The sequence below is a fragment of the Aeromonas sp. MR7 genome (assembly GCF_963899385.1).
GTDB classification, from domain to species: Bacteria; Pseudomonadota; Gammaproteobacteria; order Enterobacterales; family Aeromonadaceae; genus Aeromonas; species Aeromonas bestiarum.
In genome coordinates, this window is record NZ_CAWQXH010000049.1 from 1 (window position 1) to 56,379 (window position 56,379).

The following is a 56,379-nucleotide window of genomic DNA, read 5'->3' on the forward strand; positions in this document are numbered from 1 at the left end:
CCTGATTACCTGATTACCTGATTACCTGATTACCTGATTACCTGATTACCTGATTACCTGATTACCTGATTACCTGATTACCTGATTACCTGATTACCTGATTACCTGATTACCTGATTACCTGATTACCTGATTGATTACTCGGCAAAGATGAGGGAGGCAATTTGCTTGGTCAGTGGTGTTCGTTTTTAGTGGTTGATGTTGGTTTTTTGTTAATTTGGTTTGTGATGTGAGCGGGTTGTGAAACTCACTATTGTCAGTCGAGTGATATATATAGTGGTTAATTGTCTCTCATTGTTTTGAAATGTCATGATCGATTGTAAGTTTATGATTTTAAGGTGTTTATAAAGGAATTTATAAAAATCAAAATGTATTTGATGTGCATCAAACGTGTCGTTAATTTATCCACCAAGCAAAAGTTGAATTCGGTTTTTTGTGCAGATGACATGGATGTATGTAGTCGTGCAAATGGGAGGTGGCGGGAACTGCCTCTAATACTGCAAACACCTTTGCTTGTTTGATATGCACAGATAATTGCACCAGTAGCCATATCTCATTAATGAGGTGTCGGTCTGCTGACAGTTGCTGAGCAATAATATCGCGGCATCATCGAAAATCATGACTCCAGCTTGATCCAGATGATGCTGCATAACAACACACGTTAATGTAGGTATATACGAATGAACGCTAATAAAATCTTGGTTGCTATGGGTGTTGGTTCCATTCTGCTGTGCGGCTCCGCCGTTGCTGCCGGTGGCGCTGGTTCAGGCAAAGTCACCTTCAACGGTGAAATCATCAACGCTCCTTGCTCTGTAGCGCCTGAGTCTGTTGACCAGGTTGTTGAAATGGGCCAGATCAGCACCAAAGAGCTGGTTAAGGGTGGCGAGTCCAACTCCAAGCCGTTCAGCATCAAGCTGTTGAACTGCGAAATTACCCCTGATGAAGATGCTGTAAAAGTGACCTTCAGCGGTGCCAAAGATCCTGTCGATTCCAGCCTGCTGGTGATTGGTGGCGGCCAGGCCGCTGGTGCTGGTATCAAGATGACTGCTCCGGGTGGCGCAGCCATTGTCTTGGGCACTCCTACTGCTGCCTTTGGTCTGGTGAATGGTGACAACGAGCTGCCCTTCAGCGCCGTGCTGAAAGGCTATGCCGACCAGACTGCCAACCCGCTGACTGCCGGTGCTTTCACTGCAGTGACCAACTTTACTCTCTCCTACGAGTAATAGTCTGCCTTAACGTGTGACAAGGGTTGTGGTGGTGCAAATCCCCACAACCTCACACATATCTCTCCTCACATCGGACCTTGATCATGAAGCTTTCAATGATGGTGCCAGTGGTGTTGCAGGTTGTGATGATGGCAGGTCCTGCTGGCGCGAATGAACTGACGGACGGTCTGGCTGAATCGGGTTGCACCCTGGATGAATTGCACAGCATTCCCTTGCAACAGGAACGTCATGGCACGCTGAAATTCAGTGGCTGCCAGATAGGCGGACCCGTGAGGGTGTCATTGTCTCTTATCTCCATGTCGGTGCATGGGGCCATGATTGACGATCTGGGCATTATCAGCAATGGACAATATTACAAGGTATCTGGTGAGCGTTTTATTGTCTCGGATATTGTAAATGGTGATATGGAGCTCGATGTCAGTCTGAATGGCAACAAATTATTCTATCCAGATAATACGGCACTGTTCGAACTTAGTTATATGTAAGCAAGCCGATTGCTTAGTGTAGATACCTCATTATGTGAGACCGTTATGATATTCCTAGAGTGAAAACATGAGCGTTTCAACATCAAACTCTGTTAGAAAACATTATCTAAAAAAAGCTTTTATGCTATGCGTACCATGCCTGTTGGTAATGGGGAATAACGCATTGGCAGAAACGGAGTTTAATATTGATGCGCTTGATCTGGATGAGCGAACCAAGATAGATCTTTCCCAGTTTGCGGATGAAGGCTATATCCTGCCTGGCGATTATTACCTCGAGATCGAGGTCAACAAGAACAAGTTGCCACTCCAGAAAATCCCGTTTTATGAAGTGGAAGATAGCAAGGGAAAAGGTGGCGTCGCCTGTTTGCCGCTGGATCTTGTCCCCAGGATGGCGTTGACGGATGAGGCCATCGCCAAGATAGATACCTGGCATCAGGGCCAGTGCGCCAACCTGCTGGCCCTGGACGGGGTGCTTGTCTCGAATGATATAGGTAATGGACTACTCAGGATTGCAGTCCCGCAGGCGTGGATGAAATACAGCGATCCCAACTGGATTCCGCCCGAGCAGTGGGACGTGGGTGTTACCGGCCTGATGCTGGATTACAACATCAACGCCCAGGTCAATGAAGGGAGTGACTACACCAATAGCAATATCAGCAGCTATGGCACCCTGGGGGCCAACTATGGCGCTTGGCGCCTGCGCGGCGACTACCAGGCAAGCTCTTATTGGGGTGATGATGAGCGGTCGTCAGCCGAGCTGAATCGCATCTATGCATATCGCCCGCTATCGAACATGGCCGCCAAATTGACGGTGGGCGAGCAGCAGCTCAACTCCCAGTTGATCGACGGCTTTCGTTACACTGGCGTGAATCTGGCCAATGATGAGCGCATGCTGCCGCCGAGCCTGCAGGGTTATGCGCCCGAGGTGAGCGGCATTGCCAAGACCAACGCCAAGGTTACGATTTCCCAGTCCGGTCGCGTCATTTATGAGACCAACGTGCCTGCCGGTCCATTTCGCCTCCAGGGGTTGGACAGCTCGGTGCGCGGTCGGCTTGATGTGCGGGTCGAGGAGCAGGATGGCAGTGTCAGCTCGTTCCAGGTAGACACAGCGACCGTCCCCTATCTGACCCGTCCCGGCTATGTCAGGTATAACCTCTCGGTCGGGGCGCCCTCCGAGTTGGGAAATTCGGCTCATGATGTCCATGGTCCGGGTTTCGTGACGGGTGATTTCTCATGGGGGGTGGCGAACTCCTGGTCGCTTTATGGTGGGAGCCTGGTCGCTGGCGAATATAACTCCATGGGTCTGGGGATTGGTCGCGACCTGTATGCGTTTGGTGCCATCTCCGCCGACCTGACTCAGTCCATTGCGAAGCTGCCGGGCCTGTCCACCAAGATTGGCCAGTCATTTCGGTTGAACTATGCCAAGCAGTTTGATGAATACAACAGCTCCATCACCTTCGCGGGTTATCGCTTCTCCCAGCATAACTTCATGACCATGTCGCAGTTCCTGAATAACAAGGACCGGCTGGAAAAAAACGAGTCAACCTCCAGCGATGATTACAATACCTGGGGAGACAAGGAGCTATATACCATCACTGCCAACAAGACCTTCTGGGCCGATGATGCGGCCAAGGCATTGACCATTTATCTGGATTACACCCATAGAACTTATTGGGATCATGAGGCGGAAGATCGCTACGGTCTGTCAATAAACAAGAATGTGAATATTGGCACTTTCAAGGACGTCTCTCTCTATCTGTCTGCCTACAAGACCAAGACTGAGAAGTATGAGGATGACAAGAGCGTCATGCTGACCCTGAGCATGCCGATTGGAGACAGGAAGAGCGCGGGATACAGCGTGCAGTCTTCCAACGGCAAGGTAACCCACCTGGCGACCTATCAGGATTACAGCCGGCCGGATGATACCTATCAGCTGGGGGCCGGGGTACAGAGCAACGGCCATGCCGTCGCGCGCGGCTACTACAACCACAACAGCGATATAGGTGCCGTCAGCCTCAACGCCTACAGCGTACAGAGCGAGTACACCTCGCTGGGAGCCAGCATGCGGGGTGGCCTGACGGCGACCGAACATGGAGCGGCCCTGCACCAGGCAACCCGACGCGGTGGCACCCGCATGATGGTGGATACCGACAAGGTGCCTGACGTCTCTTTCAACAATGGCCGTGCCGTGACCAACCGGTTCGGGGTCGCCGTGATCAGCGACATGACCGACTATCGCAAGAGCGATACCCGGATCGACGTGGATCAGCTGGGCGATAACATAGATGCCATGAATGCGATCAAGCAGGGTACCCTGACCGAAGGCGCGATTGGATATAATGCCTTCGAAATTGCCCAAGGTTTCAAACTGTTGGCGAGTGTCAGATTGCCTGATGGCGCCAACCCTCCTTTTGGAGCAACCGTCGTCAAAGCGTCCGGGCGAGTCATTTCAGTGGTGGATGAGGATGGCCTCATCTACCTGACGGGAGTCAAGCCGGATGAATCCTTTGATCTGTCCTGGGGTGGTACTCGTCAGTGCAAGGTAGTGGCGCCGCACGAAGTAACCGATCTGTCGATGAAGACTCTCACTTGCAAGTAATGGGATACCGATGAAAAAGCTGCTCTCTTTTAGCTGTCTGGCCGTGCTGGGCATGACTTCAATCCATGCCAGTGCTGCCATAGTGCTGGATCGTACCCGTGCCGTTTATTCTGGTGGTGCCAAATCCATCAGTCTCAATATCAAGAACGAGAACCAGAAGCTGCCTTATCTGGCGCAGGCCTGGATTGAAGACACTCAGGGGCAGAAGATTTCTTCGCCTTTCGTGGTGCTGCCGCCGGTACAGCGTGTCGATGCAAATCAGAAGTCGATCGTCAGGATCGCCAGCGTGCCCGCCGTTGATGCGCTGCCCAAGGATCGCGAGTCCATCTACTATTTCAACCTGCGCGAGATCCCGCCCAAGAGCGAGAAGAGCAACGTGATGCAGATTGCGGTGCAGTCCAAGATCAAGCTCTTCTACCGCCCCGAGGCCATCATCCCGGAGCGTGGTGCCGTCTGGCAGGATCAGGTGACTATCACCAAGCAGGGCACGACCCTGAAGGTCAACAACCCGACCCCTTACTACATCACCTATGTCGGTATGGCTCACCCGAAGGGCAAGGAGAAAACGGCCATCAAGGGCTTCTCCGCCTTTATGGTGTCACCCAAGGCCGAGCTGGATGCCAAGATCCCCGAGACACTGGGCAATGAATTCATTATCAGCTATGTCAATGACTACGGCGGATATATGGATATCAAATACCAGTGTGCCGGCAATGCCTGTAAAGCTGTTAAGGGGACATAAACATGATATTTCGTACGGGCGTACTTGGTGTCATGTTGTTGTCCATGCCAGCTATGGCGATTAATGGCGAGGTTAGGGCTGATACAAAAACCTATGACATTGAACTCGCAAAGGAAGATATAGCCAACCAAGTTAATGCAACGAAAGAGTTCAAGTGGGATTTGAATAGTACTTATCCTGGTACGGCATTCTGTCCTGATAGGGATATTGTTGATCAGCCCATTTATTACAAGGCTGTCATGAGTACAGGATTACCCAGCGTTGGTGGTGGATTCGTCAAGTTGAATGAGTTTCTGGACCTCAAGGTTGATATTTGGATTGAAGGTAATCGTAAGGCATATGTTACGGCCCCCTTTAATGAGGAATCCAATCAGGGTAAGTTCACCTGTTATAGGCGAAATGGTTCTGCAGATTTTGGGTTTAGAAGTGGTAGCAAGGGAAAGGTGACCTTCCGTGTTCGCAAGCCAATCATCAATGGTGTTCAAATTGCTGACCATGAAATAGTAGAAATGTTTGGTCGATTGGGTAAAACAGATGTCGGTTTCAATAATGATGTCATGTCAAGAATAGTCATCAAGTCTTCTGTGCTCTATGTGCCAGAAAAATGCACAATTAATGGTGGGCAGTCAATAGAGGTTGAATTTGGTGATCTGCCAGGGGTTGGTTTGGATGGTAATAATTATGAGAAAACAGTGCCACTGAACTTTGTCTGTAGCGGCGGAGTGTTTGATAAAGATGCATCAATGAAAATAAATCTGGCTATTTCTGGCAAGCCAGTTTCTTTTGACTCAACTTATTTGAGAACCACTCGAGATGGCTATCAGGGTGGCAGTGAAATTAATAACCTAGGGATTAAATTCAAGCAACTTGATGGCTCGACACTGAATCTGAATGATTGGTATCCAGTTTCAATGCAGGGAAATATCGGCGACTGGGGTTTTATTGCTGCCCCGATAAGTCCTGCCGGTGCTGAAGTCGCTGCGGGTGATTTCTATGCAACCGGTACGATCGTTGCGTCATTTCAGTAGGAGGGGATATGTTGCGCTTAGTCTATTGCGGGTTGCTCATTATCCCTTTATGGGCCAGTGCTGCGGCTGACGATCTTGAACTCTTGGGTGGAGCGCTCAACCTGCATGGCCGGATCATAGATCAACCGTGCGTGATATCTCCCGAATCGGCCGATCAGTCGGTCGACATGGGGGTGGTTGACGTCAGGGAGCTCTACTCGGCCGGTACCGGGGCTCAGGTGCCATTCGTCATCCGCCTGACCAACTGCAAACCCGGCATTTTCCGCATGGCCAAGGTGACCTTCAGCGGTGCTGCGGACCAGCAGATGAGTGGTGCCTTGGCCTTTTCTGCCGGTTCAGCCAAGGGGGCCGGGATCCGGCTCTATGATGCCACTCAGACCCAGCTGGATTTGGGTACAGCTTCTCGCGGCTATGTCCTGGGTGGTTCAACGGAAAATGAACTGCTGTTTTCCGCTCAGGTTGAGGGCCACCCGGATGCGATCGCCGCCAAGAGTATCACACCCGGGGATTATACCGCCGTGGCCAACTTCATCGTCTCCTATGAATAACCTCAAAGGTCATTACGCTGGATGACCTTTAAATTCTCTCTGCTGGGCCAGGAGATAACACCGCCCATATAGCTGGAGAGATATATCCCGCCTGGCAGCTGAATAAACAGCGACTTCTGTTTGGGTGGGGTCAGGGCAGCCACCAGGGTGGCGACCATGCTATTGCTGATCAGTGCCTTCTGGTCGATAAAGTTGACTATGGTATTCTTCATTTCGATCGCAATATCATCCTGGTCCCGCTCTATATCACCAACGGAATCCAGATTGAACAGGGTTTTCCCCTGATGGTCTGTTGCTATCACTGTGGCCACGACAATTTCTCTGTTCATGGTCACTATAATCTTGCTTTTGTTGGTGATTTCGACCCAGTTATCCGGTGCCTGACAATTGCTGTGATATCTGACGGTGGCATTCGGATAGTTATAGTAATTATGGGAAACGTTCTTGCCCTGCAATGCTATGGTCGTCATGACGCATTGCAGTTCCTCCGCGATGGAATGGCCGGCTCTCAGCAGGAAGATATTTTCTGACAACTCTTTGTTTTTATTATCAATGGAAAAGTAGCTGATAGCTTCCTTTCCGATGAGAATGGAAACACGTTCGTCTTCATAATGCGGCACTCTTTTGACAAGCGGTGCCAGCGTATCAATCTTCAATTTCAATGCATTTTCTGTTTCGCTGGTCGTATACAGAGAAACATGACCGAGGTTAATCGTTCTAAGGGTATTTTCATTGCTGTAATGATAAATAAACGCGGCCAGCGAGGAGACCACCACAATCAGCAGTGCAAACAGCATGATGCGCTTTGGGTTGAAATAGCGATCGTATTTTCTGCGAGAGTATTGGCGTCTGGCCCGCGGTGAGGCTGCGGGTGTTTCTGCCCTTGCCTCCGTATTTTCAGCCTCCCCGGTGACCTCAATGGGTGCACAGAAGATATAACCTACCCTGGGGATGGTATCAATTGAGTTCAGCAAGCCAAATGATTCCAGTTTTCTCCTCAGGGAGAGGATCTGTCGATTAAGGTTGGTGTCGGTATTATCCTGATTTGGCCACAATGCTTCCTGCAGTATGTTTCTGGGAATGACACTGCCTGCCTCATCACACAGCATTTCGAGCAGCTCGGCCTCTTTGTTGCTGAGCTTGATGTCCTTTTCTCCCTTAGAGAGTCGGAATATTGCCGCGGAGAAAAATATCTCCTCTGCAATTTTATAAATTTTGTTACTCATGTGTGACTCGCCTTACTGCCAAGGAGTGCATTTTACCACCATGTCGCAGTTGTTCAAATAACGCCAAATTAACAATTTCCTTTACTATCAATCGATTATATTTCCATCGAGATACTGGGCGAGGGACATGGTACTACAGTCGATTAATTTGGTTCAAAAAATGCTCAAAAAGATGACCAATGATGTAATCGTTCTCACTCAGGATGATGACGGAGGAATAATGTTGGCCTTGAGCGGGGTTTCTCTTGAATAAGGTGCATACAGACGGCTCCTGCCATGTCGGAAACTGTCGTATGACGTCTTATTGCTTGAAGATAGATGGCTGATGCAGCTTTCGCTGTGGCTTGAGCGCCCCGCCCATGTCGGGCCAGGGTTGCCAGAGGTCGGGCACCATGAAGCCGGGCAGGGTGGCGCGGATCCAGGCGGCCAGCTCCGGATAGGGCACAGGCTCGCCGTGCCAGTCGATGAAGGCGGCGGGGCGTTGCCCCCACTCGTCGCTCGCCATGGGCACCACCAGTGCTTGCGCCACGGCGGGATGATCCACCAGCCGCTGCTCTATGGTTTCGGGCTGTATGTTCTCGCCCCCCGAGATGAACAGATTGTCGAGTCGCCCCTCCACCACCAGCTCGCCGTCGGCGGTGACATGCCCCTTGTCGCGGGTGTGAAACCAGCCAGCCTCGTCGATCGGCCGCTCCAGTACGCCCGCCTTGAAATAACCGGCAAACAGGGTGTCACCGCGCACGCAGATCTCATCTTGCTGGATGCAGACTTCCCACCCCGGCAGCGGTTTGCCAACCACGCCAGCGGCGGACGGCTGGCCGGTGCAGACCTGGCTGCCCATCTCGGAGAGGCCGTAACTCACCTTGGGGGTGAGCCCCATGGCCTTGAGGCGGCTCACCAGCGGCTCGGGGATGGCTGCGCCGCCGAGCAGCAGCTCGCGCAAGCGGGTGCGGGCTGGGTCGAAACCCTCCGCCAGCAGCCGCCAGAGCTGGGTCGGCACCAGCGAGAGGTGGGTGATGGGCTGGCGTTCGAGACGCGCCTTGAGGGGCTGACTGCGATCGTCGAGCACTAGGCTGGCGCCTGCCAGAAAGACCCTAAACAGGATGGCGTAGCCGCCGACGTGAAACAGCGGCAGGGAGAGCAACCAGCCGCACTCTTCATCGAGCGGGATCAAAGACGCCGAGCCCCGCGCCGAGGCCAGGTGGTTGGCGAGGCGATGCACCACGGCTTTCGGTGTGCCGCTGGAGCCGGAGGTGAGGATCATGTTGTTGAGCTGGGCAGGCGCGAGCGGCCAGGGCTGATCGGCCGCCGCCAGTTCAGTGTCGAAATCCAGCCGCAGTGGGCACCCACCTCCCGCCTGAATTTCGTCGGCCGACCAGCAGGCGGTCACGTCCAGCTGCTGGGCCAGTTCGGCCTGTCTGGCCGCAGGAAAGGCGGGATTGAGCGGGCAGAAGACGATGCCGCTGCGCACGCAGGCCCAGGCCAGCAGGACGTCCGGCAGGGCGCCGCGTACCACGGCAGTCAGCCGGTCGCCGGCTTTCAGGCCAGCCAGCGCCAGCTGCCGACACAGGCTGTTGAGCCGTGCATCCAGCTGCTGATAGCTGAGGGGCTTGTCTGTGTGGATGGCGATGCGCTGGGGAGAGATATGTGCCCAGTGACGCACCGGGCAGGGTTCCAGGGGAGAGTGATGATCAGATGTCGGCAGCATGAAGGCCCCTTCAGTCACGGTGAAACAGGGGCTCCAGCAGGCCAGGATCGGGTTTGCCTTGCTTGTCCAGCAGATCGCTTGCCAGCCAGCGTTTGGTATCCAGGCCCGGCGCCTGATCCGGCGCCCACTCACCCGCAAGACGGGCGAGCTGGCCGAGGCCGACTCCGGACTCGAAGCAGGAGGAGACGATCACTTTCAGGCGCAGCTCGCGGGCGCGGGCCACCAGCGCCTCGCTGTTGGCCAGCGAGCCGAGCAGCATGGGTTTGAGCACCAGGGCTCTCAGCTGTGGGATGGGCTCCCAGGGTTTGCCCTGTGCCAATAGCTCGTCGATGGCCACCGGCATGCCGGTGCGGTTTGCCACGAAGGCGATGTCGTCAAAGTTGGCGCAAGGGTCTTCCAGATATTCGATCCGGTTCGAGTCCAGGTGACCGCAGAAGGCCCAGGCCTCCTCGCGGGTCCAGCCCTGGTTGGCGTCCAGCACCAGCTTGAGGGTGGGGATGCGATCGCACAGCAGGCGGATCAGCGCCAGCTCGTCGCGCATGGGATAACGGGCCACCTTCAGCTTGGCCTTGGTGGGCGTCTGATGCAGCCAGTCCTTCCAGTGTTTGAGCAGCTCCTGGGGGGAGCCTTGAATGAGGGGATAGGGCTCGGGCAGGGTGGCCGTCTGTTCGGGCCAGACCCGCCGCGCACAGTCCAGACCAAATTGCACCGAGGGCAACAGGGGCGCTATGGGCTGCCCCTGAGCCAGCTGCTCCAGACAGCCGAGCGCTTCGGCTTGCGCCTCGGCCAGGGTCTCTCTGGAGAAACCGGGCAGGGGGGCTATCTCCCCCCAGCCCTTGTCGATGCGAACCAGCAGGCCCTCTCGCGCCACCTCCACCTTGCCGTGAAAGGTCAGGGGCTGGGTAAAAGGCAGTTGGTAGCGATAGAGAGCGAGTTTCATCAGGGATTCCGCTTGTATTTGGAGAAGTCGGGACGACGTTTCTCGTTGAACGCATTGCGCCCTTCCTGACCCTCTTCGGTCATGTAGAACAGCATGGTGGCATTCCCCGCCAGCTCCTGCAAGCCGGCCTGGCCGTCGCAGTCGGCGTTGAGGGCCGCTTTCAGGCAACGCAGCGCCATCGGGCTGTTTTGCAGCATCTCGCGGCACCAGCGTACGGTTTCGCGCTCCAGCTCGGCCAGCGGTACGACGGTATTGACCAGTCCCATGTCGAGGGCTTGCTGGGCGTCGTACATGCGGCAGAGGAACCAGATCTCGCGGGCCTTCTTCTGGCCGACGATGCGCGCCATGTAGGAGGCGCCCCAGCCGCCGTCGAAGGAGCCGACTTTCGGACCTGTCTGGCCGAACTGGGCGTTGTCCGCCGCTATGGTCAGATCGCACATCATGTGCAGCACGTGGCCGCCACCGACCGCGTAACCGGCCACCATGGCTACCACGGGTTTCGGACAGGTGCGGATATCGCGCTGGAAGTCGAGCACGTTGAGGTGATGGGTGCCTTCGTCATCCTGGTATCCGCCGTAGTCGCCCCGGATCTTCTGGTCGCCACCGGCGCAGAAGGCCTTCTCGCCGAAGCCGGTGAGTATGATGGTGCCGATATGATCGTCGTAGCGGGCATCGGCCAGCGCTTGCAGCATCTCTTTGACGGTGCGGGGACGGAAGGCGTTGCGCACCTGGGGACGATTGATGGTGATCTTGGCAATGCCATCGCCGGACTTGTGATAGAGGATGTCCTCGTAACCGGTGGAGCAATCGCGCCACTCTATCGGTGCATACAGTTCTGCTTCCGTCATTGCCTCAATCATCTATTTTTTCCTTCTGTTGTAGTGCACAGTGAGCAATCGCGTCATCCGAAACAGGTGCGTACAGCTCCGCTTCCGTCATTGCTTCAATCATGTGCACTCTCTTTTTCTTGTTGGTGATAAGCCCGCAACGCCGGCTCAGGTAAATGGTGTCATGCCGTTTTATGGCGTGTTCACAACCCACTCCCGCAGGAGCTGGGCAAACGTCTCGGGTTGGCTGGCGTGCAGATTGTGGCCGCCATCCAGGGTCAAGTGATTGATATTGCAGCCCTGCTTCACCAACTGGCAAGCCAGCTGATGGAATTTGTGATCCCGGCTGCCGGAGAGCCAGGTCACCGGCAAGCGAGTATCCCCAAGCCAGGGGGCGAGATCCGGCTGCTGGCCCAGCGAGGTGGCGCGCAGCATGCTAGCGACGGCTGTGCCCTCGTTGCCAAGGCGGCGAGCTGCCTGGCGGGCGCGGGCCGCCTCGTCGAGATCGGCGAACACCCCCTGCCGATACCAGTCGGCCAGCACTTCTGTCAGCGGTTCGCGCTCGAAGCGCCGGGCCCAGCGCTCGTCGTGTTCGATGCGAGCGGCCCGTTCGGCCAGCGGCAGGCCGGGATGGCAGTTTTCCAGCAGCAGGGCCTGCAAGCCGGCGGGGGATCGGCTGGCGTGATAGAGGGCGAGCCGCCCGCCCAGCGAATAGCCGACCAGTCGGTACTGCTCGATGCCGAGTGCCTTGAGCGCATCGCAGAGCCACTGATGAGCCTGCTCGAAACCGGTCACGCTCAGCCCCCGATTGTTGCCGTGGCCCGGCAGATCCAGCCCATGGCAATCCATTCCAGGCAAGGCTTCGATCACCGGCTGCCAGTCGTTGGCATCGCCGAGCAGACCGTGCAGCAGCACCAGGGTTGGCTGGTCAGTGCTAGATGCCACGGATAAGGGTTCCCAAGGCTTTCAGATCTTCGGCCACCTCGCTGCTCGGTACCTTGATTTCAATCAGGGTTACTTTCTTTTCCAACGCCGGGTTTGTCAGGGCTGCGCCGTAGGCCTGCTCGAATTCAGCCAGCGTGGTCGGTGCCCGATAGTGAAGGCCGAACATGGCGGCGGCCTGCTCGAAGTGCAGACCGTGGGGCAGGCAGTAGTAGGTCTCCAGCAGCCGATCGCCGGTGGGTACCGGCAACATGCGAAAGATGCTGCCGCCGTCGTTGTTGAGCAGGATCACCACCAGCGGCCGGCTCGACTTGCCGAGCAGGGCCAGGCTGTTGAGATCGTGCAGGGCGCTGAGATCGCCGATCAGCAGGGTCGTCGGCTGCTCGCTCGACTGGGCGAAGCCATAGGCGCTGGCGATCAGGCCGTCGATGCCGGAGGCGCCGCGGTTGGTCATTACCCGGCTCGGTCCCTTGCCTGCTTCGCCGAGCATGTCCATCAGCCGGGCCGGCATGCTGTTGCCGACGAACAGCTGGCCTTGGATCAGGGTGCCCAGCCGATGGCAGACGCCGAGCTCGGAGAAGCGATCACAGGCGCTGCGGATCTGGCGGGTGGCGCTCTGCTGGCGCTCTGCCAGCCGGTGCCAGGGCAGGTGGCGAGTGCTCACCTTGTGGGTCGCGGCGAAGGCGGCGGGCTCGCACACCAGACGGCGGCGCAGCCGGTAATCAGGGTCGAGCCGCGCCGGCTGCGGGTCCACCAGCCAGTAATCCTGCCAGGGGTGCTGCTTGATGAACTGGCCGAGCCGCTTGGAGATGAGGCGGGCACCGAATTGCAGCAGCACTTCGGCGCGAGCCAGCTCGGCCACGAAGCAGCTGTTTTGCAGGGCGAGATCCATGTGGATGAGGTTGCGGGCATCGAAGCGGATCTGGCTCTGCAGATCCGCCAGCAGCGGCCAGCCGAGGCGCTCGGCCAGCTCGGCCACCAGCTGCGCCTGGGCGGGATCCTGAATGCGGCCCGCGACTATGACGCCACGTTTGCCCTGCAAGGCCGCCCAATCGGGCTGGCGAGGGCAGATCTGCTCGTTCTGCTGCCAGGGGCTCCAGGGCTCGCTGGAATGCAGCCAGTCACCGAGGGGGGCCAGGTAGTCGCTGAAGTCTTGATATGCGTCGCCGGGGTAGAGCGGTTCCGGGTACATGCAGTTGAAGTGCACAGGCCCCGGCGTCAGCGCCTGCTGGGCCAGCGCCTGATCCACCGAACTCAGCACGAAGGCCGCCGGTATGGTCGGGGTGGGGCTCGGCAGGTTCTGCTGATAGACGGGGTAGCGACCGAAGATCCCCTGCTGATCGATCGCCTGGTTGGCGCCGTTGTCGATAAGCTCGGGCGGTCGATCGGCCGAGAGAATAATCAGCGGCACGCCTGTGAGTTGCGCCTCGGCCACGGCGGGCCAGAGGTTGGCCACCGCCGTGCCCGAGGTCATGATCACCGCCACCGGTCGGCCGCTGCCCTTGGCCAGCCCCAGCGCCATGAACCCCAAGCCCCGCTCGTCAAAATGCAGGTGGCGGCGAAAGCCTAGGTGGGCGGCGGCGGCCATGGTGAGCGGCGCCGAACGTGAGCCGGAGGCCAGCGCTATGTCCCGCACGCCGAGGCGATGGAGCTCTTCCAGCAAGAGGGAAGACCAGACGTGATTGAAGGTGGCATGTTGACTGGCAAACACGGGGCTCGCAAACATGGGGCTCTCGCTGAATGAGGGTCGATGGGAAAACGCTATCCCAGCAGGGAGAGCACGTTGGCGATCTTGTTGTCGAGTTCGGCCCACTCGGCGGCGGGCTCGGATCCCGCCACTATGCCGGCCCCGGCGAACAGCGTGATGGTCTGCGCCGTGACGCGGGCGCTGCGGATGGCGACCGAGAATTCCGAAGTCTCCCGGCTCAGCATGCCGCAGGCCCCCGCATACCAGCCGCGCTGGTAGGGTTCACATTCGCGGATAAAGGCCAGTGCGGCTTCGCGCGGGGCGCCGCCCACCGCTGGGGTGGGGTGCAGGGCGTCCAGCAGTTGCCAGTCACAGACCCCGGGGCTGAGTTCGGCCTCTATGTCGCACTTGAGGTGTTGCAGCAGCCGCAGTTTCAGAATGCGCGGCTCGGTCAGGCTGGCGCCCGTGGTGAGCGGTGCCAGCCGGCTGAGGATGTCGGCGTGCACCAGCCGGTTCTCCAGCCGGTTCTTGCTGTCGGCCAGCAACTCGGCGGCCAGGGCCGCATCGGTCGCCTCGTCGCCGGAGCGGCGTATGGTGCCCGCCAGCGCCTCGGTGAAGAGGTGGCTCCCTTCTCGGCGGTAGAGCCGCTCGGGGGAGCAGGAGATGAAACTCTGCTCGGGGGAGAACTGAAAGCCGAAGTGGAAGCAGTCCTGGGCGTGCTGCGCCCACTGCGCCAGCAGGGACCAGGGGCAGAGGTCATCGTCGTGCCGCTGGCGGGAGAGCAGGCTCTCCCGCGACAGCACCACCTTGGGGGTGTGCGCCTGAAAATCGGGCGCCGTCACCCGCTCGACCAGCGTCTGCCACTGGGCTGGGCCCGGGCAATCCTGGCGCTGCCAGACGTGGGGTTGCAACGCAGGCAGGGGCGCTTCCGGTTGCAGGGCCGCGAGGGCCGCCTCGGCCGCCTGCAGCTCGGCATCCAGATTGCCGTCGGTCAGCCAGAGATTGAGGCAGAGGCTGACACACTCGCCCCGGCGCACCAGCTCGATGCGGGGCAGCACGAAGCGGCAGGGGCCAAAACCCTGCCAGCCGGGCTGAGCGGGATCGAACGCCAGCCCGCCGTAGTAGCGCGGGCTGTCGTCGTGGGGCTGGCCCGTGTGCGCGCAGACTTGCTGTATGTCCTGCGGCCGGGTCAGCTCGCGAATGCAGCCCAGCGTCACGTATTCGGGCTTGTCGTGCCCTCTGGCATGCCAATAGATACGGGGATAGAGGGTCTGCGCCGCGAGCCAGCCCAAAAAGGAGTCGACCTCGATCGCCACGCGCAGCCGCACGAAGCCGCTGGCGTTGCCGTGACGCAGGGCGTCCAGTTGTTGCTTGATATGGGTCTGAGCCAACATGGATTTCGTCTATGAGCCGATAGTGACGGTCAATCCTGCAGAAGGATGCCGTTGGTTTATGCCAAAGGAGCGATTATTCCTATATATTATCTGCCCATTCGTCCATGTAAATCGCCCGGGGAGCTGACTCCCGAGGGGCCAAGTATACCGAAATCCGGTTCGATAACCCTTAACACGATCAATATCTGATTGTTTGGCCATCACAATATGACAAATACCTTCTCTATCTGGTTGCTGGCGGCGCGTTTGCGAACACTGCCGCTCGCGTGCTCCTCCATCTTGCTGGGATCCGGGCTGGCGGCCAGCCGTGGCGCCTTCGATGGCACTATCATGGTGCTCTCCCTGCTGACCGCCATACTGCTGCAGATCCTCTCCAACCTGGCCAACGATTACGGGGATGCTGTCTCCGGTGCCGACAATGGCGAACGGATCGGTCCCCAGCGCGCCGTGGTCTCGGGTCTCATCACCCAAAAGCAGATGTGCATGGCCATGGCGTTGACCGCCCTGGCCGCCGTGGTGAGCGGCCTCGCCCTGCTGGGCTGCGCCTTCGGCGATCAGTGGCTGCAGATCCTCACCTTCGTGGTGCTGGGCGGCGCGGCCATAGTCGCGGCCATCACCTACACGGTGGGCAAGACCCCTTACGGCTATCGCGGTTTCGGCGATATCTCTGTGTTCCTGTTCTTCGGTCTGCTGGGGGTGCTTGGCTCTTACTACCTGTTCACCAAGACGCTGCAGTGGGATCTGCTGCTGCCGGCCACCGCCTGCGGCCTGCTGGCCACCGCCGTGCTCAACATCAACAATGTGCGGGACATAGAGACGGACGCGGTCAGCGGCAAGATCACCCTGGCGGTGCGGCTCGGTCGCAACCGCGCCATCGCCTATCACTGGCTGTTGCTGGGGGCGGCGCTGGTCAGCACCATCGCCTTCCTGCTGACTCAGCCCGCCAGCTTCTGGCCCTGGATCTTCCTGCCCGCCATGAAGCCGCTCACGGACGCCGCCAAGACATTGCGCACGAGTTTCGACGGCGAGGTGCTGACCGGCGCCCTCAAGAAGACCGCCATCAGCGCCTTCCTGTTCAGCCTGCTGCTCTCCATCGGGCTGGCACTCTCCTGATGGGATGATGATGCATGAAAGGCTCCGAACAGGGGCCTTTTTTGTGGGCATCCCCGCCGGTTTTTCCAATCATTTCAGTCTCATCAAGACCACTACTTCCAAAACTGCCGTGATCCGGTCGGCAATATTGAGAAATTCTCCGGCCAGCGAGTTGAGTTGTGACGGGCCCCGATTGTAGCGCCAGAGCGATTGCTATAGAGATGTAACCGTATCTGGTTGCACATGTAAAAATCGATGGCGGGAGCAGACTGATGGACAAGTTAGGGAAACACCTGGGATGGGGGCTGATGGCGCTGGTGGGCGCCAGTTCGCTCGGCTATATCGCCCTCAACCGGGGCGAACAGATAAACGCACTCTGGATCGTGGTCGCGGCTGTGTGCGTCTATCTGATTGCCTATCGCTATTACGGCCTGTTTATTGCCAAGCGCGTGCTGGCGGTCGACAGCACGCGCATGACACCGGCGGTGCGTCACAACGACGGTCTGGACTATGTGCCGACCGACAAGAAGGTCTTGTTTGGCCACCATTTCGCCGCCATCGCCGGCGCCGGCCCCCTGGTCGGTCCCGTGCTGGCGGCCCAGATGGGCTATCTGCCCGGCATGCTCTGGCTGCTGGCCGGGGTGGTGCTGGCGGGGGCGGTACAGGACTTCATGGTGCTGTTCGTCTCCACCCGCCGGGATGGTCGCTCCCTCGGTGAGCTGGTCAGGGCTGAGATGGGGCCCACGGCGGGGGTCATCGCCCTGGTCGCCACCTTCATGATCATGGTGATCATACTGGCGGTGCTGGCGATGATAGTGGTCAAGGCGCTCGCCCACAGCCCATGGGGTACCTACACTGTGGCCTTCACCATACCGCTCGCCATCTTCATGGGGATCTACATCCGCTACCTGAGGCCGGGCCGCATCGGCGAGGTGTCTGTGATCGGTTTGGTGTGTCTCATCTTTGCCATCATCTCCGGTGGCTGGGTGGCCGAGAGCGAGACCTGGGCACCCTATTTCGACTTCGACGGCGTGCAGCTGACCTGGATGCTGGTGGGCTATGGCTTCGTCGCCTCCGTGCTGCCGGTCTGGCTGCTGCTGGCACCCCGTGATTACCTATCCACCTTCCTCAAGATCGGCACCATAGTGGGCCTCGCCATCGGCATACTGGTGACCCAGCCGACCCTGCAGATGCCGGCGCTGACCCAGTTCATCGACGGCACAGGCCCGGTCTGGGCCGGGGATCTCTTCCCCTTCCTGTTCATCACCATCGCCTGTGGTGCCGTTTCAGGCTTCCACGCGCTCATCTCGTCCGGCACCACCCCCAAGATGCTGGCCAACGAGAATCAGGCCTGCTTCATCGGTTACGGCGGCATGCTGATGGAGTCCTTCGTCGCCATCATGGCGCTGGTGGCCGCCTGCGTCATAGATCCGGGTGTCTACTTCGCCATGAACAGCCCCATGGCTGTGCTGGCGCCGGCGGGCACAACAGACGTGGTGGTCTCCGCCGCTGCCGTGGTGAGCAACTGGGGCTTCCAGATCACCCCCGAGACCCTGACCCGCATCGCCAGCGAGGTGGGTGAGCAGAGCATCATCTCCCGTGCCGGCGGTGCCCCGACCCTGGCGGTCGGCATGGCCTACATACTGCACGGTGCCCTCGGTGGCCTGATGAACGTCGCCTTCTGGTATCACTTCGCCATCCTGTTCGAGGCCCTGTTCATCCTCACTGCCGTGGATGCGGGGACCCGGGCGGCGCGCTTCATGCTGCAAGATCTGCTGGGGGTCATCTCCCCCTCCCTCAAGCGCACCGACTCCCTGCCGGCCAACCTGCTCGCCACCGCCCTGTGCGTGCTGGCCTGGGGTTACTTCCTGCATCAGGGGGTGGTGGATCCCCTCGGTGGTATCAACACCCTGTGGCCGCTGTTTGGCATAGCCAACCAGATGCTGGCGGGCATGGCGCTGATGCTCTGCGCCGTGGTGCTGTTCAAGATGAAGCGTCAGGCCTATGCCTGGGTGGCCCTGCTGCCCACCAGCTGGCTGCTGATCTGCACCCTGTCTGCGGGTTGGGAGAAGACCTTCAGCGACAATCCCAAGCTCGGCTTCCTGGCCATAGCCAACAAGTTCCAGGCCATGATCGACAGCGGCACCATCCCGGCCCAGTACACCGAATCCCAGCTGGCCCAGCTGGTGTTCAACAACCGGCTGGATGCGGGGCTGACCATCTTCTTCATGCTGGTGGTGGTGGTGCTGGCCGGCTTCTCCCTGAAGACGGCCCTCAAGGCGCTGAAAAATCCGCAGCCGACCGCCAACGAGATGCCGTATCAGGCTATGCCGAAACAACCGGGTGCAACCCGGCCCAGGTCTGACGATGATGCTGACGACGGCGAGCTGGCCCCCAGTCTCAAGTAAGTCAGCAGGCCGGCACCCGCGGGTGCCGGCGCCTCATCGACGGCCTTTAAGGAGTGCTCATGTTCGATACCCTGGCCAAGGCGGGCAAGTATCTGGGACAGACCGCCAGACTCATGGTGGGTGTGCCCGATTATGACAACTACGTGCAGCACATGCGGCTGACTCATCCCGAGCAGACCCCCATGAGCCACGACGAGTTCTTTCGCGAACGCCAGGATGCCCGCTATGGCGGCAAGAATGGCGGACGCTGCTGTTAGGTTTCACGTCACAGGACTTCCACCATGACGCATGCTGTCGCGGTCATCCTTGATTGAACGGTTTTCTCGGCTCTGGCCGGATATAGCGGACACTGCGACTAGCCCCCTCACCATAGGACTCCCATCATGACGCATGCTGTCGCGGTCATCCTTGATTGAACGGTTTTCTCGGCTCTGGCCGGATATAGCGGACACTGCGACTAGCCCCCTCACCACAGGACTCCCAACATGACACAGGCTGTAGCGGTCACCTTGCTGACCGGTTTTCTCGGCGCCGGCAAGACCACGCTGCTCAACCATTTCCTGCGCCACCACGCCGATGTCTCCGTGGCCATCCTCGAAAACGAGTTCGGCGCCGCCAACATAGACGGCTCTCTGCTTGAGGGCGGCTCTGGGGTAAGCGTGGTGGAGCTCAGCAACGGCTGCGTCTGTTGCAGCGTGCGCGGTGAGTTCAGGGCCGCGCTGGCCGACCTGCTGGCCCGGCGGGCCGCGGGGGAGTTGAGGTTCGAGCGGCTGATCGTCGAGACCACAGGGCTCGCCGATCCTGCCCCCATCATCCAGACCTTCTTTGTCGAAGAAGAGTTGCGCGATGCCTTGCGCCTGGATGCCGTCATCACCCTGGTCGATGGTGAACACATAGGCCGCCAGCTGGACGAGCATCCGGTGGCGGCGGCCCAGATAGGTTTTGCCGATCGCATCCTGCTCACCAAGACAGACAGGGTGGACGGGGCGACGCGGGAGGCGGCCATAGCGCGAGTCCACGGCATCAACCCCAAGGCGCAGCTCATCGACATAGTGCAGGGTGAGTGCCCGGCCGAGTGCTGGCTGGATCTGGATGCCTTCAGCCTGAGCGACGAGCTGGCGCTGAGTTCAGGCCTTCGCATTGTGCGGGCAGGGCAGCAGGGCTTCGAGGCGTTTCGCCCGCTTTCGGCCCGGCCGCGCTCCTGGCAGGATGCCATCTCGGCCCAGCTGTTCGAGGGGGGCGAGCTGGATTTGAAGCAAATAGGCGCCTTCATGGAGCAGTGCATCGAGTTGCATGGCAATGACATGCTGCGCTACAAGGGGGTGCTGGCCATCGCGGGCGAATCGCGCCGTCTGATAGTGCAGGGGGTACACAGGGTGGCGGGGTTCGATTACGGCTCTCCCTGGGAGGAGACGCCTCCTCAATCTCGGCTGGTGATCATCGGCCGCTACCTGCCCGTCGAGGCACTGCGGGAGGGGTTTGCCCGGACGCAAGCATGAGGGAGAAAAGCACATGCGCGGATCATTGAAAAAGAAAATCATCCAGGTCTGCCACCAGAAGATTGCGCAGAAGGGGGAGGCGGTGGGCGTCTCCTTCTATGCGTTTTTTGCCAACCACAATGACGACCCCGAGTTGTTGATGGAGGCGGCGACCTGGTGGATCCAGACCCAGAGGCTCGACCATTTCGAGAAGGCGCGGAAGATCATAGCGCTGGTCGAGGCGATGGAATAATAGGGGGGAATGAAACAAGAAGGGCTCCTGATGAGGAGCCCTTCTTGTTTGCCGCCACGGCGGGCGAGCGGTCTCAGCCGGCTTGCGTCAGTCCAGCCGCACGGCGGGAGAAGATCAGGCTGTCCAGCAGCCAGATGACGACCATGGAGGCGCCCACCAGCGGGAAGCAGATGCCGAGCAGCACCAGCACGGCGATGGCGCCGCGCATGGGGGGCAGTTTGGCCGGCAGCGGCGGCGCCGCGAGACGGCCCTGCGGACGGCGGCTCCACCAGATCCAGAGGCCGCTTACGGCGCTCAGCAACACCATCAGACAGATGAGCAGCATGGCCAGCTGATGGGGCCAGCCGTAGAGCTTGCCGGTGTGCAGCATGACGCCGGTTTCCACCGTCTTGGCGACCAGGCCGTAATCCTGCCAGCGCACGTCGGCCAGCACCTTGCCGCTGTACTGATCTATGTGCAGGGTGGCATCGTTGCGCGGATCATCGGCGAACAGGGCTATGGTGTAGACGCCGCTCTTGCCGGCCGGCGGCGTGATGCTGTAGCCCGGGGTGACCCGGCGTTCGTTGGCAATCTCCACCACCTGCTGCAGCGGGATGCGGTGCTCGGCCATCACCATCCCCTCGTGTTCCCCGCCATGGTTCATGGCGCTATGATCGTGGCCTTCCGCACTCTGCGGCATGGCCGTGTCTGCCATCGCCATGGAGCCCATCTCATCGGGCGTGATCGAGCTCGGCATGGGGGTGCTCTCCATCGCCCAGGGCACAGTTTGAGCGTGGGCCTGGTTCAGGCTGCGGGCAAGCGGTGCGGATGCGGGCACCTGATTCCACATGGCGGCGGGGAAGCGGTTCCAGACGTTGGCGAACTGATCGCCCCAGAAACCGGTCCAGGTCATGCCGCTCAGCAGCAACAGCAGCAGGAAGCCCGCGCCCCAGAAGCCGACCACGGCGTGCAGATCCCGCCACCAGAGGCGTCCACGCTGGTTCATTCTGGGCCAGAGGATGCCGCCCACGCCGGGCCCCTTGCGTGGCCACCACAGATAGAGGCCGCTGACGAGCAGCACTATTCCCCAGCCGGCGGCCAGCTCGATCAATCTATCCCCTGTGGTGCCGAGCAGCAGCTCGGCGTGCAGGGCGCGGGCCACCGCCTGCAGATTCCATTGGTTGTCCAGGGTACCGAGCAGGGCGCCGCTGGCGGGATCGAGGAACAGGGTCAGCTCGCGACCCCCCTGGCGGACGATGAACTGGGCGCTGGCATCCGGGCTGACCGGCGGCAGGTACTTGCTCAGGCTGGCGTCCGGCATGGTCACCATCGCCTTGACCAGCAACTGATCGGCGCTCAGGGACTGGCTGGCAGGCGTCACCTTCATCAGCTCGGGATACATGAGATTGTCGAGCTGGGGCTTGAACAGGTACACAATGCCGGTGAGGGAGAGCAGGATCAGGAAGGGGGCGACGAAGAGGCCGGCGTAGAAGTGCCAGCGCCAGATCCGCTGGTAGTGACTCGAGTCCCGGTTTTTCATCTCTGATCCTTGCGTTGATGACCAACGTTTCCGCTGGTGGAATGTTCATGGCGGCGCGGATGATAGCAGCAACGTTTTGTTAACTGCAACAGAACATGACGGGAGGGGAAGCCGCTCCATATTGCCTGAGCATCTGTGCCGGCAAGGGGCTGGCTGGCGGTGGGACAAGGGTTTGGCCATGCGTGGTGGCATGGACTTTGTGTAGATAAATCCTTACCTTGTTGCAACATGCCACCGTTTTGGTGCAGTGGGAAAGGATCCAAGGAAGGAGACTGGCGTGAAGTTGCAACCACACGGCCATTTTGAGATGCAGCGGCGAGGACAGGTGCTGATCTGTCAGCCGAGCGGCCCCTTCAACCTGGCGGGGGCCATGGCCTATGAGGCCGCCTTCAGCCGGCAGATAGCGGAATTGAGCGATGCGCCCTGGGGGATCGTCGAGGTGGCGACCGAGTTTGAGGCGGCAGGACCCGAGGTGCTTGCCCGCTTTCGTCGCCAGTTCGGCTGGTGCGCCGTCAATGGCTGCGCCTTTCTGGCGGTGGTGCTGGCAGGGAGCTTCAAGCAATACCTGGCCGATCAGATCTTCAGCGAGCTGCCATTTCAGGCGATCCGCTACTTCGAGCAGACCGACGAGGCACTGTGCTGGCTGGAGCAGCGGCTGGCCGCCGATCCGGTTCCGCTCACTCCTGCGTGATAAACCATGTGTCCCGCTCGTCGATACAGTCGGGCTCGCCCATCTCGAACTCGCGGCAGATCAGCGGGCGCACCTCATGGATGCGGCACATCATGAAGAGGGGCGATCCAGCACCGAATGTCGTATTCAATTCCGCGTGATAAACCACTTGTCCCGCTCGTCGATGCAGTCGGGCTCGCCCATCTCGAATTCACGGCAGATTAAAGGGCGTACCTCGTAGATGCGGCACATCATAGAGGGGCGATCCAGCACCGCTTGCTATCCCTTGGTTAACTCAGGTTGATAAACCACTTGTCCCGTTCATCGATGCAGTCGGGTTCGCCCATCTCGAACTCGCGACAGATTAAAGGGCGTACCTCGTAGATGCGGCACATCATGGTGTTGCGATCCAGCGCCGCACACCAGCCATCTTCCAGCCGGTGCATCACGGGCACCTGTCCCTCTATCTCGTCCACGTAGCGATCCGGCACGCCGGTATCGGTAAACAGCATGACTTCGAGGCGGCAGCAGCAGGCTTCGCAGTTCTGGCAGCTGACGTCGGCTTGGGGTTCTCTGTTCATCTGTGTTGTCCATGCCATGGGAATGGCACATGTGCGATAAAAAACAGGCGCCTGCAAAGGCGCCCGTGCTGTGGTTCGTGACGAGTCGGGCAGCTGCGCCGCCCGGCTGCATCGTTAACCCAGTTTGCGGGCGCGGTAGGTGCGCCCCTTGATCTTGCCTTCCTGCAACCGCTTGAGGGCGGCGCTTGCCACGCTGCGCTTCACCGCCACGTAGGAGTACTGCTCGGAGATCTGGATCTTGCCAACATCGGCCCCGGCAATGCCGCCTTCGCCGGTCAGGGCGCCCAGGATGTCACCGGCGCGCACCTTGGTCTTGCGGCCCGCATCGATGGAGAGGGTGGCCATCAGCGGCGCGATCGGTTTGATCTCGCGGCCAATCTCGGCCAGATCCCCTTGCGGGATGGGAGCCTGCTGGTACTCCTCGATAAAGTTGACGCGCTGGGCCTCGTTCGGCTGATACAGGCTCAGGGCCAGACCCTGCTGGCCGGCGCGACCGGTACGACCGATGCGATGCACGTGCACCTCGGGGTCATAGGTCAGCTCGAAGTTGATGACGGCGCCCAGCTCCTTGATGTCCAGACCACGGGCGGCCACGTCGGTGGCGACCAGTATGGTGGCGCTGCCGTTGGCGAAGCGCACCAGTACCTGATCCCGCTCGCGCTGTTCCAGATCGCCGTTCAGCGCCAGCGCCGAGAAGCCCTTGGCGGCCAGATGGTCAGCCACGTCGTTGCAGGCCCGCTTGGTGTTGCAGAACACCACGCAGGAGCTTGGCTGGTAGTGGCTCAGCAGCCAGGTCAGGGCATCGAGGCGTTGGCCGGCCGGCACTTCATACAGCTTCTGTTCGATGGCGCTGCCTTCGTGCAGGGATTCCACGCTCACCTCGACCGGGTTGCGCTGCACGCCGCGGCTCATCTGGGCTATGCCCTCCGGATAGGTGGCGGAGAAGAGCAGGGTCTGGCGGCGCTCGGGCGCATGGCTGATGACTTTATTGATGTCTTCGCCAAAGCCCATGTCCAGCATGCGATCCGCTTCGTCCAGCACCAGCGTCTCCAGGCTGGACAGCTCCAGGGTGCCCTGTTCCAGGTGCTTGAGAATGCGGCCAGGGGTGCCGACGGCTATGTGGGCACCGAAGCCCAGAGTGGCGGACTGAGGTGCGGTCGGGGTGCCACCACACAGGGTCACCAGCTTGACGTTCGGCAGGGCGCGGGCCAGACGACGGATCTCCTGGGCCACCTGATCCGCCAGTTCGCGGGTCGGGCAGAGCACCAGCGCCTGCACGTCGACACGGTTGACGTTGAGCCGGGAGAGCAGACCCAAGGCGAAGGCGGCCGTCTTGCCGCTGCCGGTTTTTGCCTTGGCGATCAGATCCTTGCCATCGAGCACCAGGGGCAGGCTCTGGGCCTGGATCGGGGTCATCTGCAGATAACCCAGACTGGCGAGGTTTTCCAGCAGGGCGGGGGAGAGGTTGAGGCTGCTAAATTCGCTGTTGTTCACAAAAGGACTCTATTTCGGAGAAAACGGGGATGCGCTAACGCTAAGGCCGCGCATTGTACCAGAATGCGGCCTCGGGTGTGGCGGATTTTTGAACGCCTGAGCAAAGGAGCCTGGTGAGGCGCGTGCAATAAAAAGCGGACGCTTTCCCGTTTGTGTGCACGGAACAGAATGCAAAACAGCGTCAAAAATAGCGCGACTAAGCCGGCGTCGTTCATCGCACATAAGATAAACGTTTGTCACTCTGGTTTGATTAAATATTTTTGTCTCAAATTTAACCTGACCGCTACGACGGGGCGGCCAGCGTTTTAAGCAGATGTTGATATTGTGTTGTGATAGGTCTTTCTGGTTGAGATGTTTATTTGTAACTGGCTGTTTATTATCTATTTTTATATTTATTGAACAATGATTAGATGCCGCAATGAGCGTTTAATTAATTTAAAAACGTTTGTATTATCCAACATGCATATTTTTACCGCAGATTGTGATGGCTATCTGATTTTTAAATATGCAAATGTCTATGATGGCGCCGGTCAAAAATAACAATTCACTCAGGTGCTACTGGTATGGAATACGTTCACTTTGTGCTCGGACTCGTGATGGTCCTCGCTCTTGCTTTGCTGGCTAACCGCCACAACTGGAAACAGATCAAACTGCGCTATATCGGCCAACTGCTGGTGGTCGAACTGGCGCTGGCCTGGTTCATGCTGAACTCCGAAGTGGGTCTGGCGGTGGTGGGTGGCTTCGCAGCCGGCTTCACCAAGTTGATGGAGTTTGCCAAACAGGGTACCGACTTCGTGTTCGGTGGCCTGGTCAACGAAGGGGCCTTCTCCTTCTTCCTGATGGTGTTGATGCCCATCGTCTTCATCTCCGTGCTGATCGGTATTCTGCAGTACATCCGTCTGCTGCCCATCGTCATTCGTGGCATCGGCACCGTGCTGGCCAAGATCAACGGCATGGGCAAGCTGGAATCCTTCAACGCCATCAGCTCCATGATCGTCGGCCAGTCCGAGAACTTCATCGCACTCAAGAACACACTGCCGCACCTGAACGAGAAGCAGATGTACACCCTGGCGGCGACCGCCATGTCCACCGTCTCCATGTCCATCGTCGGTGCCTACATGCAGCTGATCGAGCCGCGTTACGTGGTGGCCGCGCTGGTGCTCAACATGTTCAGCACCTTCATAGTGCTGTCCCTGATCAACCCGTATGAGCCGGACAACTCTGTCACCGACCTGAAAGCCATCGCCGAGGGCGACGAGCACCACACCCCGAAGAAAGAGAACTTCTTCGAGATGCTGGGCGAGTACATCATGGCCGGTTTCTCCGTGGCCGTTATCGTGGCTGCCATGCTGGTGGGCTTCATCGCCCTGATCGCCCTGGTCAACTACCTGTTCGAGCTGGCGTTTGGCGTCAACTTCCAGTACGTCATGGGCTACCTCTTCTACCCGATCGCCTGGATCCTGGGTATCCCGGGTGGTGAAGCCCTGCAAGCCGGTTCCATCATGGCGACCAAGCTGGTGACCAACGAGTTCGTGGCCATGATGGACTTGGGCAAGATCGCTGCCGAGCTCTCCCCGCGCACCGTCGGCATCCTCTCCATCTTCATGGTGTCGTTCGCCAACTTCAGCTCCATCGGCATCATCGCCGGTGCGGTAAAAGCGCTGAACGAAGAGAAGGGCAACATGGTCTCCCGCTTCGGTCTGAAGCTGGTGTACGGTTCTACCCTGGTGAGCCTGCTCTCCGCCGTGATTGCCGGTGTGATGCTGTAACTCATCCACTCGCTCTCACCATGACAAACCCCTGCCTCGGCAGGGGTTTGTTTTTTTCAGGGGAGCAAAAGAGCTTCCGGCCAATCCGCAGTCGCGTCGGGTCTGGGCCCGCTCAACCGGCCCAGTGGTTCCAGTAACCGGCGGCCAGCAGGGTGAGGGTGCAAAAGCCGGTCTCGACGGCCCCGCCGCTCTTGAGCGGCCAGCCCGGCAGCCGGTAGCGCCGCTTGAGCGGCCAGAACAGCGGTATGCCAGCGGGGGTGAGCCAGTCTCCCAGCAGGTGGCTGAGGTAGCCGATAATGAGCGCATCCTTGACCCCGGCGGGCAGCAGTTCGGGCACCAGGCTCTGATCCAGCCCCCACACGGCCACGGCCACCGCCAGCAGGCTGTGGGTGAAGCCGCGATGACCGAACAGCCGCGACAATGGCTTGGAGATCCAGGGCAGCCGCTGACCCAGCACGGACTTGGGGTGGTCGAGATCCGGCAGCAGGGCGCTGGCCAGCGCGGCGGGTATGGTCTGCCACAGACTGGCATCGGCCAGGGCCGGCGTGAGCTGGAACTTGTGGGCGAGCAGGGTGCAGGTGACGGAAAACAGCAGGTGCCCTTGGGCTGTCATGGTGGCTTACGGCATGGAGAAATGGCGGCGCATCTTACCAGTGTCGCGGGCCATTGCAGCAAAAAACCGGGGCCGGCGGACCGGCCCGGTCATTAACTGCGCGGATCTTCCACCTTGGCATCGGCGGGCACCCGTTTTTTGCCCAGCACCATGGCGCGCAGCAGATCGCTGCGGGTGAGGCGGTCGGTCAGGATCACCACGGCGGCATGGACACCGACGGCGGCCATCAGGGTGTTGGCGACGACCCCGTGCAGCTCTTCCATCCACTCTTCACCCCAGAAGGCATCCCAGGTGGTGAACCAGCCGGTGGCCAGGGTGCCGACCAGCGACAGCAGCAACAGCCAGATCATCAGGGCGCCGAGCGGGTTGTGGCCGAGATAATAGGGGTGGCGGCCCTGTGCCAGCTGGCGCAGGTAGTAACGAATGCGGGCCGGCGTTGGCCACCACTGGCCGAAGCGGGCGTAATGGGGGCCGACCAGTCCCCACAGCAGCCGGATCAGCAGCAGGGCTGCCAGGGTATAGCCGACGTATCTGTGGTTCTTGCTGCCCTCTTCCAGTACGAAGAAGTTGAGCAGGCAGAGGATCACGGTTGCCCAGTGAAACACCCGGATGAGGGGATCCCAGACTTTCACTTCAGACGGGGTTGACATGGCAAGGCTCCATCAAGGGGGCCGGCGACAGACCGGCCCATGGCTCGGTTATTCGTCTATCTCTTCTTTCACTTTCTTCAGATCTGTCGGGTCGAAGTAGATCTCGACCTTGCGCTTGTCCTTGTCCCAACCGTATATCTCGTAGCAGTGGGTCTTGGTCACCTTGAACTTCTTGATGTCGTAGCCCATCGCCTTGATCTTCTGCTGGGCATCCGCCTCGCTCAGCCATTGGCTCTTGTCGGTCTGGGTACACTGGGGATCGGCCAGAACGGCGCCGCTGAACAGGGGGATCAGTAACAATAGAGGGGTCAGTTTCATGTGTGCTCCTTGCGGGTGGGTGTGAAACAGCCACAAGGTTAGGGCACCAAACTTAAGGAAAAATTAAGCACAAGGAGGTAGGAATGAATATCCCCGGCCGGATGCCGGGGAGGCGGCAATCAGCTCAGCTTGCCCTTGAGCAGCCACTTGTCGAGGGCGTTGGCGAAGCGCTGCTTGTCGGCGGCGTTGAAGGGCGCCGGGCCGCCGGTCTGCACCCCGGCCGAGCGCAGCTCCTCCATGAAGTTGCGCATGCCGAGCCGCGCCTGGATGGTCTCGCGGGTGTAGATCTCGCCGCGGGGGTTGAGCGCCTCGCCACCGGCATCTATCACCCAGGAGGCGAGCGGTATGTCGCCGGTGATCACCAGATCCCCCGGCGTGACCTGCTGGGCGATCACATGATCCGCCACATCGAATCCCTTCTCCACCTGCTGGGTCTTGATGAAGGGGGAGGGGGGGACGCGCAGCCCCTGATTGGCCACCAGCGTGGTGACGACCTGGGCGCGGTGGGCGGCGCGGTAGAGGATCTCCTTGACCGGGAGGGGGCAGGCATCGGCATCGACCCAGATGGGCATGGCATGGCTTCCTGTGTCTGAAATGAGGCCGCATCTTAACATGGCCGGCGTGGGTCGGCTGCCCCGGGGCTGAGTCAGGCCCGGCTTTCGTGTAAGCTGGGCCGATGAATCGGAACGAAAAGGACGAGCAGATGGATCGGGTGCCCAGTGACGTGATTTATGGCCTGACCCTGGATGGCAAGGGCGGCATGCAGCCGCTGGCGGCGGGGAGCGAGATACCGGGGGATAAACCCGGCTGGTTGCATCTGGATTACGGCAATCCGGAAGCGGCCCGCTGGCTGCTGCAGACCCCGCTGCTCAATGACGCGGCGCGCGAGTCCCTGCTCGGCCAGAGCAACAGGCCCAAGCTGGTGCGGATGGGGGAAACCGTGCTGCTGATCCTGCGCGGCATCAACCACAACAAGGATCACAGGCCCGAAGAGATGGTGGCGCTGCGCATCTATATCACCCCGGATCTCATCATCAGCAGCCGTCGTCGCGCCTTGTTGTCGGAGCAGGATGTGTATGGCCAGCTGAAACTGGGGGGCGGTGCCGATACCCCGGCCGACTGGCTGGTGGAGATCTGTGACGCCCTGACCGACAGGGCGGGAGAGTTTGTCGAGGAGTTGCACGATAAGATCCTGGATCTGGAGGAGATGGTGCTGATGCGCGACCTGCCCGCCAACGGCAGGCTGGCGCTGATCCGCAAGCAGCTCATCATGATCCGCCGCTACCTCTCCCCCCAGCGGGATCTGGTGGCTCGGCTCGCCAACGAGAAGATCAGCTGGCTGGACGAGGATGACAGGCGCCGCCTGCTCGATATCGCCGACCGGTTGCGGCGCTGGCTGGATGATCTGGATGCCGGGGTGGCGCGCACCGCCGTGCTGGCGGACGAGATCAACAACCTGATGGCGGAGGCGACCAATCGCCGGGCCTACCAGATGTCGGTGATGGCGCTGCTGTTTCTGCCCGCCAGTTTCCTGACCGGCCTGTTTGGCATCAACCTGGGGGGGATCCCGGGGGCCGAGAGCCCGACCGCCTTCTGGGTCTTCTGCGGCTCCCTGGTGGCACTGGCCACCGGACTGGCCGTCTGGCTCAAACACAGACGCTGGTGGTAAGGAGCCGTCATGACCATGTGGCAATCTTTTGGCGTGACCCTGCTGCTGTTGCTGGGCCACACCCTGATCCGCAGCCTCATTCACAAGAGTCTGCTGGCGCTGGCCCAGAGCCGGCAGGTGAGCGAGAACCGGGTGCTCTACGTGGAGCACGTGTTCCACTTCCTGCTCGGCTGCGCCACCCTGCTGATCCTGGCCGGGGTGTGGGGGCTCGACTTCTCCCGGCTGGTGGTGCTCGCCTCCTCCTTCTTCGCCGTGCTTGGTGTCGCCATGGTGGCGCAGTGGTCGATCCTCTCCAACATCACCGCCAGCATCACCATCTTCTTCGCCTTCCCCTACAAGATTGGCGACCGGATCCGCATCCTCGACAAGGATGATTCCGTCACCGGCGTCATTACCGAGATAGGTCTGTTCTACCTGAGGGTGCGCGATGACAACGGCGATCTGGTCACCTATCCGGCCAACCTGATCCTGCAAAAACCGGTCAGGCGGCTGGAGGGAAAAGGGTCGGAACCGCTGCAACCGGAATGAGAAAAGGCTCCCTCGGGAGCCTTTCTTGATCCTGAATGCCACTCAGCGTTCGAAGAAGCGGTAGAGATGCTCGACCTGGATCGGGCAGTCCGCCACCAGATGCACGTGCTGGCGGGCCTCCTCGATCGAGCCGAAATAGCGGGGGCAACCCAGGGTGTCTGTCAGCTCGTACAACCTGCCATCCTGACCCCTGAACTCCACGATCCAGCCCGGCAGTATGGCATCCTGCAGGATCTCGGCTTCCTTGAAGGCTTGCTGTTGGTAAAGCAGGCGAAGTTCACTGACTGTCATGACGTCCTCCTGTGACTCTTGGCGCCTCTTCAAGTCTAGTGGCTGGGGCAGGGGGCGGCCCGGCTCATTTGGCTGTGTTCAGGCACTCCCAGGCCCAGCGAATGCGGATGAAGGTCTCGGCATCGCCACCCCGATCCGGGTGGTGTTGCAGCGCCAGCTCCCGCCAGCGGCGGCGTACTGTCTCCTGGCTGGCATCTGCGGTCAGCTCGAACAGGGCCAGCGCCTCCGCCCTGTGCCCCGTTCCGTCATAAGCGAGCCAGAAACGGGTGAGCAGGGCCTCCACCTCCTCCCTGTCTGTCTGCCAGAACACCCGCCAGTCCAGGTAGTAACTGCGCAGCGGCTGGCCGAGGGCCAGCCTCTGGCGAGTATCTGTTGCCCCGGCAAGGGGTTCGAGCCGGATATCCAGGGTACTGATCACCAGCCACCAGCCCTCGTCATGGAGCTCGGCCTGCAGCTGGTAGAGGGCGTTCATGATGAGGAAGTTGACCCGAAACAGCTGCAGCTGCTCATCCTCCGCCAACGTCGGAACCGCCCCCTGCCGGCGCAGGGCGGCCAGCAGCTCATGTACCTTGTAGCCACCCCTGGCCTGTTGCAGCAGGGCCAGCAGCGGTGCGAGCAGCGGATTGTGGTGGTGCGACGTCTCGCTCATGAGCTGGCTGTCTCCTTGGGCGGTTGCAGGGCGATCAGCAGCTCCCCCGCCAGCGGCGTGACAGGACCTGTGACTATGCGGGGCCTGGCCTTGCCATCCAGCACGAACAGCGGGATGGCACCGGGATTGGCCGTCTGGTATTGCGCCCAGTCAAACGCCTCGCTCAGGCGGGTCGCCTTGATCTGGCCGCCCCGGCTCAGCAGACCGCTCAGGCGGGCATAGTTGACCTCGGGACCGAACAGGTTCTGGCGGGCGCGGAAGGTGGCGCTCTCCCGGTTCGCCTTGCCGTGCTGTTCGCTGGAGCGCAGGGAGTAGACCTTCTCCTCGCCATAGAGATGAGCGAAGTGCAGCACGCCGAGGGCGTTGTTGTGACGGTTGGGGGAGAGCGCCAGCACTGTGCTGATGCTGGTGAGCGGCAGGTGCAGCTCGGCATGTTCGGACTGGGGGTTGCCGAAGTAGCAGGGCAGGTTGCTCATGCGAGCCTGGCGGCAGAACTCCCAGGCTGGGTCGCAGAGCTGCACCGGCACCCCCTGCTCCGCCAGCGCCCAGCCTATGGCCCGCGCCACCGAGTTTGCCCCTATGATGAGCCAGGTGTTGGGTGCGCTCTGGCGCATCTTGAGCAGGCCCGCCAGCGGCGCCGAGGTGAGGCTCTGCAGCACCACCGTGGAGATGATCACCGCGAACACCAGCGGCACCAGCTTGTCCGCATCGGGAATATCGGCCTGATGCAGGCTGATGGCGAAGGAGGCGCTGACCGCCGCCGCCACTATGCCCCGCGGCGCTATCCAGCTGAGCAGGGCGCGGGCTCGCCAGGAGAGATCCGAGCCCCAGGTCGAGACCAGGATGCAGAGCGGGCGTGCCACGAACTGCACCACGCACAGCAGCGCCAGCACCATGGGGCCGAGCTGCCAGAGCTGGGCCAGATCGAGGCGGGCCGCCAGCAGGATGAACAGGGAGGAGATGAGGATGACGGCGAGATCCTCCTTGAAGGCCAGCACCTCCTCCAGATCCAGCCCCTCCTGGTTGGCGAGCCAGATGCCGAATACGGTGACCGCCAGCAGGCCGGATTCGTGGCTGAGCCAGTTGGAGAGGCTGAAGGTGACCAGCACCAGCGCCAGCACCCCGAACTTGTGCAGGCTGACCGGCAGCCAGTCCTTGCGGATCAGCAGTGTGGTGAGCCAGCCGGCGACCACCCCGATCAGGGCGCCGACCCCCACAGTTTTTGCCAGTGCCAGCAGGGTGTGGCTGATGAGATCCCCCTGACTGCCGAGGCGCACCGCCTCGAACACCAGCACGGCGAACAGGGCACCGATGGGGTCTATGACTATCCCTTCCCAGCGCAGGATGCGGTCCACCTCCCGGGTGGGGCGGATCACGTTGAGCATGGGGGCGACCACGGTCGGCCCCGTCACCACCAGCACGGCGCCGAGCAGCATGGCGACCCGCCAGTCCAGCCCCAGCAGGAAGTAGCTGGCGCTGCCGATGACGGCGAAGCTGGCCAGCATGCCCACCGAGCAGAGGTTGCGCACCACCTTGCCGATCCCCTTGAGCTCGGCCAGGTGCAGGGTCAGGGCCCCTTCGAACAGTATGATGGCCACCGACAGGGAGACCAGCGGAAACAGCAGCTCGCCGAGCAGGGCATCGGGGTCGAGCAGGCCGCTGACCGGGCCCAGGGTCAGGCCTGTGAGCAGCAGAAACAGGATGGCGGGCACCCGCAGCGACCAGGCGAGCCACTGGGCCAGCACTGAGACCAGGGCGATCCCGGCCAGGGAGAGAGCAGTCATGCAGACCTCGACTCAGCTAATGGACTAGGGGGAAGTGTAGCGGGGAAGCTGGTCAGATTGACACCCGGTGGCGGCGCGAGCAAGGGCGGAGGGGATGGGCGCGACAGCCGGCGTCATGGCCGTCGGGAAGAAGGGGTGGGCAAGGGGAGGCTGCCGAGCTGACGTCACCAGCCGGATTAGATGGGGCTCTCTTTGTGGAGATCGGTGACGCAGTCGGCCACCGCCAGCACCAGCGCCGAGCGCACCACCTGATCGAGCCGGTTGAGCTGCATCTGGTAGAAGGGCCAGTCTTCCTCGTTGGCCGGGGGATCCTGCGGCATCATGCTGCCCTGGTTGAGACCGTGCAGACGATTCAGCAGATCGCGGATCGGCTTGTCGCTGAAGCGGTAATCCTTGGGGTCGCGCACCAGAAAATCGCGGATCTTCAGGTAGGCTTCCAGATCCTGATAGCGCTCGAGGGAGATGAGACCGAGGGCGAAGATGAGCTTGAGGCGCACCTCCAGCTGGCCGAGGGGGCCGCTCTGGTTGAGCAGGGGTTCGATGGCGTATTTGACGGCATACTCCTCCTGGCGGAACGCGCGCCGCATCAGGGAGTCGACCGCCTCTTCCAGGATGGTCACGACTTCGAGAAAGAAGCCGCGGGGGCCATCCTGCTCGTTCAGTCGTTCCAGTACTTCATCTTCCTGGTGTGTGGTCATAGGTGCTTAGGGTCCAGCTGACAGGGAGAGAGAGTGCCTCTCTCCCGGTTTTTATCATATGGGGCGAATTCCCATGCCATTCAACCGGTTGATGCGGCTGCTTGGCGGTGAGTGCGCCCCATCAGGGTCACTTCAAGGTGTCGTAACGGGCGACGATGGCACGCACTATCTCGCTGTCGGCGGCAAGGCCTGTCACCCGGGCCAGGGCCTGGGCCGGGCCAAGCTCTGCCAGCAGGCTCTGCAGCTCCACCGCCTGGGGGTCATCGGCATTGTGATAGTGCAGCGCCGCGGCTATCCCCTCTTGCAGGTGATCGCTCGGCAGGCCGTACTCCAGGGTGCCAAGCAGCGGCTTCACCAGCCGATCCCCCGCCGCCAGCTTGCGCAGCGGTTGACGGCCGACCCGGTCAATCTCGTCCACCAGATAGGGGTTGGCGAAGCGGGCCAGGATCTTCTCGATATAGGCGGCGTGCAGACGGGGATCGAAGCCGTAACGCTTCACCAGTACGGCTCCGCTCTCCTCCATGGCGCGGCGCACCTTGCTGCGGATAACAGGATCTTCAATCGCCTCGCGCACGGTGCTATAGCCCCGCAACTTGCCGAGGTAAGCGGTGACTATGTGGCCGGTGTTGAGGGTGAACAGCTTGCGCTCGACGAAGGCCATCAGGTTGTCGGTAGGCTCCATGCCCGCCACCTGTGGCAGTTCGCCCTTGAACTGGGTCTGATCGACGATCCACTCGCTAAAGCTCTCCACCGTCACTTCCAGCGGATCGTCGTTGGCCGCCGCCGGTGGCACTATGCGATCCACCGCCGAGTCGACGAAGCCGACGCAGGATTCGAGCGTGGCATGATACGCGACCGGCAGGAACTTGAGTACCTCCTGCTTGAGATGGCTGGTGCCACGCACCATGTTCTCGCAGGCGATGACGTTGAGCGGCGTCAGGTTGCCGGCATCGAAGCGGGCCTGCAGCCCCTTGGCCAGGGTGCTGGCAATCTTGTCCAGAATGTTGGGGCCGACCGCTGTGGTGACCAGATCGGCGGTGATGATGCGTGCGATCACCTCGTGGCCGGCGGAGCTGACCGCCGCCACGTTGCGCACCACGTCCAGTTTCTGATCCGCCCCCACCACGTGCACCTTGTACTCCTGGCGGTGGTTGAGCTGATCGATCAGGGTCTCGTTGACGTCGGCGAAGGTGACCTGGTGGCTGGCGTCCGCCAGCAGTTTTCCAATGAAGCCACGACCTATGTTGCCGGCACCAAAATGCAATGTTTTCATGATATTAACCTCTACAACCAAAGACGATGAAGGACGATTACGCAGCCTGTTCGGCACCCAGCAGATCCAGAAACTCCTGGGGATCCTGGGTGCTGGCCAGCCGGTCGATGAGACCGGGTTCATCCAGGGCATTGGTCAGGCGGGTTATCACCTGCATGTGTTCGTCGTTGCGGGCGGCGATGCCGATCACCAGTCGTGCCACTTCATCGGCCGCCTCGCCGAAGGCGACCCCGGCCGGATACTGGCAGATGACGATGCCGGTACGCTTCACGAACTCCTTGGCGGCTATGGTGCCGTGGGGCACGGCGATGGACTCGCCGAGGTAGGTGGAGACCAGCTGCTCGCGCTCCAGCATGGCGTTGACGTAGTCGGGCGCCACGTAGCCCCGTTCTGCCAGCAGCTTGCCGGCAGCCCGGATGGCGGCCTCCTTGTTGTCGGCCTTGAGCCCCAGGTGCACGTCCTGACGACTCAGGGTGAACACTTCGCTGGCTTGCGGCTCGTAGTGGTCGTCGTTGGCCGCCACCAGCAGCTGCGGGTGGGCGACGTCATCGTTGGCGGCCTGGGTCAGGCTCTGCACCAGCTCCTGATAGAGGCCGTTGTCGAGGAAGTTGGTGAGCGAGATGTGGTGGGCATTCGGCGCATGGCGACGGGCCCGCTCGGTCAGATCCTTGTGGGTGATGACCCAGTCCACCTGATCGTCGAGCTGATCGATGGCGCGGTTGGTGACGCTGATGTCGAGGCCGGCGGCCTGCACCCGCTTGCGCAGCAGGCCGGCGCCCATGGCGCTGGATCCCATGCCCGCATCGCAGGCGACGACTATGTTGCGCACCGCCATCAGTTCACCGCCCGGCTTCTTGGCTGCTGCGGTCTCGGGCTTGGCGCCCTTCATGGCTTTCATCTTGCGGGTGGCTTCACCGAGGGCATCGGCCTCGTCGGCTTCCGGCTGCTGGGCACGCACGAACACGGCGGCGACCAGGAAGGAGACGGTGGTGGAAGCGACGATGGAGAGCAGCACCCCGATGAGGGAGGCTTTCGGTGTCATCAACAGCACGGCGAAGATGGAGCCCGGTGAGGCGGGGGAGACCAGTCCTGCGTTGAACAGGGTCAGGGTGAAGACCCCTGTCATGCCGCCGGCGATCGCCGCCAGTATGAGGCGCGGGTTCATCAGCACATACGGGAAGTAGATCTCGTGGATGCCGCCGAAGAAGTGAATGATGGAGGCACCGGCGGCGGACTGCTTGGCGGCACCGCGACCGAACACCATGTAGGCCAGCAGCACGCCCATGCCCGGACCCGGGTTCGCTTCGATCAGGAAGAAGATGGAGCGGCCATGCTCGGTCGCCTGCTGGATCCCCAGCGGCGAGAAGATGCCGTGGTTGATGGCGTTGTTGAGGAACAGGATCTTGGCCGGTTCGACGAAGATGGAGGTGAGCGGTAGCAGGTTGTTGTCCACCAGGAAGCCAACGCCACCGGCCAGCACGCCGGAGAGTACCTTGACGAAGGGGCCGATCACGAAGAAGGCGAGGATCGCCAGCAGCATGCCGATGAGGCCGGCGGAGAAGTTGTTGACCAGCATCTCGAAGCCGCTCTTGACGCGGCCTTCCATCACCTTGTCGAAGCGCTTGATGGCCCAGCCACCCAGCGGGCCGACCATCATGGCACCCATGAACATGGGGATGTCGGTCCCCACTATGACGCCCATGGTGGTGATGGCACCGACTACGCCGCCCCGTTCACCGCCCATCAGCTTGCCGCCGGTATAGCCAATCAGCAGCGGCAGCAGGTAGGTGATCATGGGGCCGACCAGCTTGGCCAAGGTTTCGCTTGGCAGCCAGCCGGTGGGGATGAAGAGTGCGGTAATGAAGCCCCAGGCGATGAAGGCGCCTATGTTGGGCATGACCATATTGGACAGGAAGCGTCCAAAATTCTGTATCTTGACTTTGGTATCCGGTGATAACATGTCGGGACCCCGTTTTAAGCCTGTTTGATTAAAAGTGGTAGTCGGGATGACGGGTTTTGCCGAACCCCCATCCCAGTCGTCTAAGCAACTTCAATCTACCAGCTTGTGATCAAATTAGGCTGAAAACGGGGTGTCTTGTGACACACCTCTCAAATACCCAGACCACCCCCCTCCCTTCATGGTGACGCCGATCACATTCATGCGCTGTAGTTCGGCTACATTTCGATCTTTCCTGCCGAGTACGCAGATTTAATGTGATCAGTATCACCTTATGTGGTTTGCGCAAACTGGCTGTCAATGTGATGTGAATCACAAATACATTATTTGTATTCAAATGGGGCGATCTCAGTGACCCCAAATCAGCGAGTCAGGACGATGAGTCCTTCGCTTTATGTCATTAATCACCAATGAATCAATTATTTTGTAACCCACTTTCAGTTTTCCACTCAGCTCCTTCAGCCGCACAGCCGGCGCATCACCCCCTCCAGCAGGCCCCGATCGAAGCGTTGACTCCACAAATTGGCAAACAGCAGTGCCGCCAGGGCGAAGAGGGCGGCGGCCAGCACCACCTCGGGCAGATCCTGCCCCTGCAGCCAGCCCAGCGCCTCCAGCACGCCCATGCCGATCATGATGTGGGCAATATAGAGGGTCAGCGTCTGCCGTCCGACCGGCAGCCAGACCCGCCACCAGCGCGCATGGGGCAGGGCGCGGCCGAGCCAGAGGCAGAGCGCGATCAGGGTGCTGGCCGCTCCCATGCCGAACAGCAGGTAGAGCGGGGCCGGAGGTATGGGTTGGGTCGCCAGCAGAGGCGCCAGCTCAGGCTGGGGAAACAGTGTCAGCAACCAGAGCGACAGCCCCTTGGCCAGCCCCATGGCACTCAGCCCGCCGACCAGCAGCCTGCGCTGTACGGTTGCACTCGCGAGGGCCTGGCGGCTCAACCAGAGGCCGTAGAGCAGAAAGCCCAGCCAGGGCACCACGGGGTGCCAGCCATTGAACAGCAGATTGCGGACAAAGCCGTGCAGGGTCCAGAACTCGGGATAGCTGAAGCTGTGCCACTGCCAGCCCTGATCGTAATTGAAGTGAAACAACAGGCTGACGAAGCCCGCCGCCAGCAGGGGGATCAGGGCCAGCAGCCAGAGGGAGGGCAGCCGCAGACAGCAGACCCCCAGCAAGAAGTAGACGGCGTAGTAGTGAATGATGTCGGCGGGAAACACCAGGTAGTTGAGCAGCCCCAGGATCAGCAGGAACAGAGCCCGCCTGGTGGTGTGGCGCATGGCTGCCGGCCAGCTCAGCTTGCGGGTCGACAGACCCAGGCCTATGCCTGCCAGCACCACGAAGCTGGCGGCGGAACGCCCCTCCAACGCATCCAGCAGGGCTTTGAGCCAGTCAGGCCCGCCCGTCAGCACTCCCATGGCGATGCGAAAGTTCACCAGCACCATGCCGAGCAAGGCCAGGGCGCGGGCCAGATCCAGTCCTTCCAGTCGATTGAGCGGGGAGGTCATGATGGCGACTCCTTGGGGTGATCAGCTGGCCGGGCCCAGCAGCAAGTCCAGCAGCTGGGGCAGTCGTTGTTCGACCGGCGCCTGCTCCGGGTGCAGGGCCAGGGCGTGGCGCAGGGCCTGCCCCTCCAGTGCATCCAGCAGCAGCTGGGCCGTGAGATCCGGCACCAGGCGGGCAGCCAGCTCCCCCGCCTGCTGGCCACGGCGCACCGCAGCGGCCAGGGCATCACACAGCTGGCGCTGGTTGCTGGCAAAGGTGGCCGCCATCTCGGGGTGGCGGGTCAGCTCGGCCAGGATCTCGGTGCCGAGCAGCAGGTTCTCCGGGGTCAGCGACCAGGCCAGGTAGCCGGCGGCGAAACGGGCCAGCGCCGCGCGGGCCGGTCCCCGGGTCAGCTCATCCAGCAGGGGTTGCAGCTCGGCCGCCTCCAGCGAAGCGATCAGGGCGATCAGCTCCTCCTTGCGGGCGAAGTGGTTGTAGAGGTTGCCCAGACTCACCCCGGCGGCGGCGGCTATGTCGCGCATCCCGGTCTGGTGGAAGCCCCGCTCGATGAAGCAGCCGAGGGCGGCGTGGATGATCTGCTCCCGCCGCTGCTCCAGGCGGTTGTGATTGATGGACATGCTCTGCTTCCCCTCTGCTGGTCCAAGTTTAATGAGCGAACGTTCGTTCATTTATGGTGTTCACCTTATCCCCGGTGTGAAAAATAAGCAAGCCACTGGTGGCCAAGAGGACGCACCTTCTCGGTCGGCAGGCTCAGGGGCAAGCCATGCCTCCGCCGAGCAGCCCTTAACCCAGCCTTCAAGCCGGTCAGCGCCGTGACTGAAGAGGATGTGCGCTCCCCTGGCCATCGCCTCATAGGGCCGCCTCTCAGCACTCGCCTGTTGGCTCAAAGGGGCCATGGAGAGGGCTGGTTGCGGGCGGGGCATCCTCTTCCTGCTGGCCGTGAACAACGGCCATAAAAAAGCCCGCAGGGTTGCGGGCTTTATGGATATCCAGTTGCTGACGCCGGGCTTATTCCGCCTTGGGGGCGGCCTCTGCAGGAGCGTCAGTGCTCTCGGCTGCAGTGCTCTCGGCTGCAGTGCTCTCGGTCACTGCGCCGTCGGCCACAGGGGCTTCCGGTGCTGGGCCCGGCACCAGCTCCACCGCCGGCTTGGCGATGAGGGAGCGGGTATCTTCCACCGCCTCGGTCAGCTTGACCTCGATGATCTGGCCCAGCTCATAGACCACTTCGGTCTTGTCCAGGTAGACGCGGCCGTTGTCCCAGTTGCACTCCAGCCGCTCCTTGTTGTCCAGGATGTGGCGGGCGGGCATGAAGACCACGGCGCCGTTTTCCTGCAGGCGCAGTTTGAGACCGGCGCGCATCACGTCGATGATCTCGGCGTTGAACACCTTGTCGGTGCCGGCATCGGCCTTGAGGTAACGGACATAGAGCCAGTCGCCGATGTCGCGCTCCACCCTGCGGTGCAGGCGGCGGCACTCGGTCAGGTGCTCGGTCAGCTCCTGGCTTGGGCGCTCACCCGGGGTCTTGCCAGCGATGACGGCCTTGAGCAGGCGATGGTTGACCATGTCGCCGTACTTCCGAATAGGTGAAGTCCAGGTGGCGTAGGCATCCAGCCCCAGGCCGTAGTGGGCACCCGGCTCGGCGGACATCAGCGCATAGCTCTGGAAGCGGCGGATCTTGCCGTCCAGCCAGCGGGTATCCAGGCTGTCGATCCAGCGGCGCAGGGCGCAGAAGCCGGACAGGCTGGCGATATCGATCTTCTCGAACGGGGCCTCAGCGCTTTTCAGCAGGTCGATGGCGCCGTCGAGGGACTCTTCATCGAACCCTGTGTGGACGTTGAAGATGCCGTAGCCGACGCTCTTGCCCAGCACGCGACCGGCGCAGATGTTGGCGGCGATCATCGACTCTTCGATCATGCGGTTGGCGATGCGGCGCGGCTCCACGTGGATGGCCAGCACGGCGCCGTTCTCACCCAGCTCGAAGTCGTAGTCGGGTCTGTCCGGGAACACCAGGGCGTGCTCGGTACGCCATGCGATGCGTGCCTCCGTCATGGCCTTCATCAGTGGCAGCTGGGCCATGACGTCTGCGTCTATGTCCAGTGCCTTGCCATGCTCGGCCCAGTCGGAGACCTCGTCATAGTTGAGGCGGGCGTGGGAGCAGATGCGGGCGGCGAAGAATTCGGTCTCTTCCAGCAGCAGGCCATCTTCGGCGATCAGCAGGCGGGCGCACAGGGTGTTGCGCTCCTCGCCCTCTTTCAGGGAGCAGAGCTCGTCCGAGAGGGTGCGCGGGATCATGGGCACGTTGCGGCCCGGCATGTAGACGGTGAAGGCGCGCTGGGCGGCTTCCTTGTCCAGCTCGCTGCCTTCGGCCACATAGGCGGTCGGATCGGCGATGGCGACCAGCAGTTCCCAGCCGTTGTCCAGCTTGCGGATGGCCAGGGCGTCATCCATGTCCTTGGTCTTGGCGCCATCTATGGTGAAGAAGGGGGTCGCGGTCAGGTCGGTGCGCGGCAGCTCTTCCTCTTCGATGACGTTCCACTCGGGCAGGTCGGCCGGTTCAATCTGGGCCAGGTTGTGGCGCGCCAGCACCACCCACCAGGGCACGTTGTGGTCTTCCTGATCGGCGATCTTGTGGCTGATCTCGGCGGAGAAGTTGCCATCACTCAGGGCGTGGCGCTTGAGGGTCGCTACCACCCAGTCCCCTTCCTTGAAGGACTTCTCATCCAGACCCTTCTTGGCGCGGGCCTTGATGGCGTCCTTGATCAGCGGATGGTCCGGCACCACGTTGAGGCGATCGCGGAACATCTTCACGCGACCGACGAAGCGGGTCACCGCCTGCTCCAGCAGGGCATCCGGCTCGGCCACTTCCTTCTCTTTTTCGGTACGGATCAGGGCGCTCACCCGGTCACCGTGCATCACCTTCTTCATGTAGGGAGGCGGCACGAAATAGCTGGTCTTCTCATCGACTTCCAGAAAGCCGAAGCCCCGGTCCGAGGCGCGGATCACACCCTCTTTCTTGGGGATGTTTTCGCGGATTTGTTGCTTGAGCTGGGCCAGCAGCGGATTGTCTTGGAACATAAGTGAGGAACCTGAAGTGGAAAACCTGGGTGGAGACCTGATGAAGGATCGCCCAGCACTATACGTTTTTACCCCTCCAAAGCCAAGGTGAATGGCCCCGTCAGCCCCTGTGCAGTGCGTGGCGCCCCTGATCGATCAGGCGCTGGGAGATCTGTTTGTGCAGCCCGCGCTCCAGCACCCAGCGGTGCCAGTAGAGCCGCTCGACTAGGTGATGTTGCGGGCTGAGATCGAGCAGGCTGCCCTGGGCCAGCTGCTGGCGGATCTGCAGTTCGGGGATGAGGCAGTAGGCGAGCCCCTGCTCGGCCATGGCGACGAAGGCCTCCGACGAGCGCACCGTGTGGCAGGGATAGCCGCCGGGCTCCAGCCCGAAGTGGCGTGCCATGAAACTGACGTGCATGTCGTCACGCTGATCAAACGCCACCGCCGGCGCCTTGGCCAGCGCTGCCCGGGTCATGCCATTTGGAAAATGGCGAGCGACGAAGGCGGGGCTGGCGGTGAGCAGGTAGTGCATCTCGCCGAGCTCGTCGACGCAGCAGCCCGCCAGCGGCTGGCCGTGCAGGCTGACGGCGCCGAAGGCCTGCCCCTCGCGCACCCGGTCCAGGGTGCGGCACTCGTCATCCACCAGCAGGTTCAGCTCTATGGGGTGCTGTTCCAGCAGAGGTGCGAGGGCTGGCAGGAACCAGGTCGCCAGACTGTCGGCGTTGACCGCTATGCTGACCCGGATCGGGGCCTGGGGTTCGTCGGGTGCTATCTCGCCGGCCAGCTCCAGTTCCAGCTGACGCACCTGGCGGTAGTGGGCCAGCAGCTTCTGGCCGAGGGGGGTCGCCTGCAACGGCTGGCTGCGAATGAGCAGCGGCTCGGCGAATTGCTGCTCCAGCTGCTTGATGCGCTGGGAGATGGCGGACTGGGTGATGTGCAGGCGCTGGGCGGCCCGCTCGAAGTTCTGTTCCTGCATCACGGCATCCAGCGCCAGCAGCAGCTTGTAATCTAAGGCCTTCATCAGCTTTCCTTATCCGTACAGGTATTGAGAAGGGATGCTACTGGAGTGGCGACCGCAGGACAACGCTGCGCTGGCCGGATCGCCGACAGGCCCGGCTGGCGTGGTGTGCGGGGTGAAAGCGGGTTTGTCACTGTGAGATGTGACAGTGGTGGTCAAAAGATATTCAGGAGATACTCTTTTGCGTCCGTTTTTGCATGGGGTGGAAACGGGCCATAGCGAGAACTTTTAATCCCGGGTCTTATCCCGGGATTTTTTTATGGCGACTCTCACTCAGTGACCAGCTCGCGGGCATCGGCATACTCGCCCTGCATGGGCTGGCCGACGGCACGGGCGAAGCGCTCATCCAGATGGAAGCGGATACCGACCCCGCGCACGGCGCCCAGATCCACCGCCTGACGGTGGCCGAGCCGCTCGATGGGCAGGCCGAGACGGCGGAAGATGCGCTCCACCGGCAGGCTGACCACGGCGACCAGTTCCCGGATCCCCTTCGCCCTGGCGAAGGCATAGACCTCGCGGAAGATGATGCAGGTCAGCTCGCTCACCCCGTTGCCCATGCGCGGCGCCCGGTTGGCGTCGATGGCGAGGCGGGTCAGTTCCCAGACGTCGTTGCTGCGCGGTGGCGCCTCACCGGCGAGGGCGCTGGGGAATATGCTGGGCAGCATGTAATCCTGGGCGCAACTGAGCAGCCGGATGCAGCCACACAGGCCCTCTTCGTCCTCGATCAGCACCCAATGGGTGTCCGGGGTATCGAAGCTGTCCTGCTCCAGACCACGGTGGGACTCCACATCCCAGCCGAGGCGATCGGAGAAGACGCGATTACGGAAGCGATAAAGCTCGTTTTCTACCTCCCATCTGGGGTGTTCTTTTAATTTTCCTTTGAAAACAAGCATTCAGATGTCTCCATTTCAGTGTTCGGCGCTATAATCGAGGCCCTGGCCAGGGGGGCTAGCATATGAAACAAGACCAACTGCTTGAGTACCTCGAACATTTCACTTCGGTAACGGACGGGGATCGTTTGGCCGAGTTGATCGGTCGGTTCACGCTCGGTATGGGCTATGACTACTACCGGTTCGCGCTGATCATTCCCATGTCGATGCAAAGGCCCAAGGTGGTGCTGTTCAATCAGTGCCCCGACTCCTGGGTGCAGGCCTATACGGCCAACCATATGCTGGCCTGTGATCCCATCATTCAGCTGGCCCGCAAGCAGACCTTGCCCATTTATTGGAACCGGCTGGAAGGACGGGCGCGTTTTCTGCAAGAGGGCAGTCTGGATGTGATGGGGTTGGCGGCGGAGTTCGGGCTGCGCAACGGCATTTCGTTTCCGCTGCACGGTGCGGCGGGGGAAAACGGCATACTGTCGTTCATCACCGCCGAGCGGGCGTCGAGCGACCTGCTGCTGGAGTCCTCGCCCATCCTCTCCTGGATGTCCAACTACATCTTCGAGGCGGCGATCCGGATTGTGCGGGTCAGTCTGCGGGAAGATGACCCTCAGGAGGCCCTGACTGACCGGGAAACGGAATGCCTGTTCTGGGCCAGTGAAGGGAAAACGTCGGGTGAAATTGCCTGCATCCTGGGGATCACGGAACGAACCGTGAACTACCACCTCAATCAGGTCACCCGTAAAACGGGGTCGATGAATCGCTACCAGGCCATCGCCAAGGGGGTGAGCAGTGGCATTTTGCTGCCCAATCTGGAGCAGGTCGTTGTCACCAACTTCCCCAAGCTGATGCAATAAAACCCAATGATTCTCGGGGCAGAGCGACAGGCTCACAATTGTCAGATCATGCAATTGACAGTTGGTGCCGGATGGAATTCATCCCTGCCCTCAGGAATCCTGCTGATTAGGAAAATGAATCCATCAGCAGATTTATGAATTTCTCTGAACACCCCGCCGCCCTTTATAGTGCCGTCCAATCCCTCTTCTGGACGTTCAATCCATGTTCGCAACTAGCCTGCAAGGCTTCACCCTCGGCCTTGCCATGATCATTCCCATCGGTGCCCAGAACGCCTTCGTGCTGAGCCGGGGCATACACCGCAACCACCATCTGCTGGCGGCGACGCTCTGCTGCCTGTGCGATCTCGTGCTGATCGGGATCGGGGTGTTCGGCGGGGCCAACCTGCTGGCGGCCAGCCCTATCGGACTGGCGCTGCTGACCTGGGGCGGCGTGCTGTTTCTCGGCTGGTTCGGCATCCGTTCCCTGCGCAGCGCCTGGCGCGGGCAGGGGGCTGCGCTTGCGGACTCGCCACAGTTGATGGGGGTCAAGAGCGTGCTGGCCATGACGCTCGGGGTGACCCTGCTCAATCCTCACGTCTATCTGGATACCCTGATGCTGCTCGGCTCCTTCGGCAGCCAGTTTGCCGAGGAATTGCGGCCGGCCTTTGCGGCCGGGGCCATGCTGGCCTCCCTGGTCTGGTTCTACAGCCTGGCGTTTGGCGCGGCTGCGCTCTCGCCCTGGCTTGCCCGCGGCAGGGTTCAGCAAGCTATTGATACTATTGTTGGTTTCATCATGCTGGGGTTGGCGTTGCAACTGGCGAGCGGGGCTTTGCTGGCCTCATAAGGCTATTTTTGTGCCGTACCTCATAAAAATTAATCCCGGCTTCATGCCCTGACATATTCGTCTGTTAAATTCCCGTCGCTGGTAAAGCGACACTCATAATAAAAGGGATAAGACAGTGAATAAAACCATGAAGCTGGGTGCTATTGCAGCCATCGTGCTGTTGTCTGCCTGTAGCAACGAAAACGACAGCAAGGCGCAACCGGGAGCGGTTGCCCTGCGTCTGATCCAGACCTCCGATATCCACTCCAACGTGCTGGGGTATGACTACTACCAGAACAAGGAGGATCGCAAGTTTGGCTTCTCCCGCACCGCGCTGCTGATCCGCGCGGCCCGCGCCGAAAACCCCAACAACCTGCTGCTCGACAACGGTGACCTGATCCAGGGCACGCCGCTGGCGGATTACATCTTCGAGCAATCCGGTGTCGGCTACCTCGACAAGCAGGCCCATCCTGTGTTCAAGGCGATGAACGAGATCGGCTATGACGCCGGCAACCTGGGCAACCACGAGTTCAACTACGGGCTGGATTACCTCACCAAGACACTGCAGGGCGCCAAGTTCCCCTATGTGAACGCCAACGTGTTCGAGGCGAGCGCTTTCAAGCGCGATGCCAAGGGGCAGATCGACTGGAGCGGCAACAAGTTCAAGCCCTACCTGCTGCTTGAGCGCAAGGTGAAGGATGACAAGGGCCAGCTGCAGACCGTCAAGGTGGGCATACTGGGACTGACCCCGCCGCAGGTGCTGCAGTGGGACAAGCGTCATCTGGAGGGCAAGGTGGTGGTGGCCGACATGGTCGAGACCGCCAACCACTATGTGCCCGAGCTGCGCGCCAAGGGCGCCGATATAGTCGTGGTGGTGGCCCATACCGGCATCAACGCCAGCAGCTACGAGGCCATGATGGAGAACTCCGCCTGGCATCTGGCCAAGGTGAAAGGGGTGGATGCCCTGATGCTGGGCCACGCCCACAAGAACTTCCCGGGCGACTTCCCGGATCTGCCGGAGGTGGACAACCAGGCCGGTACCCTGAGCGGCGTGCCGACCGTGATGCCCGGCTACTGGGGCAACCACCTCGGCATCATAGACCTCACCCTGCAGCAGGTAGACGGCAAGTGGCAGGTGAAACAGAGCCAGGCCAGCCTGCGCAAGATCGACTCCAGCGAGGGCAGCGCCGTGGATCAGCGGGTGGTGGACCTGGTGCAGGCCGATCACGACGCCACCAACCAGTGGCTGGACGAGCCGCTCGGCAAGATCACCTCCTCCATCCACAGCTTCTTCGCCCTGGTGCAGGATGACCCTTCGGTGCAACTGGTGAGCGATGCCCAGCGCCGCTACGCCGAACAGCTGCAACAGGACGGTCTGCTCAAGGAGTCCTACCCGATCCTGTCGGTGGCGGCGCCCTTCCGTGGCGGTCGCAACGGCATCAATGACTTCACCTACGTGGCTCAGGGCGACATCTCCCTGCGCAACGTCTCCGACCTCTACATCTACCCGAACACCCTGCAGGTGGTCGAGGTGAACGGGGCCACCGTCAAGGAGTGGCTGGAGATGAGCGCCGGTCAGTTCAACCAGATAGATACCGGCAAGACAGAGGTGCAGTGGCTGGTGAACGAGAAGTTCCCCACCTACAACTTCGACGTGATCGACGGGGTGAACTACGAGGTGGATATCACCCAGCCGGCCCGTTACAGCAAGGAAGGGGCCAAGGTCAGCGATGGTCAGCGCATCAGCGGGCTCACCTTCAAAGGCCAGCCCATGGATCCGGCCCAGAAGTTCTACGTGGTGACCAACAACTACCGCGCCAGCGGTGGCGGCCACTTCCCGGGCATAGACGGCAGCAACATAGTGCATGAAGATCCCTCCGAGACGCGGGAGATCATAGCCCAGTACCTGAAGGCCCAGTCTGCCGACAACCCGGGTGGTTTCAGCCCGGCGGCCAACAACAACTGGCACATGAAGGCACTGCCGGCCAACGTGGACGTGCGGCTCTACTCCTCTCCCCGCGAAGAGGCCAGGCAACTGGCCGGTGCGGATCTGGAGTACAAGTCCACCCTGCCGATGGACGATGCCAAGCACCCCGGCTACGCCATCTTCCGCCTGATCCGTCAGTAATGCCTGACTGATACCGGCGATAAAAAAAGCCCTCGCAGTGCGAGGGCTTTTTCGTGGGCGGCTGCTGGCCTGTGCTTAGTTCACCACGGCCACGTTGATGCTGCCGTTGCCCTGGGTCATGCGTACCCGGGCGCCCGGCACGAAGGTGGGGCTGGCTTTTTGCACCACCACGATGGATTCGCCGTTCTCTTTCTTGATCTCGAGCTCGACGCCATCGACCTGATTGAACTTGTCACCGGCGGCCTTGCCGGCGGCGGCCCCGGCGATGGCGCCACCGGCGGCGGCGATGTCGCTGCCGCGACCGCCCCCTATGGTGCTGCCGAGCAGGCCGCCGACCACGGCGCCGCCTATGGTGCCGACCAGGGAGTTCTCATCGGCCTGGATCTTGACCGGGCGGGTGGAGAGTATGGTGCCGTAGCTGACGGTCTGGACCTGCTTGGCGCGATCCTTGGTATAGACATCACCGGAGTAGACGTCGCTGTTGGCACAGCCGCTGAGGGTGGTGGCTGTGGTGGCGGCCAACAAGGCGATAAGGGTGATACGTTTCAACATGATGGGCCTCCTGGGCTGGCATCTGATCTGGTTAATTCGGTCAGTGAGTTCAACTTTACGCCAACCGGATTGGGCATGAAACCAGCAAAGTGTAACCAATTATAAGACCCGGGCGCCGCAAATCCCGTCAGCAGTGGCTCAGCCGAGCCGTTTTTCCAGCAGCAGGCGATCCTCGCCCGGGCCGAAATAGTCGCGCTCCTCGGCCAGTTGCTGATAACCGAGTCGAAAGTAGAGGCGTTGGGCCGGATTGGCGGGATCCACCGTCAGTTTGATCCGATCGATCCCCAGTTTTGCCAGTCCCTGCTCCACCTGCAGCATCATGCGCTCGGCCAGGCCGAAGCCGCGCGCCTCGGGCAACACAGCCAGGGAGAGCAGCCAGCCCTGCGACCGATCCTGTCCCAGCCCGCCCAGGGCATAGCCCAGCAGTTTGCCGTCCAGCTCGGCCACCAGCAGCAGATCGGGCCAGAGATCCATGGCCTGACGGAAGAAGAAACCGGGGTAGACATCCTCCCCGAAGACGTCGACGTCTATCTGCCAGATGGCGTGCATGTCGGCGTGGCGGGCCACTCTCAAAACGGGGGGCTGATGCATCCGGGCTCCTGTCATTGCGTACGTGCTGCCGTGCGGCAGTCAAAAAGGAGTGACAGGTTAGTGGGCCATCCGGGCTGATGCAAGCGGGTCTGGTGATGGGGGCGGGCGTCGCAGCTTGCCCGGTTCAGGGCGGCAGGGGCCGGTTGCTGGGCAATCTGGGGGCCTTGCGGCGGCTGTCCAGCAGGTGGCGCAGGGCGAGCCAGGGGTGATGCCACAGCATGCGCGGGCCGCTCCACTTCATGATCAGCTGTATCTGTTTGCGCATGGCCGGGGCGTAGCAGTGGATGTTGCAGTTGGCACAGGTGGGTTTGTGGCCGTGGCCATAGCGGCAGCGCCGCAGGCGCTGGTGGGCGAAGGCTTGCAGCTGCTGGCAGTGGCGGCAGGCGGGATCCTGATGATGGTGGTCGCAGTAGAGGCGGATCATGGCGCTGACCGTCTGCTGCTCCCGCTTGAGCCTGGGGTGCTCGGGTGCCTTGCGGGCACGGGGCTGGCGCACGGGATCGGGGTGATGGGTTTTCATGGGGGTCATTGTCCTGACCTGCCCCGGCGGGGTCTTGATACAGGTCAAGCCGGCGGGCAAAAAAACAGGGCCCGCGGGCCCTGTCTCATCAGACAACTCTGCTTGTCTGCGCTTAGATGAGGCTGGTTGCCTGTTCCAGCCAGGCGAGATCCTCGCCCTCCAGCAGCGGGCTCAGGCGGCGGAACACCTCGACATGGTATTCGTTGATCCAGCGGAACTCGGCCGGGCTCAGCAGGCTGCGCTCGATGAGGCGGGTATCGAACGGCACGTAAGTCAGCCGCTCGAAGCCCAGCATCGACAGCTCGCCGATCTGCTCCTGCTCGGTCACCACCACCAGGTTCTCGCAGCGGATGCCGAACGCATCTTCCCGGTAGTAACCCGGCTCGTTGGAGAGCACCATGCCCGGCTGCAGGGCCACCAGGCTGCCCTTGGGGGCGATGCGCTGCGGGCCTTCGTGCACGCTCAGGAAGTGGCCGACGCCGTGGCCTGTGCCGTGGTCATAGTTGTAACCGGCCTGCCACAGCGGCATGCGGGCCAGTACGTCGAGCTGGATGCCGGCGGTGCCGCGCGGGAAGCAGGCCTGATCCAGCGCGATATGACCCTGCAGCACCCGGGTGAACATGGCCTTGTGCTCGTCGGTGACCTCACCCACCTTGACGGTGCGGGTGATGTCGGTGGTGCCGTCCAGATACTGGGCGCCGGAGTCCACCAGATAGATGCTGTCCTGACCGAAGGCGCGCGGTGTGCCGTTGGTGTGACGGTAGTGGCACATGGCGGCGTTGGGGCCCAGTGCCGAGATGGTATCGAAGCTCGGCTCGACGTAGTGCTCCTGCTCGTGGCGGAAGGCTTCCAGCTGGTCCGCCAGTGTGCCTTCGTCCACCCCTTCAAACTCGCCGGCGGCGATCAGCCGATCCAGCCAGGCGAGGAAGCGGGTGACGGCGACGCCATCGCGCAGGTGGGCGCGCTGCATGCCGGCCAGCTCAACGGCGTTCTTGCACGCCTTCGGCAGCATGGTCGGATCCTGGCCGGCCACCAGGATGGCGCCCGCCTCTTCCATGATGAGCTGGGTCCAGGCGTTGGCCGTGTTGGGGTCGGCCAGCACTTTTTGCTGGTCTTCCCCTATGCGTTGCAGCACATCACCCAGCTTGTCGATGGGGTAGACGGAGACATCCTGCCCTACGTGCTGGCTGAAGGCGAAGCAGTCGATCTTGTCGGTGTCGACGAAGAAATCCATGCTGGTGTTGGCGTAGAGCACGGCAAAGCCCAATACCACCGGCAGCCGCTCCACGTCGCGACCGCGCAGGTTGAGCAGCCAGTTGATGGGCTCGGCCTGGGTCAGCAGCACCGCATCCAGCCCGCGTTTGCGCAGATCGCTGGCCAGCAGTTCACGCTTGGCCTGGCTCGACTGGCCCGCCAGCTCCTCGCTGTAGAGGATGACTGGGGTCTTGGTGGGGGCGGGGCGATCGCTCCAGTGCAGGTCTATGGGGTTCTGCTCCACGCGTACCAGCTCGATACCGCGCTCGGTCAGCACGGCCCTGGCGTTTTGATACCAGGCCAGGCTGTGCAGGCGGGCATCGAAGCCGACCCGGGAGCCGGACGGCAGCTGATCCGCCAGCCACTGGACGTGGGGATCTTCGTTCAGATGGAGAAATTCAAACTGCTCGGCCGGTGCCTGCATGCGGGCCTGCACCGTGTAACGACCGTCGATGAACAGGGCCGCCCGCTGCGCCATTATGATGGCGAGCCCGGCGGAGCCGTTGAAACCCGTGATCCAGTCCAGACGCTCGGCGTAGGCGGGAATGTACTCGCCCAGGTGCTCGTCATCGTGGGGGACTATGAAGGCGTCCAGCTCTTGTGTGGCCAGTGTGGCCCTGACCTGGGCGACGCGGGTTTCAATAATCTCGAAATGATTCATGTCGTTAATGCCAGATTGTTGTGATGTGAGTGTTCATTGGTGGTGGCCGCTGTCCAGGATCCGCTTGACTGACTGGCCAGCCGCCTCGATATGTTGCTTGAGCAGCACCACGGCCTCGTGTTTGCGACGGGCGCGGCACAGTTCCAGCAATTGGGCGTGTTCACGCTCGGCCTTGTCCACTCCATCGCTGGCAAACAGCAGCTCGAAGCGCACATAGCGGTCACAGCTCAGATTGATCTGGGCGATCAGCTCCAGCGCCTGGGGGCGGCCGGCAGCCTGATAGAGGGTGGCGTGAAAACTGTGGTTCAATTCGGCCCAGTGTTCGATCTGGGTGCCTGACTCGAGCGCCTGATCAAACTGGGCGAGGATGGCCTGTGCCTTGACGAAGGTCTCCTCCGTCATCATATCCACGGCGTGAAACAGGGTATCGGCTTCCAGCAGGGCTCGCAAATAAAAGAGCTCCTCGATGGCCGAGGCGTCCAGCATGGTGACCACGGCGCCGCGGTGGGCCTCGAACTTCACCAGCCCCTGGGCCTCCAGCTGCATCAGGGCTTCGCGCACCGGAATGCGGCTCACCGCCAGCTCCTTGGCGATGGCATCCTGACGCAGGGGGGCGCCGGCGGGGAATTCGCCACGCAGGATCCGGCCACGGAGATTTTCCATCACCATCTGGGTTCGGGTCTTGTAGGGTGGGGTCATGATCGGGTCACAGGGGATTCGTTACAAAATTGTATATTGTATAAAGTTGGGCTGAATCTAACGCGCAACCGCCCACAAGGCAAGGTTTGGCGGGGATCAAACGCCGTCCTCTGGTTAAAAAAATACCGGTCAGCAGGGCTGACCGGTATGGATGTCGGCAAGAGAAGGGAGGCTGGTGTTACAGCTGTGGACCCGCAGCAACCAGGCGCTTGCCCTCTTCGTTGTCGGTGAAGCGCTCGAAGTTCTTGATAAAGCGCTGGGCCAGATCCTGGGCCTTGGCATCCCACTCGGCCTTGTTGGCGTAAGTGTCGCGCGGGTCGAGGATCGCCGGGTTCACGTCGTGCAGCGCAGTCGGCACTTCCAGATTGAAGATCGGCAGCACCTTGGTCTCGGCCTTCTCGATGGAACCGTCCAGGATGGCGTCTATGATGGCGCGGGTATCCTTGATGGAGATACGCTTGCCGGTGCCGTTCCAGCCGGTGTTGACCAGGTAGGCTTCTGCGCCGGCCGCTTCCATCCGTTTCACCAGCTCCTGACCGTACTTGGTCGGGTGCAGGCTGAGGAAGGCCGCACCGAAGCAGGAGGAGAAGGTTGGGGTCGGTTCTGTGATGCCACGCTCGGTACCGGCCAGTTTGGCGGTGAAGCCGGACAGGAAGTGGTACTTGGTCTGCTCCTTGGTCAGCTTGGAGACAGGGGGCAGCACGCCGAAGGCATCGGCGGTCAGGAAGATCACCTTGTTGGCATGACCCGCCTTGGAGACCGGCTTGACGATGTTCTCGATGTGATAGATGGGGTAGGAGACACGGGTGTTCTCGGTCTTGGAGCCATCATCGAAGTCGATGGTGCCATCGGCGGCAACGGTCACGTTCTCCAGCAGCGCATCGCGACGGATGGCGTTGAAGATGTCCGGCTCGGCTTCCTTGGAGAGCTTGATGGTCTTGGCGTAGCAACCCCCTTCGAAGTTGAACACGCCGTCGTCGTCCCAGCCGTGCTCGTCATCGCCGATCAGCTGACGCTTGGGATCGGTGGAGAGAGTGGTCTTGCCGGTGCCGGAGAGGCCGAAGAAGATGGCCACGTCGCCGTCCTGACCCACGTTGGCGGAGCAGTGCATGGAGGCAATGCCGCGCAGGGGCAGGAAGTAGTTCATCATGGAGAACATGCCCTTCTTCATCTCGCCACCGTACCAGGTGCCGCCGATGAGCTGGATCTTCTCGGTCAGGTTGAAGGCGACGAAGTTCTCGGAGTTGAGACCCTGCTCCTTCCAGTTCGGGTTGGTGCACTTGGCACCGTTCATCACCACGAAGTCAGGTTTGAAGGCTTTCAGCTCTTCATCGCTCGGGCGAATGAACATGTTCTTGACGAAGTGAGCCTGCCAGGCCACCTCTGTGATGACGCGCACGGCCAGGCGGGTATCCGGGTTGGCACCGCAGAAGCCATCGACCACAAACAGGCGCTTGCCGGAGAGCTGTTTGGTCACCAGGGATTTCAGATGTGACCACACTTCCGGGGTAATAGCTTTGTTATCGTTTTTACCCTGGTCAGACCACCACACAGTATTCTGGGTAGTAGCGTCTTTGACGATATATTTATCTTTCGGGGAGCGGCCGGTGAAGATGCCGGTGTTTACGTTGACGGCGCCCAGCTCGGTCACCACGCCGCGCTCGAACCCTTCCAGGTCAGAACGTGTCTCTTCCGCGAAAAGCTGATCGTAAGAGGGGTTGCGAACGATTTCTTGGCTGTTTTTGATACCGTACTGGTCCAGTCCTAATTGTTGGGCCAGGGTGGGTTCTGCCACGATTGTCATTGTATTCTCCTGGGTTCAGAGGTTTGTAGGGTTCTATCTGGCGTTCATCCTATCACTTAGGTGGTAGAGTTTAGCGATCGCCATCAAACTTTATAAAATAGGGTATTTTTTTGTTATTTAAGTTAAAGGCGGGTTTTGCCCGCCTTTAATTAGTGTAACTTGTTTGCATCATTATCGGGAGCCCTGCTGAACAGGGTTTCGACATCGATCCCGTCGAATTGGTACTGGGCGCCGCAATAATCACAATGCATGTCGATCTTGCCGAGCTCCTGCACCATCTCCATCACCTCTTCCTTTTCTATCTGCAGCAGGGCCCCTTCGCAGCGTGCGCGGGAGCAGGTGCAGCGGAACTCGACCGCCTGCGGATCGAACACCCGCACCTTGTCCTGGTGATAGAGGCGGTAGAGGATCTCTTCCGCTTCCAGGCCGAACAGCTCTTCATCCTTGATGGTGGCGGTGAGCTGGGTCAGGTGATCGAAATCTTCGCTGTGATCCTCGCTCTGGGCGGGCAGCGCCTGCAGCAGTATGCCGGCGGCGCGGGGCTCACCCTGGTGGTAGCCGGTACGGATCCACAGCTTGGTGGCCAGCTGTTCGGACTGGGCAAAGTAGTGCTCCAGGCAGCCTGCCAGGGTGTCGGCGTCCAGCGCTATGATGCCCTGGTAGCGCTCGCCCTGCTCCGGGGTGATGGTGATGATCAGCTGACCTTCGCCGATCAGGCTCTGCAGCTTGCCATCGCTCGGCAGCTCGCCCTCAAAACGGGCCACGCCGCGCAGTTGCTGGTTGTTGTCACCGTTGATGACGGCGAGGCGCACCGGGCCATCGCCCTGCAACTGCACTGTGATGGAGCCTTCAAACTTGAGGGTGGCGGTCAGCAGGCTGGTGGCAACCAGCAGCTCACCCAGGAGTTTTTGCACCTGCACCGGGTAGTTCTGGGCTTCCACCACGTGGCGGTAGGTATGGTCCAGCTGGACCAGCTCACCCCGGACTTCGTACTCTTCAAACAGATAGCGATACAGGAGATCTTGGTTACTCATCATGCATTCCTGGGTTCTTAGGTGAGGTAAATAGATAAAAACATTATTAAACAGGTGGTTAGGAACTAATCCCATTTCCTGTCGTCATAAAAGGGCCACGTTGGCGAGTCAGTATTGCTTGACCTTGATCAGCTGGCGCCGCTCCTGCTTGTCGGGACGACGCTCGGGGCTCGGGGCAAACTGGCTGTTGAAGCGGCGCGCCTCGCTGTTCTCGGCCCGTTTTTTCAGGCTGGCTTCCGTCTCTTCGTAGAGCAGCTGGGCCAGCGGGGCTGACTTGCGCTGTTCGCTCACTTGCAGCACCCGCACCTCCCGTTCGTCCTGGCCTTGCCAGACACGGATGAGGGCACCGGCTTCGACGGCCTTGCCCGGCTTGCTGCGCTGGCCGTTGTAGTGCACCTTGCCCCCTTCAATCTGCTCACGGGCCAGGCTGCGGGTCTTGTAAAAACGCGCCGCCCACAACCATTTGTCGAGGCGGACCTGGGTTGTGGTTTCTGCGGGATTCGGCATGAATCGACTCCGGGATGGCTGAAAGGGGAGCCTGATTATACCAGAGGCAGGCCTCGGGATAGAAACGGGGGGGCTTATGGTGTGACGGAATGTCAATTTTCGCAGCATCATCCCATCCGGTCGGTTGTCTCTGGGTCCATTGCCGTACACAATAGCCAACCGATTTGGATGCCAGAATATATTGATAAACATGACGCTACCGTTCAGGGATGACTTGTTGAGCTCCCTTCTGGCCCGTTGCAAAACCGTGCCGCTCTCCCGTTTCAGCCAGCCCCTGTTCTGGCTTCTGCTGCTGTTGCTGGCCCACCAGTGCGCCGGTCTCACCTGGCGTCTGCTGGATCTCGGCAGCCAGCAGGCCAGCCAACCCTGGCAGCCGGCCATGGTCGCCAGTCAGGGCCAAGGTTCGGCCCGGCTCGATCTCAGCGGCATCAGCCGGCTATCGCTGTTCGGCAAGGCGAAGCAACAGGCCCAGGCGGCCGATGCTGTCGCAGCCGATGCCCCCAAGACTCAGCTCAACGCCCAGCTCAACGGTGTGCTGGCGAGCTCAGATCCGGCCAAATCCATCGCCATCATCGCCCACAACGGCGTGCAGAACTCCTATGGCATCGGTGATTTCATCGATGGCACCCAGGCCAAGATCCGTCAGGTGTTCGCCGATCGCGTCATCATAGAGCTGGACGGGCGGGACGAGACCCTGATGCTGGACGGGGAAGAGTACGGAAAGCCGTTGCCCAAACCGGGCAATCAGGATGACAAGCTCTCCTCGGTGCGCAGTGAACTGCTGGGCAACCCAGGCAAGATCACCGATTACCTCAATATTTCCCCGGTGCGGGTAGATGGCCGCATGGTCGGCTATCGCCTCAATCCGGGCAGCAATCCAGAGCTGTTCAATCAACTCGGTCTGGTCGCCAACGACATGGCGGTCAGCATCAATGGCCTGGATTTGCGGGATAACGCTCAGGCCATGCAGGCAATGCAGCAGGTGGCTGGCGCCACGGAAATGACCGTCACCGTCGAGCGGCAAGGACAGCTCTACGACGTTTATGTCGGCTTGTCAGAATAATGATTTGGAGTAGCACCAAGAATGATAAATAAAGGGAAGGGCTGGCGTCTGGCCACGGTTGCGGCAGCGCTGATGATGGCGGGCTCCGCCTGGGCCACCGAGTATTCTGCCAGCTTCAAGAATGCCGACATCGAAGAGTTCATCAACACGGTCGGCAAGAACCTGAGCAAGACCATCATCATAGAGCCTTCGGTGCGCGGCAAGATCAACGTCCGCAGTTACGACCTGCTCAACGAGGAGCAGTACTACCAGTTCTTCCTGAGCGTGCTCGACGTCTATGGCTTTGCCGTGGTGCCCATGGATAACGGTGTGCTCAAGGTAGTGCGCTCCAAGGACGCCAAGACTTCGGCCATTCCAGTGGTGGATGAGACCAACCCGGGCATAGGCGACGAGATGGTGACCCGG

53 protein-coding genes and 1 pseudogene (1 of these 54 only partly in view) are annotated in these 56,379 nt (G+C 60.8%); 20 read left to right on the forward strand and 34 right to left on the reverse strand.

What is annotated here, in order from left to right; all coding sequences use genetic code 11:
- The first annotated feature begins 680 nt into the window (after positions 1–680).
- The 6 genes from AACW87_RS17490 (at position 681) to AACW87_RS17515 (ending at position 6,628) form a co-directional block, all read left to right on the forward strand.
- Entirely contained in the window at positions 681–1,223 is a 543-nt protein-coding gene (locus AACW87_RS17490) for a fimbrial protein (RefSeq protein WP_241325662.1), read from the forward strand.
- 98 nt (positions 1,224–1,321) lie between these two features.
- The gene (locus AACW87_RS17495) at positions 1,322–1,711 is read left to right on the forward strand and encodes a hypothetical protein (protein ID WP_241325796.1); all 390 of its coding nucleotides are present in this window, start codon (positions 1,322–1,324) and stop codon (positions 1,709–1,711) included.
- A 67-nt stretch (positions 1,712–1,778) separates the two neighbouring features.
- Complete coding sequence (locus AACW87_RS17500; RefSeq protein WP_339385743.1) at positions 1,779–4,310, forward strand: fimbria/pilus outer membrane usher protein; 2,532 nt, start codon at positions 1,779–1,781, stop codon at positions 4,308–4,310.
- A gap of 10 nt (positions 4,311–4,320) precedes the next feature.
- Positions 4,321–5,052 carry a fimbrial biogenesis chaperone gene (locus AACW87_RS17505; protein WP_241325664.1) on the forward strand — a complete coding sequence of 244 codons (732 nt, stop codon included), beginning with the start codon at positions 4,321–4,323 and terminating at the stop codon, positions 5,050–5,052.
- A gap of 2 nt (positions 5,053–5,054) precedes the next feature.
- Positions 5,055–6,080: a fimbrial protein gene (locus AACW87_RS17510; protein WP_241325665.1), complete on the forward strand. Its 1,026-nt coding sequence runs from the start codon at positions 5,055–5,057 to the stop codon at positions 6,078–6,080.
- Between the two features lie 8 nt (positions 6,081–6,088).
- The gene (locus AACW87_RS17515) at positions 6,089–6,628 is read left to right on the forward strand and encodes a fimbrial protein (RefSeq protein WP_241325666.1); all 540 of its coding nucleotides are present in this window, start codon (positions 6,089–6,091) and stop codon (positions 6,626–6,628) included.
- A gap of 2 nt (positions 6,629–6,630) precedes the next feature.
- Here the strand turns inward: AACW87_RS17515 and AACW87_RS17520 are convergent, their stop codons facing one another.
- From AACW87_RS17520 to AACW87_RS17550, 7 genes are all read right to left on the reverse strand, one after another.
- Positions 6,631–7,854, reverse strand: coding sequence for a winged helix-turn-helix domain-containing protein (locus tag AACW87_RS17520; RefSeq protein WP_241325667.1), 1,224 nt, complete (start codon positions 7,852–7,854; stop codon positions 6,631–6,633).
- Positions 7,855–8,155: 301 nt separating this feature from the next.
- Positions 8,156–9,562 carry an AMP-binding protein gene (locus tag AACW87_RS17525; RefSeq protein WP_241325668.1) on the reverse strand — a complete coding sequence of 469 codons (1,407 nt, stop codon included), beginning with the start codon at positions 9,560–9,562 and terminating at the stop codon, positions 8,156–8,158.
- A gap of 10 nt (positions 9,563–9,572) precedes the next feature.
- Positions 9,573–10,502, reverse strand: coding sequence for an o-succinylbenzoate synthase (menC, locus tag AACW87_RS17530; protein ID WP_241278863.1), 930 nt, complete (start codon positions 10,500–10,502; stop codon positions 9,573–9,575).
- The gene (menB, locus tag AACW87_RS17535; RefSeq protein WP_043556922.1) at positions 10,502–11,362 is read right to left on the reverse strand and encodes a 1,4-dihydroxy-2-naphthoyl-CoA synthase; all 861 of its coding nucleotides are present in this window, start codon (positions 11,360–11,362) and stop codon (positions 10,502–10,504) included. Before menB ends, menC begins: the two co-directional genes overlap by 1 nt.
- A 159-nt stretch (positions 11,363–11,521) precedes the next feature.
- Positions 11,522–12,274 carry a 2-succinyl-6-hydroxy-2,4-cyclohexadiene-1-carboxylate synthase gene (gene menH, locus AACW87_RS17540; protein ID WP_241325669.1) on the reverse strand — a complete coding sequence of 251 codons (753 nt, stop codon included), beginning with the start codon at positions 12,272–12,274 and terminating at the stop codon, positions 11,522–11,524.
- On the reverse strand, positions 12,264–13,982 hold the full coding sequence (gene menD / locus AACW87_RS17545; RefSeq protein WP_241325797.1) for a 2-succinyl-5-enolpyruvyl-6-hydroxy-3-cyclohexene-1-carboxylic-acid synthase: 1,719 nt from the start codon (positions 13,980–13,982) through the stop codon (positions 12,264–12,266). Before menD ends, menH begins: the two co-directional genes overlap by 11 nt.
- Positions 13,983–14,032: 50 nt before the next feature.
- Positions 14,033–15,352: an isochorismate synthase gene (locus AACW87_RS17550; protein ID WP_241325670.1), complete on the reverse strand. Its 1,320-nt coding sequence runs from the start codon at positions 15,350–15,352 to the stop codon at positions 14,033–14,035.
- A 207-nt stretch (positions 15,353–15,559) separates the two neighbouring features.
- Between AACW87_RS17550 and AACW87_RS17555 the strand changes: the two genes are divergently transcribed.
- From AACW87_RS17555 to AACW87_RS17575, 5 genes are all read left to right on the forward strand, one after another.
- Positions 15,560–16,465 (forward strand): 1,4-dihydroxy-2-naphthoate polyprenyltransferase, encoded by a 906-nt coding sequence (locus AACW87_RS17555; RefSeq protein ID WP_241325671.1) that lies wholly within the window; start codon positions 15,560–15,562, stop codon positions 16,463–16,465.
- A gap of 251 nt (positions 16,466–16,716) precedes the next feature.
- Positions 16,717–18,852: a pyruvate/proton symporter CstA gene (cstA, locus tag AACW87_RS17560; protein ID WP_241325672.1), complete on the forward strand. Its 2,136-nt coding sequence runs from the start codon at positions 16,717–16,719 to the stop codon at positions 18,850–18,852.
- 59 nt (positions 18,853–18,911) lie between these two features.
- Positions 18,912–19,109, forward strand: coding sequence for a YbdD/YjiX family protein (locus AACW87_RS17565; RefSeq protein ID WP_025325546.1), 198 nt, complete (start codon positions 18,912–18,914; stop codon positions 19,107–19,109).
- A gap of 228 nt (positions 19,110–19,337) precedes the next feature.
- Positions 19,338–20,351: a CobW family GTP-binding protein gene (locus AACW87_RS17570; protein WP_241325673.1), complete on the forward strand. Its 1,014-nt coding sequence runs from the start codon at positions 19,338–19,340 to the stop codon at positions 20,349–20,351.
- A gap of 13 nt (positions 20,352–20,364) precedes the next feature.
- Positions 20,365–20,583, forward strand: coding sequence for a DUF6500 family protein (locus tag AACW87_RS17575; RefSeq protein WP_241325674.1), 219 nt, complete (start codon positions 20,365–20,367; stop codon positions 20,581–20,583).
- A 73-nt stretch (positions 20,584–20,656) separates the two neighbouring features.
- Here AACW87_RS17575 and AACW87_RS17580 read toward each other — a convergent pair whose 3' ends face one another.
- Positions 20,657–22,102 carry a PepSY-associated TM helix domain-containing protein gene (locus AACW87_RS17580; protein ID WP_241325675.1) on the reverse strand — a complete coding sequence of 482 codons (1,446 nt, stop codon included), beginning with the start codon at positions 22,100–22,102 and terminating at the stop codon, positions 20,657–20,659.
- A 277-nt stretch (positions 22,103–22,379) separates the two neighbouring features.
- Here AACW87_RS17580 and AACW87_RS17585 point away from each other — a divergent pair, with 277 nt between their 5' ends.
- The gene (locus AACW87_RS17585) at positions 22,380–22,793 is read left to right on the forward strand and encodes a hypothetical protein (protein WP_241325676.1); all 414 of its coding nucleotides are present in this window, start codon (positions 22,380–22,382) and stop codon (positions 22,791–22,793) included.
- On the opposite strand, the pseudogene AACW87_RS17590 reads toward AACW87_RS17585, so the two are convergent.
- The 3 genes and pseudogenes from AACW87_RS17590 to dbpA form a co-directional block, all read right to left on the reverse strand.
- Positions 22,780–22,887 (reverse strand): annotated as a pseudogene (locus tag AACW87_RS17590) (YkgJ family cysteine cluster protein); the annotation flags it as partial. The gene AACW87_RS17585 and the pseudogene AACW87_RS17590 sit on opposite strands and share 14 nt — an antisense overlap.
- Positions 22,888–23,062: 175 nt before the next feature.
- Positions 23,063–23,353, reverse strand: coding sequence for a YkgJ family cysteine cluster protein (locus AACW87_RS17600; protein ID WP_042868866.1), 291 nt, complete (start codon positions 23,351–23,353; stop codon positions 23,063–23,065).
- A gap of 114 nt (positions 23,354–23,467) precedes the next feature.
- Positions 23,468–24,847, reverse strand: coding sequence for an ATP-dependent RNA helicase DbpA (gene dbpA, locus AACW87_RS17605; protein ID WP_043140516.1), 1,380 nt, complete (start codon positions 24,845–24,847; stop codon positions 23,468–23,470).
- A gap of 563 nt (positions 24,848–25,410) precedes the next feature.
- Between dbpA and AACW87_RS17610 the strand changes: the two genes are divergently transcribed.
- The gene (locus tag AACW87_RS17610) at positions 25,411–26,616 is read left to right on the forward strand and encodes a NupC/NupG family nucleoside CNT transporter (RefSeq protein ID WP_043140518.1); all 1,206 of its coding nucleotides are present in this window, start codon (positions 25,411–25,413) and stop codon (positions 26,614–26,616) included.
- 112 nt (positions 26,617–26,728) lie between these two features.
- Here AACW87_RS17610 and AACW87_RS17615 read toward each other — a convergent pair whose 3' ends face one another.
- The 4 genes from AACW87_RS17615 to AACW87_RS17630 form a co-directional block, all read right to left on the reverse strand.
- Entirely contained in the window at positions 26,729–27,229 is a 501-nt protein-coding gene (locus AACW87_RS17615) for a metal-dependent hydrolase (RefSeq protein WP_241325677.1), read from the reverse strand.
- 92 nt (positions 27,230–27,321) lie between these two features.
- Entirely contained in the window at positions 27,322–27,879 is a 558-nt protein-coding gene (locus tag AACW87_RS17620) for a cytochrome b/b6 domain-containing protein (RefSeq protein WP_241325678.1), read from the reverse strand.
- A 48-nt stretch (positions 27,880–27,927) separates the two neighbouring features.
- Positions 27,928–28,197, reverse strand: a complete 270-nt coding sequence (locus AACW87_RS17625) for a PepSY domain-containing protein (RefSeq protein ID WP_241325679.1) — start codon at positions 28,195–28,197, stop codon at positions 27,928–27,930.
- Between the two features lie 119 nt (positions 28,198–28,316).
- The gene (locus AACW87_RS17630) at positions 28,317–28,769 is read right to left on the reverse strand and encodes a YaiI/YqxD family protein (RefSeq protein ID WP_042868879.1); all 453 of its coding nucleotides are present in this window, start codon (positions 28,767–28,769) and stop codon (positions 28,317–28,319) included.
- Between the two features lie 104 nt (positions 28,770–28,873).
- Here AACW87_RS17630 and zntB point away from each other — a divergent pair, with 104 nt between their 5' ends.
- Positions 28,874–29,866 (forward strand): zinc transporter ZntB, encoded by a 993-nt coding sequence (gene zntB / locus AACW87_RS17635; protein WP_103471681.1) that lies wholly within the window; start codon positions 28,874–28,876, stop codon positions 29,864–29,866.
- 9 nt (positions 29,867–29,875) lie between these two features.
- Positions 29,876–30,394 carry a mechanosensitive ion channel domain-containing protein gene (locus AACW87_RS17640; protein WP_241325680.1) on the forward strand — a complete coding sequence of 173 codons (519 nt, stop codon included), beginning with the start codon at positions 29,876–29,878 and terminating at the stop codon, positions 30,392–30,394.
- 42 nt (positions 30,395–30,436) lie between these two features.
- Here the strand turns inward: AACW87_RS17640 and AACW87_RS17645 are convergent, their stop codons facing one another.
- The 11 genes from AACW87_RS17645 to AACW87_RS17695 all read right to left on the reverse strand — a co-directional run bounded on the left by AACW87_RS17645 (position 30,437) and on the right by AACW87_RS17695 (position 43,514).
- Positions 30,437–30,685: a hypothetical protein gene (locus AACW87_RS17645; RefSeq protein WP_098980867.1), complete on the reverse strand. Its 249-nt coding sequence runs from the start codon at positions 30,683–30,685 to the stop codon at positions 30,437–30,439.
- A 64-nt stretch (positions 30,686–30,749) separates the two neighbouring features.
- Positions 30,750–31,334, reverse strand: a complete 585-nt coding sequence (locus AACW87_RS17650; RefSeq protein WP_241325681.1) for a DNA-J related domain-containing protein — start codon at positions 31,332–31,334, stop codon at positions 30,750–30,752.
- The gene (locus tag AACW87_RS17655) at positions 31,331–33,118 is read right to left on the reverse strand and encodes a cation:proton antiporter (protein ID WP_241325682.1); all 1,788 of its coding nucleotides are present in this window, start codon (positions 33,116–33,118) and stop codon (positions 31,331–31,333) included. The genes AACW87_RS17650 and AACW87_RS17655 overlap by 4 nt, the downstream gene beginning before the upstream one ends.
- A gap of 176 nt (positions 33,119–33,294) precedes the next feature.
- Positions 33,295–33,816, reverse strand: a complete 522-nt coding sequence (locus AACW87_RS17660; protein WP_042868891.1) for an MltR family transcriptional regulator — start codon at positions 33,814–33,816, stop codon at positions 33,295–33,297.
- A gap of 127 nt (positions 33,817–33,943) precedes the next feature.
- Positions 33,944–35,089 carry a mannitol-1-phosphate 5-dehydrogenase gene (locus AACW87_RS17665; RefSeq protein WP_241325683.1) on the reverse strand — a complete coding sequence of 382 codons (1,146 nt, stop codon included), beginning with the start codon at positions 35,087–35,089 and terminating at the stop codon, positions 33,944–33,946.
- Positions 35,090–35,126: 37 nt separating this feature from the next.
- Complete coding sequence (locus AACW87_RS17670) at positions 35,127–37,049, reverse strand: PTS mannitol transporter subunit IICBA (protein ID WP_241325684.1); 1,923 nt, start codon at positions 37,047–37,049, stop codon at positions 35,127–35,129.
- Between the two features lie 455 nt (positions 37,050–37,504).
- Entirely contained in the window at positions 37,505–38,551 is a 1,047-nt protein-coding gene (locus tag AACW87_RS17675; RefSeq protein ID WP_241325685.1) for a heparan-alpha-glucosaminide N-acetyltransferase domain-containing protein, read from the reverse strand.
- Positions 38,552–38,572: 21 nt separating this feature from the next.
- Positions 38,573–39,166 carry a TetR/AcrR family transcriptional regulator gene (locus tag AACW87_RS17680; RefSeq protein ID WP_241325686.1) on the reverse strand — a complete coding sequence of 198 codons (594 nt, stop codon included), beginning with the start codon at positions 39,164–39,166 and terminating at the stop codon, positions 38,573–38,575.
- A 391-nt stretch (positions 39,167–39,557) separates the two neighbouring features.
- Entirely contained in the window at positions 39,558–41,624 is a 2,067-nt protein-coding gene (locus AACW87_RS17685) for an exoribonuclease II (RefSeq protein ID WP_241325687.1), read from the reverse strand.
- 100 nt (positions 41,625–41,724) lie between these two features.
- Positions 41,725–42,624 (reverse strand): LysR family transcriptional regulator ArgP, encoded by a 900-nt coding sequence (locus tag AACW87_RS17690; protein WP_043557421.1) that lies wholly within the window; start codon positions 42,622–42,624, stop codon positions 41,725–41,727.
- Positions 42,625–42,890: 266 nt separating this feature from the next.
- Positions 42,891–43,514 (reverse strand): acyl-homoserine-lactone synthase, encoded by a 624-nt coding sequence (locus AACW87_RS17695; RefSeq protein ID WP_098980858.1) that lies wholly within the window; start codon positions 43,512–43,514, stop codon positions 42,891–42,893.
- 62 nt (positions 43,515–43,576) lie between these two features.
- Here AACW87_RS17695 and AACW87_RS17700 point away from each other — a divergent pair, with 62 nt between their 5' ends.
- The 3 genes from AACW87_RS17700 to AACW87_RS17710 all read left to right on the forward strand — a co-directional run bounded on the left by AACW87_RS17700 (position 43,577) and on the right by AACW87_RS17710 (position 47,289).
- The gene (locus AACW87_RS17700; RefSeq protein ID WP_042868909.1) at positions 43,577–44,359 is read left to right on the forward strand and encodes a LuxR family transcriptional regulator; all 783 of its coding nucleotides are present in this window, start codon (positions 43,577–43,579) and stop codon (positions 44,357–44,359) included.
- Positions 44,360–44,561: 202 nt separating this feature from the next.
- Positions 44,562–45,182 carry an L-lysine exporter gene (gene lysE / locus AACW87_RS17705; RefSeq protein ID WP_241325688.1) on the forward strand — a complete coding sequence of 207 codons (621 nt, stop codon included), beginning with the start codon at positions 44,562–44,564 and terminating at the stop codon, positions 45,180–45,182.
- Between the two features lie 127 nt (positions 45,183–45,309).
- Complete coding sequence (locus tag AACW87_RS17710) at positions 45,310–47,289, forward strand: bifunctional 2',3'-cyclic-nucleotide 2'-phosphodiesterase/3'-nucleotidase (RefSeq protein WP_241325798.1); 1,980 nt, start codon at positions 45,310–45,312, stop codon at positions 47,287–47,289.
- A gap of 75 nt (positions 47,290–47,364) precedes the next feature.
- Here the strand turns inward: AACW87_RS17710 and AACW87_RS17715 are convergent, their stop codons facing one another.
- The 8 genes from AACW87_RS17715 to hslR all read right to left on the reverse strand — a co-directional run bounded on the left by AACW87_RS17715 (position 47,365) and on the right by hslR (position 54,911).
- Positions 47,365–47,841: an outer membrane lipoprotein gene (locus AACW87_RS17715; protein ID WP_043140749.1), complete on the reverse strand. Its 477-nt coding sequence runs from the start codon at positions 47,839–47,841 to the stop codon at positions 47,365–47,367.
- A 138-nt stretch (positions 47,842–47,979) separates the two neighbouring features.
- Complete coding sequence (locus tag AACW87_RS17720; protein WP_043140752.1) at positions 47,980–48,432, reverse strand: GNAT family N-acetyltransferase; 453 nt, start codon at positions 48,430–48,432, stop codon at positions 47,980–47,982.
- A gap of 124 nt (positions 48,433–48,556) precedes the next feature.
- The gene (locus AACW87_RS17725) at positions 48,557–48,952 is read right to left on the reverse strand and encodes a nitrous oxide-stimulated promoter family protein (RefSeq protein WP_172955208.1); all 396 of its coding nucleotides are present in this window, start codon (positions 48,950–48,952) and stop codon (positions 48,557–48,559) included.
- A 112-nt stretch (positions 48,953–49,064) separates the two neighbouring features.
- Positions 49,065–50,867, reverse strand: coding sequence for an aminopeptidase P family protein (locus tag AACW87_RS17730; RefSeq protein ID WP_241325689.1), 1,803 nt, complete (start codon positions 50,865–50,867; stop codon positions 49,065–49,067).
- Between the two features lie 33 nt (positions 50,868–50,900).
- Complete coding sequence (locus AACW87_RS17735) at positions 50,901–51,566, reverse strand: GntR family transcriptional regulator (protein ID WP_043140759.1); 666 nt, start codon at positions 51,564–51,566, stop codon at positions 50,901–50,903.
- Between the two features lie 178 nt (positions 51,567–51,744).
- Positions 51,745–53,370, reverse strand: coding sequence for a phosphoenolpyruvate carboxykinase (ATP) (gene pckA, locus AACW87_RS17740; protein ID WP_043140762.1), 1,626 nt, complete (start codon positions 53,368–53,370; stop codon positions 51,745–51,747).
- Between the two features lie 149 nt (positions 53,371–53,519).
- Entirely contained in the window at positions 53,520–54,404 is an 885-nt protein-coding gene (gene hslO, locus AACW87_RS17745) for an Hsp33 family molecular chaperone HslO (RefSeq protein ID WP_181003608.1), read from the reverse strand.
- Positions 54,405–54,512: 108 nt separating this feature from the next.
- A complete protein-coding gene (hslR, locus tag AACW87_RS17750) occupies positions 54,513–54,911 on the reverse strand; it encodes a ribosome-associated heat shock protein Hsp15 (RefSeq protein WP_043140769.1) in 399 nt (132 codons plus the stop codon).
- 214 nt (positions 54,912–55,125) lie between these two features.
- On the opposite strand from hslR, the gene exeC reads away from it, so the two are divergent.
- Both exeC and exeD read left to right on the forward strand, forming a co-directional pair.
- Complete coding sequence (exeC, locus tag AACW87_RS17755; RefSeq protein WP_277606814.1) at positions 55,126–55,974, forward strand: GspC family type II secretion system variant ExeC; 849 nt, start codon at positions 55,126–55,128, stop codon at positions 55,972–55,974.
- A gap of 21 nt (positions 55,975–55,995) precedes the next feature.
- Positions 55,996–56,379, forward strand: partial view of a GspD family T2SS secretin variant ExeD gene (exeD, locus tag AACW87_RS17760; RefSeq protein WP_241325691.1) — the start only. 1,653 nt of this gene lie beyond the right edge of the window; only the first 384 of its 2,037 coding nucleotides appear in the window; the start codon lies at positions 55,996–55,998; the stop codon falls past the right edge of the window.

Excerpts from the sequence above, each read along its gene's own strand:
- AACW87_RS17490 (WP_241325662.1), top strand. The coding sequence starts at position 681 with ATGAACGCTAATAAAATCTTGGTTGCTATGGGTGTTGGTTCCATTCTG.
- AACW87_RS17495 (WP_241325796.1), top strand. The coding sequence starts at position 1,322 with ATGATGGTGCCAGTGGTGTTGCAGGTTGTGATGATGGCAGGTCCTGCT.
- AACW87_RS17500 (WP_339385743.1), top strand. The coding sequence starts at position 1,779 with ATGAGCGTTTCAACATCAAACTCTGTTAGAAAACATTATCTAAAAAAA.
- AACW87_RS17505 (WP_241325664.1), top strand. The coding sequence starts at position 4,321 with ATGAAAAAGCTGCTCTCTTTTAGCTGTCTGGCCGTGCTGGGCATGACT.
- AACW87_RS17510 (WP_241325665.1), top strand. The coding sequence starts at position 5,055 with ATGATATTTCGTACGGGCGTACTTGGTGTCATGTTGTTGTCCATGCCA.
- AACW87_RS17515 (WP_241325666.1), top strand. The coding sequence starts at position 6,089 with ATGTTGCGCTTAGTCTATTGCGGGTTGCTCATTATCCCTTTATGGGCC.
- AACW87_RS17520 (WP_241325667.1), bottom strand. The coding sequence starts at position 7,854 with ATGAGTAACAAAATTTATAAAATTGCAGAGGAGATATTTTTCTCCGCG.
- AACW87_RS17525 (WP_241325668.1), bottom strand. The coding sequence starts at position 9,562 with ATGCTGCCGACATCTGATCATCACTCTCCCCTGGAACCCTGCCCGGTG.
- menC (WP_241278863.1), bottom strand. The coding sequence starts at position 10,502 with ATGAAACTCGCTCTCTATCGCTACCAACTGCCTTTTACCCAGCCCCTG.
- menB (WP_043556922.1), bottom strand. The coding sequence starts at position 11,362 with ATGATTGAGGCAATGACGGAAGCAGAACTGTATGCACCGATAGAGTGG.
- AACW87_RS17550 (WP_241325670.1), bottom strand. The coding sequence starts at position 15,352 with ATGTTGGCTCAGACCCATATCAAGCAACAACTGGACGCCCTGCGTCAC.
- AACW87_RS17555 (WP_241325671.1), top strand. The coding sequence starts at position 15,560 with ATGACAAATACCTTCTCTATCTGGTTGCTGGCGGCGCGTTTGCGAACA.
- cstA (WP_241325672.1), top strand. The coding sequence starts at position 16,717 with ATGGACAAGTTAGGGAAACACCTGGGATGGGGGCTGATGGCGCTGGTG.
- AACW87_RS17565 (WP_025325546.1), top strand. The coding sequence starts at position 18,912 with ATGTTCGATACCCTGGCCAAGGCGGGCAAGTATCTGGGACAGACCGCC.
- AACW87_RS17570 (WP_241325673.1), top strand. The coding sequence starts at position 19,338 with ATGACACAGGCTGTAGCGGTCACCTTGCTGACCGGTTTTCTCGGCGCC.
- AACW87_RS17575 (WP_241325674.1), top strand. The coding sequence starts at position 20,365 with ATGCGCGGATCATTGAAAAAGAAAATCATCCAGGTCTGCCACCAGAAG.
- AACW87_RS17580 (WP_241325675.1), bottom strand. The coding sequence starts at position 22,102 with ATGAAAAACCGGGACTCGAGTCACTACCAGCGGATCTGGCGCTGGCAC.
- AACW87_RS17600 (WP_042868866.1), bottom strand. The coding sequence starts at position 23,353 with ATGAACAGAGAACCCCAAGCCGACGTCAGCTGCCAGAACTGCGAAGCC.
- AACW87_RS17610 (WP_043140518.1), top strand. The coding sequence starts at position 25,411 with ATGGAATACGTTCACTTTGTGCTCGGACTCGTGATGGTCCTCGCTCTT.
- AACW87_RS17615 (WP_241325677.1), bottom strand. The coding sequence starts at position 27,229 with ATGACAGCCCAAGGGCACCTGCTGTTTTCCGTCACCTGCACCCTGCTC.
- AACW87_RS17620 (WP_241325678.1), bottom strand. The coding sequence starts at position 27,879 with ATGTCAACCCCGTCTGAAGTGAAAGTCTGGGATCCCCTCATCCGGGTG.
- AACW87_RS17625 (WP_241325679.1), bottom strand. The coding sequence starts at position 28,197 with ATGAAACTGACCCCTCTATTGTTACTGATCCCCCTGTTCAGCGGCGCC.
- AACW87_RS17630 (WP_042868879.1), bottom strand. The coding sequence starts at position 28,769 with ATGCCCATCTGGGTCGATGCCGATGCCTGCCCCCTCCCGGTCAAGGAG.
- zntB (WP_103471681.1), top strand. The coding sequence starts at position 28,874 with ATGAATCGGAACGAAAAGGACGAGCAGATGGATCGGGTGCCCAGTGAC.
- AACW87_RS17640 (WP_241325680.1), top strand. The coding sequence starts at position 29,876 with ATGACCATGTGGCAATCTTTTGGCGTGACCCTGCTGCTGTTGCTGGGC.
- AACW87_RS17645 (WP_098980867.1), bottom strand. The coding sequence starts at position 30,685 with ATGACAGTCAGTGAACTTCGCCTGCTTTACCAACAGCAAGCCTTCAAG.
- AACW87_RS17650 (WP_241325681.1), bottom strand. The coding sequence starts at position 31,334 with ATGAGCGAGACGTCGCACCACCACAATCCGCTGCTCGCACCGCTGCTG.
- AACW87_RS17655 (WP_241325682.1), bottom strand. The coding sequence starts at position 33,118 with ATGACTGCTCTCTCCCTGGCCGGGATCGCCCTGGTCTCAGTGCTGGCC.
- AACW87_RS17660 (WP_042868891.1), bottom strand. The coding sequence starts at position 33,816 with ATGACCACACACCAGGAAGATGAAGTACTGGAACGACTGAACGAGCAG.
- AACW87_RS17665 (WP_241325683.1), bottom strand. The coding sequence starts at position 35,089 with ATGAAAACATTGCATTTTGGTGCCGGCAACATAGGTCGTGGCTTCATT.
- AACW87_RS17670 (WP_241325684.1), bottom strand. The coding sequence starts at position 37,049 with ATGTTATCACCGGATACCAAAGTCAAGATACAGAATTTTGGACGCTTC.
- AACW87_RS17675 (WP_241325685.1), bottom strand. The coding sequence starts at position 38,551 with ATGACCTCCCCGCTCAATCGACTGGAAGGACTGGATCTGGCCCGCGCC.
- AACW87_RS17680 (WP_241325686.1), bottom strand. The coding sequence starts at position 39,166 with ATGTCCATCAATCACAACCGCCTGGAGCAGCGGCGGGAGCAGATCATC.
- AACW87_RS17685 (WP_241325687.1), bottom strand. The coding sequence starts at position 41,624 with ATGTTCCAAGACAATCCGCTGCTGGCCCAGCTCAAGCAACAAATCCGC.
- AACW87_RS17690 (WP_043557421.1), bottom strand. The coding sequence starts at position 42,624 with ATGAAGGCCTTAGATTACAAGCTGCTGCTGGCGCTGGATGCCGTGATG.
- AACW87_RS17695 (WP_098980858.1), bottom strand. The coding sequence starts at position 43,514 with ATGCTTGTTTTCAAAGGAAAATTAAAAGAACACCCCAGATGGGAGGTA.
- AACW87_RS17700 (WP_042868909.1), top strand. The coding sequence starts at position 43,577 with ATGAAACAAGACCAACTGCTTGAGTACCTCGAACATTTCACTTCGGTA.
- lysE (WP_241325688.1), top strand. The coding sequence starts at position 44,562 with ATGTTCGCAACTAGCCTGCAAGGCTTCACCCTCGGCCTTGCCATGATC.
- AACW87_RS17710 (WP_241325798.1), top strand. The coding sequence starts at position 45,310 with ATGAAGCTGGGTGCTATTGCAGCCATCGTGCTGTTGTCTGCCTGTAGC.
- AACW87_RS17715 (WP_043140749.1), bottom strand. The coding sequence starts at position 47,841 with ATGTTGAAACGTATCACCCTTATCGCCTTGTTGGCCGCCACCACAGCC.
- AACW87_RS17720 (WP_043140752.1), bottom strand. The coding sequence starts at position 48,432 with ATGCATCAGCCCCCCGTTTTGAGAGTGGCCCGCCACGCCGACATGCAC.
- AACW87_RS17725 (WP_172955208.1), bottom strand. The coding sequence starts at position 48,952 with ATGAAAACCCATCACCCCGATCCCGTGCGCCAGCCCCGTGCCCGCAAG.
- AACW87_RS17730 (WP_241325689.1), bottom strand. The coding sequence starts at position 50,867 with ATGAATCATTTCGAGATTATTGAAACCCGCGTCGCCCAGGTCAGGGCC.
- AACW87_RS17735 (WP_043140759.1), bottom strand. The coding sequence starts at position 51,566 with ATGACCCCACCCTACAAGACCCGAACCCAGATGGTGATGGAAAATCTC.
- pckA (WP_043140762.1), bottom strand. The coding sequence starts at position 53,370 with ATGACAATCGTGGCAGAACCCACCCTGGCCCAACAATTAGGACTGGAC.
- hslO (WP_181003608.1), bottom strand. The coding sequence starts at position 54,404 with ATGAGTAACCAAGATCTCCTGTATCGCTATCTGTTTGAAGAGTACGAA.
- hslR (WP_043140769.1), bottom strand. The coding sequence starts at position 54,911 with ATGCCGAATCCCGCAGAAACCACAACCCAGGTCCGCCTCGACAAATGG.